51 protein-coding genes and 1 riboswitch are annotated in these 56,417 nt (G+C 47.3%); of the genes, 41 read left to right on the forward strand and 10 right to left on the reverse strand.

Going from position 1 to position 56,417, the window contains the following annotated elements; genetic code table 11:
- Positions 1-169 precede the first annotated feature (169 nt).
- From ACFPXP_RS15645 to ACFPXP_RS15700, 12 genes are all read left to right on the forward strand, one after another.
- The gene (locus ACFPXP_RS15645; protein WP_379895262.1) at positions 170-538 is read left to right on the forward strand and encodes a hypothetical protein; all 369 of its coding nucleotides are present in this window, start codon (positions 170-172) and stop codon (positions 536-538) included.
- A 15-nt stretch (positions 539-553) separates the two neighbouring features.
- Positions 554-1,267, forward strand: coding sequence for a hypothetical protein (locus tag ACFPXP_RS15650; RefSeq protein ID WP_379895263.1), 714 nt, complete (start codon positions 554-556; stop codon positions 1,265-1,267).
- A complete protein-coding gene (locus ACFPXP_RS15655) occupies positions 1,264-2,688 on the forward strand; it encodes a contractile injection system protein, VgrG/Pvc8 family (protein WP_379895264.1) in 1,425 nt (474 codons plus the stop codon). Before ACFPXP_RS15650 ends, ACFPXP_RS15655 begins: the two co-directional genes overlap by 4 nt.
- A gap of 86 nt (positions 2,689-2,774) precedes the next feature.
- Positions 2,775-3,905, forward strand: coding sequence for a pentapeptide repeat-containing protein (locus tag ACFPXP_RS15660; protein WP_379895265.1), 1,131 nt, complete (start codon positions 2,775-2,777; stop codon positions 3,903-3,905).
- 25 nt (positions 3,906-3,930) lie between these two features.
- Positions 3,931-4,488: a serine protease gene (locus ACFPXP_RS15665; RefSeq protein ID WP_379895266.1), complete on the forward strand. Its 558-nt coding sequence runs from the start codon at positions 3,931-3,933 to the stop codon at positions 4,486-4,488.
- Positions 4,488-4,898 carry a DUF4280 domain-containing protein gene (locus ACFPXP_RS15670; RefSeq protein WP_379895267.1) on the forward strand — a complete coding sequence of 137 codons (411 nt, stop codon included), beginning with the start codon at positions 4,488-4,490 and terminating at the stop codon, positions 4,896-4,898. The genes ACFPXP_RS15665 and ACFPXP_RS15670 overlap by 1 nt, the downstream gene beginning before the upstream one ends.
- 54 nt (positions 4,899-4,952) lie before the next feature.
- Entirely contained in the window at positions 4,953-7,739 is a 2,787-nt protein-coding gene (locus ACFPXP_RS15675; RefSeq protein ID WP_379895310.1) for a contractile injection system protein, VgrG/Pvc8 family, read from the forward strand.
- A gap of 89 nt (positions 7,740-7,828) precedes the next feature.
- Positions 7,829-8,584, forward strand: a complete 756-nt coding sequence (locus ACFPXP_RS15680; protein WP_379895312.1) for a hypothetical protein — start codon at positions 7,829-7,831, stop codon at positions 8,582-8,584.
- 13 nt (positions 8,585-8,597) lie between these two features.
- Positions 8,598-9,197: a pentapeptide repeat-containing protein gene (locus ACFPXP_RS15685; protein ID WP_379895268.1), complete on the forward strand. Its 600-nt coding sequence runs from the start codon at positions 8,598-8,600 to the stop codon at positions 9,195-9,197.
- Positions 9,198-9,883: 686 nt separating this feature from the next.
- On the forward strand, positions 9,884-10,660 hold the full coding sequence (locus tag ACFPXP_RS15690; protein ID WP_379895269.1) for a stalk domain-containing protein: 777 nt from the start codon (positions 9,884-9,886) through the stop codon (positions 10,658-10,660).
- A gap of 69 nt (positions 10,661-10,729) precedes the next feature.
- Positions 10,730-11,986 (forward strand): cytochrome P450, encoded by a 1,257-nt coding sequence (locus ACFPXP_RS15695; protein ID WP_379895270.1) that lies wholly within the window; start codon positions 10,730-10,732, stop codon positions 11,984-11,986.
- 250 nt (positions 11,987-12,236) lie between these two features.
- On the forward strand, positions 12,237-12,782 hold the full coding sequence (locus tag ACFPXP_RS15700; RefSeq protein WP_379895271.1) for a 50S ribosomal protein L25: 546 nt from the start codon (positions 12,237-12,239) through the stop codon (positions 12,780-12,782).
- 75 nt (positions 12,783-12,857) lie between these two features.
- On the opposite strand, the gene ACFPXP_RS15705 is transcribed toward ACFPXP_RS15700, so the two are convergent.
- The gene (locus tag ACFPXP_RS15705; protein ID WP_379895272.1) at positions 12,858-13,469 is read right to left on the reverse strand and encodes a class I SAM-dependent methyltransferase; all 612 of its coding nucleotides are present in this window, start codon (positions 13,467-13,469) and stop codon (positions 12,858-12,860) included.
- Positions 13,470-13,719: 250 nt separating this feature from the next.
- Here ACFPXP_RS15705 and ACFPXP_RS15710 point away from each other — a divergent pair, with 250 nt between their 5' ends.
- From ACFPXP_RS15710 to arsC, 7 genes are all read left to right on the forward strand, one after another.
- Complete coding sequence (locus ACFPXP_RS15710; protein ID WP_379895273.1) at positions 13,720-14,160, forward strand: DUF5360 family protein; 441 nt, start codon at positions 13,720-13,722, stop codon at positions 14,158-14,160.
- The gene (locus ACFPXP_RS15715) at positions 14,157-14,732 is read left to right on the forward strand and encodes a TetR/AcrR family transcriptional regulator (RefSeq protein WP_379895274.1); all 576 of its coding nucleotides are present in this window, start codon (positions 14,157-14,159) and stop codon (positions 14,730-14,732) included. Before ACFPXP_RS15710 ends, ACFPXP_RS15715 begins: the two co-directional genes overlap by 4 nt.
- Positions 14,733-14,755: 23 nt before the next feature.
- The gene (locus ACFPXP_RS15720) at positions 14,756-15,082 is read left to right on the forward strand and encodes a DMT family transporter (protein ID WP_379895275.1); all 327 of its coding nucleotides are present in this window, start codon (positions 14,756-14,758) and stop codon (positions 15,080-15,082) included.
- Positions 15,083-15,147: 65 nt separating this feature from the next.
- Positions 15,148-15,522, forward strand: coding sequence for a DUF488 domain-containing protein (locus ACFPXP_RS15725; RefSeq protein ID WP_379895276.1), 375 nt, complete (start codon positions 15,148-15,150; stop codon positions 15,520-15,522).
- Between the two features lie 90 nt (positions 15,523-15,612).
- Positions 15,613-15,933, forward strand: coding sequence for an ArsR/SmtB family transcription factor (locus ACFPXP_RS15730; protein ID WP_379895277.1), 321 nt, complete (start codon positions 15,613-15,615; stop codon positions 15,931-15,933).
- A gap of 18 nt (positions 15,934-15,951) precedes the next feature.
- Complete coding sequence (locus ACFPXP_RS15735; protein WP_379895278.1) at positions 15,952-17,364, forward strand: arsenic transporter; 1,413 nt, start codon at positions 15,952-15,954, stop codon at positions 17,362-17,364.
- A 39-nt stretch (positions 17,365-17,403) separates the two neighbouring features.
- Positions 17,404-17,829 carry an arsenate reductase (thioredoxin) gene (gene arsC / locus ACFPXP_RS15740; RefSeq protein ID WP_379895279.1) on the forward strand — a complete coding sequence of 142 codons (426 nt, stop codon included), beginning with the start codon at positions 17,404-17,406 and terminating at the stop codon, positions 17,827-17,829.
- Positions 17,830-17,894: 65 nt separating this feature from the next.
- On the opposite strand, the gene ACFPXP_RS15745 is transcribed toward arsC, so the two are convergent.
- Together ACFPXP_RS15745 and ACFPXP_RS15750 are read right to left on the reverse strand one after the other, a co-directional pair.
- The gene (locus ACFPXP_RS15745; protein WP_379895280.1) at positions 17,895-18,245 is read right to left on the reverse strand and encodes a DUF2178 domain-containing protein; all 351 of its coding nucleotides are present in this window, start codon (positions 18,243-18,245) and stop codon (positions 17,895-17,897) included.
- Positions 18,235-18,474, reverse strand: coding sequence for a helix-turn-helix transcriptional regulator (locus ACFPXP_RS15750; RefSeq protein ID WP_379895281.1), 240 nt, complete (start codon positions 18,472-18,474; stop codon positions 18,235-18,237). Before ACFPXP_RS15750 ends, ACFPXP_RS15745 begins: the two co-directional genes overlap by 11 nt.
- Before the next feature lie 575 nt (positions 18,475-19,049).
- Between ACFPXP_RS15750 and wrbA the strand changes: the two genes are divergently transcribed.
- Complete coding sequence (wrbA, locus tag ACFPXP_RS15755; RefSeq protein WP_379895282.1) at positions 19,050-19,661, forward strand: NAD(P)H:quinone oxidoreductase; 612 nt, start codon at positions 19,050-19,052, stop codon at positions 19,659-19,661.
- A gap of 44 nt (positions 19,662-19,705) precedes the next feature.
- Here wrbA and erm read toward each other — a convergent pair whose 3' ends face one another.
- Positions 19,706-20,554, reverse strand: a complete 849-nt coding sequence (erm, locus tag ACFPXP_RS15760) for a 23S ribosomal RNA methyltransferase Erm (protein ID WP_379895283.1) — start codon at positions 20,552-20,554, stop codon at positions 19,706-19,708.
- An 801-nt stretch (positions 20,555-21,355) separates the two neighbouring features.
- A complete protein-coding gene (locus ACFPXP_RS15765) occupies positions 21,356-22,447 on the reverse strand; it encodes a branched-chain amino acid aminotransferase (protein ID WP_379895284.1) in 1,092 nt (363 codons plus the stop codon).
- A gap of 120 nt (positions 22,448-22,567) precedes the next feature.
- Here ACFPXP_RS15765 and ACFPXP_RS15770 point away from each other — a divergent pair, with 120 nt between their 5' ends.
- On the forward strand, positions 22,568-23,461 hold the full coding sequence (locus ACFPXP_RS15770) for a LysR family transcriptional regulator (RefSeq protein WP_379895285.1): 894 nt from the start codon (positions 22,568-22,570) through the stop codon (positions 23,459-23,461).
- An 8-nt stretch (positions 23,462-23,469) separates the two neighbouring features.
- On the opposite strand, the gene ACFPXP_RS15775 is transcribed toward ACFPXP_RS15770, so the two are convergent.
- Positions 23,470-24,270 carry a DUF6597 domain-containing transcriptional factor gene (locus tag ACFPXP_RS15775; RefSeq protein WP_379895286.1) on the reverse strand — a complete coding sequence of 267 codons (801 nt, stop codon included), beginning with the start codon at positions 24,268-24,270 and terminating at the stop codon, positions 23,470-23,472.
- Positions 24,271-24,426: 156 nt separating this feature from the next.
- Between ACFPXP_RS15775 and ACFPXP_RS15780 the strand changes: the two genes are divergently transcribed.
- The 6 genes from ACFPXP_RS15780 to ACFPXP_RS15805 all read left to right on the forward strand — a co-directional run bounded on the left by ACFPXP_RS15780 (position 24,427) and on the right by ACFPXP_RS15805 (position 31,146).
- A complete protein-coding gene (locus ACFPXP_RS15780) occupies positions 24,427-24,876 on the forward strand; it encodes an SRPBCC family protein (RefSeq protein ID WP_379895287.1) in 450 nt (149 codons plus the stop codon).
- Positions 24,877-25,012: 136 nt separating this feature from the next.
- Positions 25,013-26,023 (forward strand): LacI family DNA-binding transcriptional regulator, encoded by a 1,011-nt coding sequence (locus ACFPXP_RS15785; protein ID WP_379895288.1) that lies wholly within the window; start codon positions 25,013-25,015, stop codon positions 26,021-26,023.
- 127 nt (positions 26,024-26,150) lie between these two features.
- The gene (locus ACFPXP_RS15790; protein WP_379895289.1) at positions 26,151-27,122 is read left to right on the forward strand and encodes an ABC transporter permease; all 972 of its coding nucleotides are present in this window, start codon (positions 26,151-26,153) and stop codon (positions 27,120-27,122) included.
- 20 nt (positions 27,123-27,142) lie between these two features.
- On the forward strand, positions 27,143-28,030 hold the full coding sequence (locus tag ACFPXP_RS15795) for a carbohydrate ABC transporter permease (protein WP_379895290.1): 888 nt from the start codon (positions 27,143-27,145) through the stop codon (positions 28,028-28,030).
- Positions 28,031-28,109: 79 nt separating this feature from the next.
- A complete protein-coding gene (locus ACFPXP_RS15800; RefSeq protein WP_379895291.1) occupies positions 28,110-29,750 on the forward strand; it encodes a sugar ABC transporter substrate-binding protein in 1,641 nt (546 codons plus the stop codon).
- Positions 29,751-29,793: 43 nt separating this feature from the next.
- Positions 29,794-31,146: a glycoside hydrolase family 30 protein gene (locus ACFPXP_RS15805; protein ID WP_379895292.1), complete on the forward strand. Its 1,353-nt coding sequence runs from the start codon at positions 29,794-29,796 to the stop codon at positions 31,144-31,146.
- 115 nt (positions 31,147-31,261) lie between these two features.
- Here ACFPXP_RS15805 and ACFPXP_RS15810 read toward each other — a convergent pair whose 3' ends face one another.
- A complete protein-coding gene (locus ACFPXP_RS15810) occupies positions 31,262-33,331 on the reverse strand; it encodes a 5'-nucleotidase C-terminal domain-containing protein (RefSeq protein WP_379895293.1) in 2,070 nt (689 codons plus the stop codon).
- Positions 33,332-33,557: 226 nt separating this feature from the next.
- Here ACFPXP_RS15810 and ACFPXP_RS15815 point away from each other — a divergent pair, with 226 nt between their 5' ends.
- Complete coding sequence (locus ACFPXP_RS15815) at positions 33,558-33,914, forward strand: hypothetical protein (protein ID WP_379895294.1); 357 nt, start codon at positions 33,558-33,560, stop codon at positions 33,912-33,914.
- Positions 33,915-33,970: 56 nt separating this feature from the next.
- On the opposite strand, the gene ACFPXP_RS15820 is transcribed toward ACFPXP_RS15815, so the two are convergent.
- A complete protein-coding gene (locus ACFPXP_RS15820; RefSeq protein WP_379895295.1) occupies positions 33,971-34,330 on the reverse strand; it encodes a spore coat protein in 360 nt (119 codons plus the stop codon).
- Between the two features lie 12 nt (positions 34,331-34,342).
- Positions 34,343-34,627 carry a hypothetical protein gene (locus ACFPXP_RS15825; protein WP_379895296.1) on the reverse strand — a complete coding sequence of 95 codons (285 nt, stop codon included), beginning with the start codon at positions 34,625-34,627 and terminating at the stop codon, positions 34,343-34,345.
- A gap of 230 nt (positions 34,628-34,857) precedes the next feature.
- A riboswitch (cyclic di-GMP riboswitch) is annotated at positions 34,858-34,943 on the forward strand.
- A 29-nt stretch (positions 34,944-34,972) separates the two neighbouring features.
- On the opposite strand from ACFPXP_RS15825, the gene ACFPXP_RS15830 reads away from it, so the two are divergent.
- The 9 genes from ACFPXP_RS15830 to pgmB all read left to right on the forward strand — a co-directional run bounded on the left by ACFPXP_RS15830 (position 34,973) and on the right by pgmB (position 50,661).
- On the forward strand, positions 34,973-36,514 hold the full coding sequence (locus tag ACFPXP_RS15830) for an S-layer homology domain-containing protein (protein ID WP_379895297.1): 1,542 nt from the start codon (positions 34,973-34,975) through the stop codon (positions 36,512-36,514).
- A 259-nt stretch (positions 36,515-36,773) separates the two neighbouring features.
- Entirely contained in the window at positions 36,774-38,597 is a 1,824-nt protein-coding gene (locus tag ACFPXP_RS15835) for a cache domain-containing sensor histidine kinase (RefSeq protein WP_379895298.1), read from the forward strand.
- Positions 38,598-38,603: 6 nt separating this feature from the next.
- On the forward strand, positions 38,604-40,145 hold the full coding sequence (locus ACFPXP_RS15840; protein WP_379895299.1) for a response regulator transcription factor: 1,542 nt from the start codon (positions 38,604-38,606) through the stop codon (positions 40,143-40,145).
- Between the two features lie 164 nt (positions 40,146-40,309).
- Positions 40,310-41,557, forward strand: coding sequence for an ABC transporter substrate-binding protein (locus ACFPXP_RS15845; RefSeq protein ID WP_379895300.1), 1,248 nt, complete (start codon positions 40,310-40,312; stop codon positions 41,555-41,557).
- Between the two features lie 99 nt (positions 41,558-41,656).
- On the forward strand, positions 41,657-42,592 hold the full coding sequence (locus ACFPXP_RS15850; protein ID WP_379895313.1) for a carbohydrate ABC transporter permease: 936 nt from the start codon (positions 41,657-41,659) through the stop codon (positions 42,590-42,592).
- Positions 42,593-42,600: 8 nt separating this feature from the next.
- Positions 42,601-43,425 (forward strand): carbohydrate ABC transporter permease, encoded by an 825-nt coding sequence (locus tag ACFPXP_RS15855; protein ID WP_379895301.1) that lies wholly within the window; start codon positions 42,601-42,603, stop codon positions 43,423-43,425.
- A gap of 32 nt (positions 43,426-43,457) precedes the next feature.
- Entirely contained in the window at positions 43,458-45,566 is a 2,109-nt protein-coding gene (locus ACFPXP_RS15860) for a glycoside hydrolase family 3 N-terminal domain-containing protein (protein WP_379895302.1), read from the forward strand.
- 33 nt (positions 45,567-45,599) lie between these two features.
- A complete protein-coding gene (locus ACFPXP_RS15865) occupies positions 45,600-47,675 on the forward strand; it encodes an amylo-alpha-1,6-glucosidase (protein ID WP_379895303.1) in 2,076 nt (691 codons plus the stop codon).
- Positions 47,676-47,706: 31 nt separating this feature from the next.
- Positions 47,707-50,661 carry a beta-phosphoglucomutase gene (gene pgmB / locus ACFPXP_RS15870; protein ID WP_379895304.1) on the forward strand — a complete coding sequence of 985 codons (2,955 nt, stop codon included), beginning with the start codon at positions 47,707-47,709 and terminating at the stop codon, positions 50,659-50,661.
- 250 nt (positions 50,662-50,911) lie between these two features.
- Here the strand turns inward: pgmB and ACFPXP_RS15875 are convergent, their stop codons facing one another.
- Positions 50,912-52,198 (reverse strand): glycosyl hydrolase family 18 protein, encoded by a 1,287-nt coding sequence (locus ACFPXP_RS15875; protein WP_379895305.1) that lies wholly within the window; start codon positions 52,196-52,198, stop codon positions 50,912-50,914.
- Positions 52,199-52,372: 174 nt separating this feature from the next.
- On the opposite strand from ACFPXP_RS15875, the gene ACFPXP_RS15880 reads away from it, so the two are divergent.
- The 4 genes from ACFPXP_RS15880 (at position 52,373) to ACFPXP_RS15895 (ending at position 56,244) form a co-directional block, all read left to right on the forward strand.
- Entirely contained in the window at positions 52,373-52,852 is a 480-nt protein-coding gene (locus ACFPXP_RS15880) for a MarR family winged helix-turn-helix transcriptional regulator (protein ID WP_379895306.1), read from the forward strand.
- A complete protein-coding gene (locus ACFPXP_RS15885; protein ID WP_379895307.1) occupies positions 52,830-55,043 on the forward strand; it encodes an MMPL family transporter in 2,214 nt (737 codons plus the stop codon). Before ACFPXP_RS15880 ends, ACFPXP_RS15885 begins: the two co-directional genes overlap by 23 nt.
- Before the next feature lie 257 nt (positions 55,044-55,300).
- On the forward strand, positions 55,301-55,819 hold the full coding sequence (locus ACFPXP_RS15890; protein WP_379895308.1) for a double zinc ribbon domain-containing protein: 519 nt from the start codon (positions 55,301-55,303) through the stop codon (positions 55,817-55,819).
- A gap of 38 nt (positions 55,820-55,857) precedes the next feature.
- A complete protein-coding gene (locus tag ACFPXP_RS15895) occupies positions 55,858-56,244 on the forward strand; it encodes a hypothetical protein (protein ID WP_379895309.1) in 387 nt (128 codons plus the stop codon).
- Positions 56,245-56,417 lie beyond the last annotated feature (173 nt).

Raw genomic sequence — 56,417 nt, forward strand, 5'->3', positions numbered from 1 at the left:
TACATGATCGTCATCCTCCATGTGCACGGTTTTTCATCGTATTTCAACGATTTCCTTGCATATGAATTCGACAAAGAATGCCTCAAACCCTTGCTGTTACTGGATTTTTTAATCGTTCAGCAAGCCCGAATTAGGACGTTTCAAGCTGAAGGAAGGGGCTAAGCTTCGCATGGACTATAACAGCTTTGCCGACTTCTCCACGGAATTCAATACGATGAATGTCATTCATACACCCTATTCGGGAATCGGGCGAAGCACCTTAAACCCTTTCATTCTTCATTATTTTGCTAATGAGGTGATGAAAAGCGGAACGAACGACGCGATGGACGTGGCGTTCGCGATGACCTGCTTGAACCGGGGGATGGCGGAGCGGGAGCTCATTCTTCATTATATCTCGCGGCGTTTAGGCGTGGAGCTTCGGGATGCCTCCAATATGGAGCTGTACCGCAGGCTTGGCAGCATCCTCGATAAGCTTAGGGGAAGAGCAAGGCATAAGCACGATTTCGCAGGCGGTCCACAGCGAATGATTGTCGATTGATTCGGTATTAACATCATGCGGATCATCGTTTGCGGAGGTATGCAGGGAGCAGATGGAACCAATGAGATGGAGAGGACGTGGAGCGTCTTGGGGAAACAGGTGGATGAAAAGATTTGGGCTATGATGCTGGATGCGGAAGAGCTTGCAGAGAGGGCAGAAACGGAACATGCTGATGACCCTGCATTGGAAGGACTGGACCTGGTCCATCAACCGCTTGTCAAAATCGGAAACGAGTGGATTCCATTCGAGGAACGAACGCTTTTGGACGGTAAAATTCATCTTCGCTTGCCCAAGACGTTTCACGAGCTGCCGGAGGAAGCAGCGAAGCTGAAATATGCGTCGGAGCGCAGGCCACAGCTGATTTTATCCGATGAAAGTACAACGACGAATTTAGCGTTTAACCTATCGCAGACGCTGCTGGAGGACGAGGAGGTCGAACAATTTACAGAAGCGATTGGCGAGCTGCTGAAGCGTACGCAGCCTGGAGCGACTTGGCTGGAGCAGGATGTGGTAGACGTAGCGGGCAGGAAAGTAGGCTACCGTTCTTTTATCGTACCGGTTGTGGACACTGATTTGTATCAGCTGATGTTTTTTGCATCCTGCAGAGGACAGGCGCTGCTGTGCACGTTCCATTGTTTGAAAAAGGATATGGAGAAATGGAAGTCAGTATCACTGGGGATCATGCACTCGCTGCGCATACCAGATGATGAACAAGGGAGGATGGAATGATGAGTACGTCAGCGATTGCATATGACAATTTGGTCATTGAACCGTTTGCCTTGACTCGATTGCTGGAACTGAAGCTGACGCAGTCGATGAATGAACATACCCGACTGACATTTACGGGAATTGTGCCGGAGGAGCGAAAGGACAGCTACGTCGCATCCGCGGAAGCGGGGACGCAAATCAAGGTCAAGCAGCAGGGGGGCGGATCAAGCGGCGCCGTATTGTTCAGCGGTATTGTGCAGAACATTGCGGTCAAAGCGGTTCGGGGCATTTATTATATCGAGGTGGAAGCCGTCTCTCATTCTATTTCGCTAGATCTGCAGCGGAAAAGCCGTTCTTTTCAAAATGACTCGATGACGTTTGCCAGTTTGCTTCAGCAGGTGATTGCTGCCTATCCGGGCGGGGATGCATCTGATGAAGCTTCAGGCGGTGCTGCGCTCGGAGAATTCACGATGCAGTATCAGGAGACGGACTGGCAGTTCCTCATGCGCATCGCTTCGAGATATCGTGCCGGCTTATTTGTGTTTTCTGCCTTTGATGCGCCGAAACTGAGCGTCGGTGCTGCGGATGACTCGGCGAAGTTCAATCTGGAAAACTATCATTACCGGATCCATAAGCGCATGGCGGATTATCGTGTCGCTGTGGAGAACGGCGCCGCGGCGGATGAGAATGACTATATTGATTATGAAGTAGAGACTTACGATGTGTTCACATTGGGCAGTCCAGTCAGCTTTAAGGGCCGTACGCTTTATGTCCGGCAAGCATACAGCGAGTTGGTTGATGGAATGGCGAAGCATCGGTATGTTTTGTGCTCTAAGAATGGCCTCAGCTGTATCAAACGATACAACGATACGCTAATCGGCGCCTCGGTGTCAGGTAAAGTGATTGGCGTCTCGCGCGATCAGGTCCAGGTGCATATGGAAATTGACGGCGCTCAGTCCGCCTCCGAAGCAAGGTGGTTTCCATACTCCTCAGTTTACACAGCAGAAGGCAGCAGCGGCTGGTACTGTATGCCGGAGATGGGCGACTATGTACGGATCTATTTTCCGAGCCGGGAGGAAAAGGACGGCATCGCCATCAGCTCGGTTCGGCAAAACTCGGACGAGGGTGAAACGAATAAAGTCGGCAACCCGGATATTAAATATTTCCGTACCGCATCCGGCAAGGAGTTGATGATGTCGCCGAGCGAGATTACGATTACCGGTAAAGACGGCGAAGTGTATATTCGGCTCAGCGATGACGATGGCATTCAAATATTCAGCAAGAAGAAGGTACAGATCATGGCCAAGGAAGATATCATGATGGAATCGGATAAGAAGATTGTCATCAGTGCGAAGGAAGAAATTAGTGTGACCTGCAAGGAAAGCAATATGCTGCTGGACGGAGATACGCGCATTGTCGGCAAGGAATTGAAGACGAATTAACGGTCAGTCGTTTGAAATGAGCATATGCCGCAGCTTTCAGTGTTCTAGTTGTGGCGTAATCAGTCACGCTTGGGGGGATGTAGTGCATGAGAGAAGAGGCGATGCTGCATTTTGAGAAGCACGTAGTCCAGCCGCGGGTGCGGGAGACGCTGCTGTCGCTGGAGAGGGACTACGATGCGCGAAGCGACGGATGGACTTCTGGATTTGTGGAGGCGTTTCGGAATGTTTGCCTTCAGGCACGGAAGCGGCAAAAGGAAGCTGGAAAAGCGCCGATCGCTTATATTACGTTTTCCATGCTGCGAACCGCGCTGGCAGACGGACGAGATGTGTACTTGGTTGAAGCGGCAGATCAGCGCTGGTTTCTAGATCGTGAGCCCAGCTTCGGTTCGTACGATGTTTCTTGGGCGTTCCGTTATGTGCGCAGGTTACGTGAGCAGCTTCGCCTAGAGGCCCCTGCCTACAAGGGGGCCATTGTGGAGCCGGATGTCGATCGGATCATTCTTCGGGAAGCCGTCAAATTCCACCAATACGTCGTACGGCTCGGCCGAAAAGCGATGGAGCATGCAGCACGGCTGCCGGAATTCTTGGAGCTGGAGCGGGCGGAAGAGGTGGAGGTGCGCATCGGCGAGTATTGGGATGCGAGCGAGGTCGTATTCAAGGAAGATCGCAGGCCGCGTAAGGATAAAGCTGTTAAGGCGTGGCTCGAGGAAAGGAAGGAATACACCTATGCCTATGAAGCCTTCGAGAAGCTGGATCTTGCGGGAGGCGACTACAGCAGGAACGACTTGCGCTATGCTTGGTTTCGGTCATGCAGGCTGAGCCGAAGCCGATTGGAGCAATGTGTACTGATTGGCACCTCCTTCGGACGAAGCGATCTAGAGGGCTCGGATCTTTCCGGCAGCCTGATTCATGGCGCTGACTTCTCCGGCTGCAGGCTGGAAGGGGCTAGGCTGAAAGGGACACTAGGCGCCAAAGGATTAACAGATCCGGCCCATTGGGATATGCCAGGATATCCGGCGGTTCGTTTTGTCGAAGCGGATTTGACCGGCGCTGATTTATCCGAGGCGGATTTGAGAGGAGCTGTGTTTACGAATGCTCGTCTCGACGATGCACAGTGGCAGGGCGCTCGCATGGACGGTGCCGTGCTTCCGGCTTCTTACCGGGAGATATTGCCGCTTAGCGATGAGCAGCGTCAAGCAGTGATTTGGATGGACTGAGGTTGTACGAAAGGGAGAGTAGCGATTGAGCTATTTTATCATATCTCAAGACGAGCGTTTCGTTCACGCTGTGGAGCCGGACGGTATTTCCCGAGCGGTGCCGAGGGAGCTTCTAACACTAGAGCGGATCGGGGAGATGGACGACTGGGTGCTGCAGTTTCCGATCAAAGAACAGCAGAGGCTGCAAGGCGGACTGTTCGTTGATTTCATTCAGCATCCCGTGACGTTATGGTCGGATCGACTTAAGAGTTTACTGGTGCGCTGTTCGAAGAAGCTGAAATTCCAGCCGGTGGTGTTAACGGATCTGAAAAGGTTAAGGCAGGAACCATATTGGCTGATGGCTGCGCCAGAGGTGCACTGCTTGTCGAACGAAAGCGAGTTTCATAAGGACGGCTCGTTGAAGAGGCCGGTTATCGATGAGCGCATGGCAGGGCTGCAGCCGATGATGAAGGTGGGCGGCATTCGAGAGGATTTGTTCATTGTCAGTCTAGGTGTCGCGGAGAGTATACTTCGGAGAGATTTTATCGGCGTTCGGTTGACTCGAATCGAGGGAATATACGAGGAGAATGGAGGAATCGCCTGATGAATGTGGGTGTCAAAGAAAATGGCGGAGATCAGCAGTCTTATGTCGTTGCAGGCGCCGTACTGACATGCAACTGCGGCACGATGCGCACGCGGTTGACGATGCCGCTCAGTCATGGTGTATACATTAAAGAGAAAGCACAGATGAATGTGATGGATTATAAGCCGAATGTGAACATTATGCCCTTCGGCCTATGCTGCACGATTAAAAATCCGGAAGTGGATGAGGCGACGAAGGCGAACAACCATGTACTTACACCGATGCCATGCAAGCCCGTCATCCAAATGCCTTGGACGAATGGCAAAAGCGACAAAATCATCGAAGGACAGCCGGCACTGCTCAGTAAATCGACCACAACTTGCATACATCAAGGCATTATCACAATCGAGGATGACGGACAGGAGCTGTAATGGGAAGAAGAAAAAAAGGACGCAGGCAGAGAGGAGGTCGGCTAGTTGAGTACGATGGTTCAGGCGAAAGGATACGGTCACATTCGGCTCGTCATGCCCTATGAGCTTCAGAGCTTGAGCCGGCTGGACATCGTGCAGGAGGCGGGGGAGCATGCGCGGCTGCTGCTGACAGGCATCATTCCGGAGGAAATGCGAGATTCGTATATCGAGCAGGCATCCAGCAGCGACCAGGTGGAAGTGTATGTGATCGAAGAAGGCGGAGCAGACAAGCCCATATTCAAGGGTGTAGTCTCGGAAATTAGTGTGCAGACCGTACGCGGCATTTATTATTTGGAACTGCAGGGCGTATCGTATACGAGTCTATTGGATCTAAAGCTGCATACCCGTTCTTTCCAGGATGCGTCCATGTCCTATGAACGATTAATCGATCAAGTGATAGGTGCCTATGACGGATCGGATTGCATCGATTACGCTTCGAACGCTTCCGTTCTGGGCGGGTTTACATTACAATATTTGGAGACGGACTGGCAGTTTTTGAAACGGATGGCGTCCCATTTTGGCGCTGTGCTGGTACCCGAAAAGGCGGCGAATGCCCCGAAGTTTTACTTCGGCTTGCCCGAAGGCAGACGGCAGAAGCTGGACGATGAACCGTTTATCGTAGATCGAAGGCTGTCTCAATATCGCACGTTAAAGGCTTACGGCGGCGGGGGGCAGGAAGCAGATTTCACCTGCTATACCGTGGTGACGGAGAAGGAATTCGCGCTGGGCGACAAGGTGCTTTTTCAGGGCGGAGAACTGGCCGTTGTTGCATGTATTTCTAGGCTGAGCGAAGGCGTGCTGAAGCATGAGGTTGTGCTTGCTCCGGAGCAGGGGATTCGCCAGCGCCGGCTCTTTAATGAAAAGATGATCGGTGCAGCCCTGCAGGGCAAAATTATCGAGGTCAGCGGAACACAGGTGAAGGTTCATCTGGATATCGACGGCAGTCAGTCTGCCAATACCGCATGCTTGTTTCCTTACGCATCCGTATACACCGCGGAAGGGAACAGCGGCTTCTACTGTATGCCGCAGACGGGGGACAGCGTCAAGCTGTATATCCCGAGTGCGAAGGAAGCGGATGCACTGGCTATTAGCTCCGTTCGAACGGGAGGATCCGCTTCTCCGAAGATGGCGGATCCGTCGACGAAGTACTGGGGTACGAATCACGGCAAGGAGCTTATGTTCGGCGGCGACGCCGTGTCGCTGACGGCCAAAGAAGGCAGTCTCTTCATTAAGCTGGATCAGTCGGAAGGCATCCAGATACAGAGCGATAAAACGATTCTATTCCATTCGGATGAAGAGATGGAGATCGAATCGGAGACGAAGCTGGAGCTGAAGGCACAGGAAGCGATCTACTTCCTATGTCAGGACAGCAGCGTCGTGATGGATGGTAACACGGATATCGTGGGGAATCAGATCGATATCGTTGGTCTTACGAAAGGGCCTGTCACGGTAGAGCCGCTCCCTGCGGAAATGGCCGCCGTGACTCCGCCGATTATTGCGCAGGAAGCGGAAGTGCTGAAGCGCAGACAAGAAGAAGCGGAGAAGGAGAAGGGCGGCTTCTGGGGCAAGCTGCTGGACGGCGTGCAGCTGGCGCTCGATGTCGTCGGATTGATCCCCGGTGTCGGGGAAATTGCGGACTTGGCGAATGCAGGCATATCGCTCGCACGGGGTGATTATGCAGGAGCCGCCTTGTCGCTGGCAGCGATGATTCCGTTCGCAGGCGCAGCCGCAACCGGAGCGAAATTCGCCAAGAAAGGCATGGATGCCTTCAGCGCGGGCAAGAAAATGATGGATGGCGCATCCAGAGCCGTAGACGCGGTGAAGTCGGTGGTGAATTCGGCCAGCGCGGCGGTCGGCAAAGTCATGGTATCCGCGAGAAGTGCGATAGAGTCGCTGGATGAACTGCAAGCGATCAAGAAGCTGAAGGACAGCATGAAGGAAACGCTCATGAAGGCGCAGGAAGGCCTAGATCGATTGGCTAACGCCATGCCGATGGGTCGAGTTCAGACCGCGAGCGGCGCTCCGATCGGCAGCATAGGCCGCAATCAAGCCGATGAAGTGCTGCCGAAAACGGAGGTGCAGCAGAATTACCTTGCCGCAATGCGTGAAGCGGAACAACGAGCCGCGAGGGGCGGGGGAGGAGCGCCGAATCTACACAACAAGAACTTAACTCCGGACCAAGAGAAATACTATCGGAAGAAAATCGATGATGCTGAAGCACGTGGGGACATGAAAGCAGCCGACGACGCGAGATATGAGCGTCACGAAGCAGAAAGAAGAAGTATCGGTGAGGAACCTATTGATCGTGAGGATTGGGATATACTAAACGAACGATTGAGGAAAAATAGAGAACGTGGAAGAGTAGAAGAAGAAAATGGTAGAAATGCGCTGAAAAACCATTTAGGACGTGAATTGGAAGACAATAACTCCAACAAGGTTGTTACCCATACATCTAGTGAGGGGCATGTTACTCGTCCTGACAGTATTGGTAGGAACAAAGACAAAGAGATTGACCTTGTACATGATCATAAGCATAAAACGGGAGGAGAAGACCAAGTCGTATATAATGATGAACAGATGCGGGCTCAAAAAGAGATGATCTCAGATGTGCCAAATGGTCGTCATGTCGTTACGATGTCCAGTGACAAAGTGGATTTATACGGAAATCCCCCGCAACCAAGACCAAGTTCACCTTTAGCAAAAGATAGTGAAATTTATTATACGGAACCTGGTAGTGGGAAAATTACACATAAGTGGACGGTAGATAAAGAAACTGGCGATGGTTATTGGGAAGAACTATAGTTCATCATTTGTGGCGGATTGTGACTTTCATAATAGGGAGTGGATCGTTCTTGAATCAAAATTTAAAACCGAATTTATTTGCGATAGCCATGTTTCCCTCAGTTTCCTTGAATGATGAAGATAGGCTTAACAGTCTATTGGAGGTCTTCAGCTCTTTAGATGATTTTATTCCGACACATTGGGGGCACAATGAAAAAGTTCGGTTAGAATACAATCAATCTGAATTAGTTGAAAGAGTGAAATTAAAGGAACCTGTGTTCTCCGAGATTTACCTTGAAAAAAATGACAATATTAAGTATTCGGGTAGATTCCAATTAAATATGAATTTTCGTTCGTTTTTAGAATTTGATTTTAGATCAGTTCCTAAAAAGCATTGGGCTTCAATATTTAAATTATGTGACGAAATTGCGCAAATCGTAAAGCCTCGTTATGGGATTTCACATATGTTTTGGCCTTCCAAGATTCCGTGGGAAACGGATCGAGAGCGTATGCATAGATGGATGAATTTAAGTTCACAGCCTGCACCGGTAAATTTTGGCCCAAGCGGTCCATTAGGGATCTCTGCGCGAACTTATTTCAGTGGTGAGGTATTGGGATTGTTTAATGAAGAATTCCTGCAGAATATACCAGCAAATGTAGAAAAACTGGACTGGGGAGGGATTCGGATTGATATAGTAGATAAACCATGGGAAGTCGATGCCGACACGCTTCTTGATCAATGGTTGAAAGTAATGCAATATTTTGAAGAATCACAGGTTATTGCATTACCAAACTTCAACATAAAAGACCGAAGGAGTATTTCATTTAGTCCAAATGCGGTATGGAAACGATATATTGAGAAATGAACGGGGAATGACTATGGCTCAGGATAGACAAGGAATCATCGCTTTTTTCCATGAAGCTAGAGCAGCTGGGGAGATCGTGAAGAGTATAGATATTAGTGATCTGGATCTTTCCTTTGCGGAAATTTCCGAAGTAATGGCAGATCATATGATAGCAAAACGGATTAATTTGAGTGCTTCAGTACTCTCACGAGCCTCATTTTTAGATTGTAATTTTGAATCCTCGGATTTTACAAATTCAGATTTGGAAAGTATAGATATAGCGGATTGTGTATTGAGTGGAGCAGATTTTACAAAGGCAAATCTTCAGAATGCAAGAATTAACATAAGTATGTGCTTGGATGCATGTTTTGATGAAGCGGATTTGTCAAATGGAGAGTTGATCGGTTCAACACTCAATAATTCAACTTTTAGGAGCGCTAACTTAACTGCGATAAATGCAAAGAAAGCTAGCTTTAAGTTCACTGACTTAACGGGAGCTGTTTTAGTGAATGGGAATTTTGAGGGTGCTGATTTCACTGGTGCTAAGTTAGACCATGCGATTTGGAGCGGAGCTAACATCAACAATGCTAAGTTTGATGATGGAGTTAGGGAGCTCGTCCAGACGAACCTCTAATCATTATGATTTTAAGAAAAGTGTGTAATATATCAATGTGCGAACAAATAATGATAGGGTCCTTGATCGGTTTATGCCTTTCAAGGTTTATTTTTCACAAGCATCGGTAATCCAGATTCAATTCAATTAAGGTCCTTTTTTCTAATGATAATATCGTAAGATTAATTCAATGTGGTGGTTATCTTATAGAGAGACAGCTAATGGAATATAGCTCTGCGGTTGAGTCTTGGCGAGATTATGATGAGATGACCGATGTACAAGTCGATTTATTAGAGTCGATATATACTAGGAAAATTAAAAAACCAGAAGCTAAGATCATACTAACTAAAAGAGAAATTAAAATTACAAGCCAGATGTATTCAATATTATAGGTAGAGCTCAAAACTTAAGATGAAACGTCTCCAACCTTGATTCGGGTGGCACTCGGTCGAGGTTTTTGTTTTATTTTCTCTGAATGAATTTTTGAACAATCACAGGTTATTGTCTTACGTTTTCATGTGAGTAGGAAATCTATTATTTGATATTTATCATGGGAGGGACAAATATTGGGTTACTGGTATAATGGAATCGATTAGTGGTTGGGAGGACGTCATGTTAAACCTTAGAAAGTAATTTGTCCGCGATTTTCGCTAAGCCTAGTAAAAATACACATAACAAGAGGATAACGATTTGGATAAGGCGGTGTAATGATGAAAAAAGCACTTATAGGATTGTTTCTAGGACTCGCCATATTGATCACGGCAGCGTTTTCTACAGGAATTGTGCAGGTGACAATCTTTCCTGGGAAGCTTACGGTGAATGAACAGCCAAGTTCGTTGGGTGAGGATTACCGGCTGTTTCAATACAGGGAACACGTCTATGTGCCGATTCGGTATGTGACCGAAGAGATGGGAGGGGAAGTCCGCTACAATCAAGAAACGCAACAAATTGACATCTATTCGCCTTTCAAGCACTGGACAGAAGATTATTTTTCAGACAGCAGACCGACTTTCAAGTCCGAGGTCAACGCATCGGATACGGACGGCCAGATGAAGCTGACGATCTACAGCGAGAAGAAGGTATACCAGGAAGGGGAACCGATCCGGATATGGGCTTCTTTAGAAAATACGGGGGAAGAAGCGGTCACGCTTTATTCCAGTGAACCTGTAATCAGTTTCTATATGATCAATGCCGAGCAGGAAGTTCTCGGTGAAGTGATGCATGATTTGGGTCAAATAACCCCGTTTAATCCGAATGATGAGTACTTGAGGCAAATGGCCCCGTTCACGATTTCAGAGTTTCAATACTATAAGCATGGCATAGAGCGAGAATCTTATGAGGAGTTTATGGAGAGGTATGCTGCGAAGGCTTATGAGCTGCCGAAGGGAACCTACACGATCGGCACGAGTGCCGAGTTCAGGTATCAGATGGACAGTGATCAGAGGATCCGCTTACAGGGCCAATTCGAGATTGAAATTCAATAGGACTTCATAAACGTGGAAGCACTTGGTGATCATACAGGTGATGAATCCGGTAGAAGGGGATGACGATGTATGCTGACCAAAGCACGCGTTCCGCATGAAGAAGGGCTTGACCACACGATTTCGCTGATCCGTGAAGGATATTTATTTATCTCGAACCGTGTGAAGGAATTTGGGTCCGACGTATTCGTCACGAGATTGCTCGGGCAAGACGTGATCTGTATGAGCGGCGAAGAAGCAGCAAAGCTGTTTTATGATCCTGAGAAGTTTCAGCGTAAAGGAGCCGCTCCGAAGCGGGTACAGGAAACCTTATTCGGAGTGAATGCCATTCAATCCATGGACGGCGAAGCGCATATTCACCGAAAGCTATTATTTTTATCACTGATGACGCCTCCCGAGCAGAAACGATTGGTAAAGCTTGTGAAGGACGAGTGGAAAAAAGCCGCCGCAAGGTGGGAAAAACTCGAGAAGGTCGTGCTATTCGATGCTGCGAAGGAGATCCTTTGCCGCTGTGCATGCGAGTGGGCGGGAGTGCCTTTGAAACAATCCGAAGTGAAAGAGCGGGCAGAAGATTTCAGTGCGATGGTAGATGCTTTCGGGGCTGTAGGCCCGCGTCATTGGAAAGGAAGACTTGCAAGAAACCGGGCAGAGGATTGGATCCAAGGAATCATTGAACAGGTTCGCTCTGGAGAGCTCAACGCTGTGGAAGGAACGGCGCTTCAGCAGATGGCCTATCACAAAGAATTGAACGGTCAAATGCTGGATAGCCACATGGCCGCGGTAGAATTGATTAATGTTCTGAGGCCGATTGTCGCTATCTCTACCTTCATTGTTTATGCGGCACTGGCTCTGTACGAGCATCCCGAATACCGGGAGATACTTCAGGCTGGAGGCAAGCATGATGTTGAGATGTTCTCGAATGAAGTACGACGATACTATCCCTTCGGACCGTTCTTGGGGGCTAGAGTAAAGAGGAATTTCGAGTGGAACGGGTGCGAGTTCCAAGAGGGGATGCTGGTGCTTCTTGATATATATGGCACGAATCGCGATGCACGGCTGTGGGACAGCCCGGATGAATTTCGTCCGGAGCGGTTCCGGACATGGAACGAAAGTCTGTATCAATTTATCCCGCAAGGCGGCGGCGATTCCAGTAAGGGTCATCGCTGTCCGGGGGAAGGGATTACAACAGAGATCGTGAAGGTAAGTCTGGATTTTCTAGTGAATGACATCACGTATGAGGTTCCGGAGCAGGAGTTCAGCTACAGCTTAAGCCGAATGCCTACGTATCCCGAAAGTGGATTCATAATAGGCCAGATTAGAAGAGTGTAATGGGTATGTTTATATGAGTCGACAAAATATTGGAATTGTGATATGGTGTAAGTAACCCATAGGCATCCCACTCATTTTCGAGTGGGGTGCCTTCGCGCATATTTATGGGTTTTTACATTTAATGTCTAATCGTATGAAAGGGTATTTGGAGGGGTGATGCTATGTTTCTCTTTATGTCCCCGAACGGGGAGATGCATCCATTTAGGCTGATTTAAGCCAAAAGATCATGATAAAGAGGAGCGAAAAATCGATGAACATTTATTTTCCAGCGGAGAAACGCGCACATCTGAATACTTCGGGATTGCGAAGACTGCGCAGGTCCGGACGTTTGCCGGGTATTGTATTCAATAGACGAGGGCATAGTGAGATGATCCATATTTCAATGAATGATTTTCAAAAATGGCTGAGACAGGGCGGCACAGGTATAATCGAGCTTCGTATCCCGGATCAAGAACCGATGACCGTGCTGCTTGAAGACGTACAGCAGGATCCTGTGACGAGGAAGCTGCTGCATGTCGACTTTCAACGGGTAAAAAGCCGCGAAGCGATTCGTACAAAAATTGCGATCGATTTTAAAGGCACTCCAATTGGGACAAAAGAGGGCGGTATTGTACAAATCCAAAATGCCCATATCGAGGTAGAAGCACTTCCGGAGCACCTGCCGCCGTCGATCGAGATGGATGTCAGCCAATTGAATATGGGGGATTCGATCAAGGTTCAAGATGTGAAGCTGCCGCCTGAAGTGAAGGTGGTCTCCGACGGGAATGGATATTTGTTGGCAGTCGCCCGTCCTTGAAACGATGAAGAAAATGATGCACTAATTCATACTGAATGATTAAATGACTTCCATGAATGCCGAGCTTGCAGTTCGTTAACTGCTGGCTCGGCATTTTTTATGAATATATCTCATCTGCAGTACGAATTTTGGTTTAGCTGAGAAAAATAGCTCATGATATAAGAAGCATTTATTGAATTTTTTTAATACCGTGCAGTCATACTGATGGCTCGTAAACAAATGAAGGTACTCTTCTTCATTTCGAATATACTCGCCTTTATCGAACCATTTCATGAAGCGGCTGCTGATCGGTTTTTGCTCGCATAAACACGGTTCCATAACAATAATGGTACCAGAAGGCTTTAATACTCGATCAAACTCCTTCATATACTGAGAGATTTCTTCGGAACGAATATGATGGAGCACGGCGATGATGAGAATATAATCAACGGAATGAGCTTCTACCGGTAGATGAGGAGGTTCAAGTGCTTGAAATGAATATTGCGGAAATAATCTTCGCGCATAGTGAACTCTTTCCATATCCGGATCTACCCCTACGTAATGCATTGGATTAAACATGAGGCAGTTCGCTCCAGTTCCCGAACCAAAATCTAAGACATAACAGCCTTCGATTTGAAAACTACCTTGGACGTGATTGTGGATATATTTTTTCGTAAACCATTTCGGCCTAATAAACCAGTGATACAATTGGGCTTGGTAACGAGAGTAAATAGGATTTCGCCGCCTTTCTTGAAATTGACGGTACTATTTTCCCGCTATAGATTGAAAACATTCGAGGGCATTTTAGGAAAGTTCAGGAGTAAGACTCCATTCACATGTGGATGGTCAAAAGCGTATCGAAGTGATATTGCGCACAACGGGATGATGTTGTAAACTGAAAAACATGGAAAACAAAATGATTTATTAGTTTTCCAAATCTTTAGAGGTGGTGAAGGATTTGAGCAAATTGCTAAAAGTCCTGATGTTCATCACAGACATCGGATTTCTCATTTATTGGCTGATCATTGGTTTGAAATTATTGCCGGAGGCTTATCTGTACAAGGATTATGATAATCCGCTGCTGGTATCGTGGAACTGGTCGTTTCTGCCTCTCGATTTATTTATTTCGTTTACGGGCCTTCTCAGCATGATTCTCTATCACAGGAGGAATAAGATGTGGTCTTCCGTATGTATGATTTCCTTAAGTTTAACGTTTTGTTCCGGCTTGCAGGCGATTGCTTTCTGGGCGATTCGTGCGGATATTGATTTCTATTGGTGGGCACCGAATCTCTTTTTAATGCTTTACCCGCTTATCTATTTGCCAAGACTGATTCAAGAGAAGAATTCAAGAACATCTGCTGCAAGAAGCATCGAGATGGGAGGCGATCCACGGTCATGAAAGAGAATATTATTCAGGCAGTCACCAAAGAAATTCACCAGAGAGGCCTGAGATTTTCGATTAGAGATGTGGCCAGTCAGCTCGGTATTAGCACCAAGACAGTGTATCAGCATTTTGAGTCCAAAGAGCAAATGATCAGCAGTATTGTCGAGCATGCTGTTAAGGATATGATGGATATAGAGAAGGAAGTGATGGCTAATGACACGCTTTCTTTACAGGAGAAGCTGTACAGAGCATTGACTGTTCTTCCCCGCAGATTTGTATTTCAGGATGTACGTATTTTAGACGAGCTCCGGCAGCGGTATCCTCAGCAGTGGAAGGTACTGGACGACTATATGAATAACGGGTGGAATGGCATTCTCTTGCTGGTTGAACAAGGTGTAGAGGAAGGGGCGCTGAAGCCGTTTGATATGGAACTGTTTATTTCGGTCTACGTCGGTGCATTGTATCAGCTGATGGATCAGAAACGAAGTGATTCAAGACGAATGTCGTTGGAAGAAGCGTTGGCTGGAATGGTGGATTTCTTAATGTACGGGATCACGAAGCAGTCACCGGGTAAATCTTATTCATAAAGTCATCGACGGAGGGAGTAAACATGAAGGCATATTTATTTTTGGCGGGTGCCATTGTGTTCGAGTTGTTTGGGACATCGATGTTGAAGGCATCTAACGGCTTCACGAAAATACTTCCATCGATAGGGACGATTGCAGGCTTTGCGATTGCATTTTATTGTTTGTCCTTATCACTGCAGCAAATTCCATTAGGAATTGCTTATGCCATTTGGTCGGGTGTGGGTACTGCAGTAACAGCAATTATAGGGATTGTCGTATGGAAGGAAACGGCAAGCGTGACGACAGTCATCGGAATGGTGTTGATCATTGTCGGTGTTGTCATTTTGAACTTGAAAGGACCGGCGCATTAGATCAAACTAGATGTATTATCTTTGTATTGGGGTTACGATCATACGTGAGAAAGGGGCATGCTACTGTGAGCAATATCCAAATTAAGAGGGTTTATGCAGAGGCATTGCCATCCGATGGTCGGCGGGTGTTGGTGGACAGGTTATGGCCGAGAGGCTTAACGAAAGAGCAGGCGGCGGTCCACGTATGGATGAAGGAGATTGCGCCGAGCCATGAATTGCGGAAATGGTTCCATCACGATCCAGCACAGTTCGACGCTTTTAAAGAAAAATATAAGCGGGAGCTGCAGCAGGATGCAGGTAAATTAGAGCTGCTCAAACAGCTTCGTGAATGGGAAAGAGAAGATATTCTGACATTCGTCTATTCTGCTAAGGATCCGCACAATAATCAAGCCATTCTATTAAAACAGTGGATCGAAAATAATGAGCTGGATCTGGACTGATCCTGCTTTTTTTGTGTAACAAACATAAAAAAAGCTTTTCAATATAATTAAATAATTATATAATCATTTACGAATGGAGGGTGCTTGAATATGCATGAGATCGAGAAGACCGCCGAGATTCTTAAATTGCTAGGCGATAAAAATCGTCTGACGATAATGAAGCTGCTGCAGGAAAGAGAAATGTGCGTATGCGAATTCGTGGAGATTCTGCAAACGAGTCAGCCGAATATCAGCCAGCATATGCGTAAATTGAAATCGGGCGGGCTTGTAAAGGAAACGAAGCGCGGCCAGTGGGTGTATTATTCCTTAACGATTGAGGATCAGCCATTTATCTCGGCCATATTGAACGAGCTTCCTTCGCAGAAAGAGAGACTTCGGGAAGCGAACTGCGATGAAGATGAATGCTGTTAATTCAGGGGGAACACAGGAATGGCATATGCTGCAATGATCATTTTTTTAGTGACGCTCACGTTCGTCATCTGGCAGCCTAAAGGGCTGGGTATTGGCTGGTCAGCAAGTGCGGGGGCAGTCATTGCATTAATCTTTGGTGTGGTCAGCTTTGATGACGTAGGTACAGTGACGGGGATTGTATGGAATGCGACCTTAGCGTTCGTAGCCATCATTTTAATATCTCTGGTGCTGGATGAAATCGGTTTTTTTGAATGGGCAGCACTACATATGGCGCGGCTCGCACATGGCAACGGGATTGTCATGTTTGTACTGATTATATTATTGGGATCTGCTGTTTCCGCATTGTTCGCGAATGATGGGGCGGCGTTAATTATGACACCAATCGTACTTGCAATGGTGCGGGCGCTTAAATTTGACGAGCGGATGATTGTGCCGTTCATTATGGCCAGCGGATTCATCGCCGATACCGCATCCTTGCCGCTTATTGTAAGCAACCTTGTCAATATTGTGTCTGCAGATTACTTCGAGGTAGGTTCCGCTGAGTATGCGAGCCGAATGATTGTGCCGAATTTTTTCTCTATTATTGCTAGTCTAGTGGTATTATATTTATTTTTCCGTAAAAGCATTCCTGCCAGCTATGACTGGGCGCAATTACGGAATCCCAGCGATGCAATTAAGGATAAGCGTCTGTTCAAACTATCTTGGGTGATTTTATGTATACTGCTTATTGCTTATTTCACGAGTGAGTGGCTGGCGATTCCTGTATCCATCGTTGCTGGTGTCGTGGCCATCCTATTCTTGGCGGTAGCAAGAAGAAGTCCTGCGATCAACACGTGGAAGCTGGTGAAGGGCGCTCCATGGTCTATCGTCGTATTCTCTATCGGCATGTATGTTGTCGTGTACGGACTTAGAAACGCCGGAATTACCGATGTGTTAGGGGACATGATTGAAGCTGTTGCAGATGATGGATTATTCGCTGCGGCCGTAGGAATGGGCTTTATCTCGGCCATTCTTTCATCGGTAATGAACAATATGCCGACGGTGATGATCGATGCGCTCGCCATTCAAGGAACGGAAACGAGCGGAATGATCCGAGAAGCATTGGTATATGCCAATGTGATCGGTTCAGATCTGGGTCCGAAGATTACACCGATTGGATCGCTGGCAACCTTGTTATGGCTTCACGTTCTTGCCGCTAAAAATGTACGAATCCGCTGGGGTTACTACTTCAAGGTTGGCATTGTGCTGACCGTCCCAACCTTGTTTATTACTTTAGTGGGTTTATATATGTGGCTGAAGGTGATCTCCGTTCTAACGATCAATGTATGGATTGTTATCGCCGTCGTATGCTTGCTTGTAGCGATTGTGCTCGGCGTCATCTTTACAGCGCTTCGAGCGAAGCAGCGCACAAAGGCACGGCAGGGCATGTAAGTAACTTTGGAAACCATCATAAAAGGAGCTGCGTTATTCATGAATCAAAAACCGATTGTTTATTTCTTATGTACAGGGAACTCTTGCAGGAGCCAGATGGCAGACGGCTTTCTCAAGGCGCTCGGCCGTGAAAAATATGAAGTGAAAAGTGCAGGGCTTGAAGCTCACGGCTTAAATCCTCGTGCCGTACAGGTCATGAAGGAAGCTGGCGTAGATATTAGCTCCCATACTTCAAATGTGATTGATCCCGACATATTGAATCGCGCCTATGTTGTCATTACACTGTGCGGTCATGCGGATGAGCATTGTCCGGTGATCTCCAATCCGAACGTAACGAAATGGCACTGGGGCTTCGAGGATCCAGCGAAGGCGACAGGGACGGAAGAAGAAGTGATGAACCAATTTCGAAACGTACGCGATGCAATTAAGAATCGGATCGAAAAGTTCGTGCAAGAAGGTAAATAAAAGTGCGAATCTTCAAGTGATCAAAAAGGCCGCCCTTATAGAGCTCTATAAGGGCGGTCTTTTGCTTATGAAAAATCCTTTTTATATTGGACGGCTAGATACATTCCGCCAGCTAAAAATGTCAGCGCATATTTATACAAGAAAAAAATGGTCCACATATCGTCTTTAGGAAAAATGATGTCACATAAAATAATTGCCCACAGCATACAGTAACTGCTTTTCAAAAAGATTTTATTTGTCCGCTCGTCGTCTTGCCCCATCTTCTTATAAAATATATAGGCAAAAATCGCACTGCCCATAAGCAGTAAAAAACCGACTCCAATGAGAATACTCCAATTTCCCGGAGATTGTTCAGCCCAGGATTCTATAGGGGAAAAAATTGCGTTATGGAGATCAGAGAAAAACTTAGTTATCATGTTCATCATTTCCTTTCACATAAGTAAAAATATCGTTTACATCAACATTAAAAAAATCGGCAATTCGAAATGCTAACAGCAAAGTCGGAACATAATTTCCTTTTTCCATGACGAAGATCGTTTGTTTGGAAACCCCGACTTTCTCTGCTAATTCTTGCTGAGACATTCTGGCAAGTACACGATATTCATAAACCTTATTTGATATCGAATCGCCAAAATCTTTCTTCATGACCATCACCTCATGTATTAAATCATAAACCTAATTTTTATAAAAGTAAAGTAAACTTATATAAAAATACATAATACATTTACTTTGGATTAAACTGATTTGATTTAAAAAGAGCTTTGAATGCAGAAAAAAGAACCTGGGATGTTCATCATTTCCGTCAGGTTACATATCGATCTGGTGTAATTTATGGTTTGTGGCGGTGCATCGGGTGATAATATTCAGTCGCGGCCAAAAAACTAGGACATGACGGATATTGTAGTTACCTTTGGATATCCTATAAACGGATGTTTTTAAGAAAAGGAATCTCAAGAAACACCTAGGAGGAAGATTGCCAAAGGAAATCCAGGAATATTTAATGGTTTTAAAAGTTTATGGAATTAAACAAAAAATAGCGGGTAATTTAATGCTTTCTATTGACAAAAATGAAACAATCCCTGTATTATAACAATATCTTTATTTAAAGATAAATAATTTTAAGAAGTATAATATTCATACAAATGAATGTACAGGATGTGTAGTCTATGGGTTTTTGGTCTAAATTATTTCATAAAACATCCGAAAAGGAGATGGATTCAGTGGCAAATGTTAAATTAGCGGTGATCTTTTACAGCATGGGTGGCACGAATTATCAATTAGCGCAGTGGGCTGCAGAAGGTGCTAGGGAAACCGGAGCAGAGGTTAAAGTATTGAAGGTTGAAGAATTGGCCCCGCAATCTGTAATTGAAGGAAATGAAGTATGGAAGAATACCGTTGAAGCAACGAAGGATGTTCCCGTCGTTACTTCGGCCGATGTGGAGTGGGCGGATGCGATCATCTTCAGCGTACCGACTCGTTTCGGCAACATGCCTTCCCAAATGAAGCAGTTCCTTGATACACAAGGCGGTCTGTGGGCTACGGGTAAAACCGTCAATAAAGTAGTCAGCGCAATGACTTCTGCACAAAATCCACACGGCGGTCAGGAAGCTACGCTTCTGTCTTTGTATACTTCCATGATGCACTGGGGCGCGATTATTGCAACTCCTGGTTATACGGATCCTGTTCTCTTTGGCGCAGGAGGAAATCCGTATGGCACAAGCGTAACCGTAGGTCAAGATGGCAAAATGATCGAAGACGTTCAAGCAGCGGTGAAGCATCAAGCGAAGCGCACCGTAACGGTAGCAGAATGGGTTAAAAAAGGTCAACAGTAAATATGATGAAGAGCTGATCGATTGAATCGATCAGCTCTTTTTTCCTATTTCGGCCAACGAAATGAGGGGACATGCTGGATCATCGTTGTATAAACGGCTGCCCATTGCTGTTCATTGAGCTTACAGATGGGGAAGTCTCTATCCACTCCTGCATGCAGACACAACTTCTTTATCTGAGGCGGTGTGAAGATGCCGCTTAGAGCTAGGTAAACAGGCATACGCGGATAACGAAGAACATCCTCAGCAAACGCTAAGAAACGATGAAAATGGTGTTCTTCGAGGAAGGCGGGTGTCTTTTTCTGAATCAGCAGCAAAGCCGCATCGACTTTGGGAGGCGGTGAAAAATGGCGTCTTTCAACGACTCGAATCATTTTCAAATCATACCACATTCTCCAAGCGAGAATGCTGGGCTTGGTGATCGGACGCGAAGTGAAGCCTAAGGCTGCCCCTTTTTCGATTAACAGGATTGCTCTTTTAAGCTTTGAACCCGAACCATTCATGAGCAATTTGAGGATCGAAGTCGTCATGTAAAAAGGGATATTCGCAACGGCGAGGTAGGGATCTCGCGGTAAACGGAGATTCATGATATCCTTCTCTACCACCGTCACATTGCGAAGGCTTGCCGATCTTTTTCGCAATGTTTGGGCTAACCCGTTGTCCTTTTCTACAGCAAGCACACTCCCTGCCCTTTGAGCTAATGCGAGAGTGATGGCTCCTGCCCCGGCTCCGATATCGATGACCGTATCTGCCGGCTGAATGTCAGCTTGTTTGATCATTTCCTCAATGATTTGTTTATCTCTTAAGAAATGCTGTCCATGGCGCTGGGATTGCTGTTGAGGGTGAGTATGCCGCCGCAGCTGCGGGCAGGCTGTTTTCTTGTGATTCCTTCTCATATAAAGGCACGCTCCTCCGATATTTGCATCGTTTAGAGCCAAAGAGGCGTGCCTGAACCATAGGGATCACGGAAGAAGCGCTGCATGAACGAGCACTCACAGAGTTTTCATAGAAGCTCATGATTCGAAACGAACGAAATATGACTGTGTTCCGAGCTTTGTCCAGCAAGTACCACGTGCACTCAGCACGTATTTCACTTTGGGACGGTGATATGGATGGACAGCAGTCAAGAGTGCTGCTTCGAATATATGAAAAAAGGCAGAGCAAATCCGAGTCCCCATACGACAGGCAGGACCTTTGGCAATAATATTTAGTTGCACAAAGCAGCTCGGATTTGATCTACCACACGTAACCCTCCTTTAGGGAAAATAAAATACAGACCGTCAAACCAACATAAAAAAACACAGACGGAAGATCCGCCTGTGTGGATAGAAGGCACGAGAATTCAGAATACCCTTTTCAAGGGTTCTTATAAAAGGATAAGGTTCGGCCGCAAAGTGCCGCTTGAAGATGAAAGGAGTTCATTTTCCCTTCCATTGCAATAGGAACCAGCCCTTGAGGCAATGACAGATTTGCCTATTCAAATAAGTAGGATTACACATGGCATGGGTGTGATCCATCCTGAATCCTCTGCCTACAAGCAGAGTCTTGGCGCTATTTGATTAGATGCGCGAAGAAATGATTCGGATGCAATCTACCACACGTAACCCTCCGTTCCAATAAATTCAATAAAACCTTATCATAAAATACAATAATTAGCAATGGTCCGATTGTGAATTGGGCAGGATGGTGTTTTCAAGTTATTTCGAAGCTGTAGATGCTGCTGTCGTATCTACCATCCAGCCGAATGGGTCGGCTAGAACGCCATTCTGTATGCCCGTCACCGTGTCGTAGAGCTTCGTGGAAAGCTCTCCAGTTTGACCTTCGTGGATGATGAGCTTCTCGCCGTGGTAGTTCAATTCACCGATCGGAGAAATAACGGCAGCTGTACCGGTTCCAAAAGCTTCCTCCAATTGACCGTTCTTCGCTGCCTCCACGATTTCATCAATAGAAATCGTTCTTTCTTCGACAGGAATGTTCCAAGCTCGCAGCAAATGAAGCACTGAGTTGCGGGTAATGCCGTCCAAGATGCTGCCGTTTAATGCCGGAGTGACGACGGTTCCGTTTATTTTGAAGAACACGTTCATGCTGCCGACTTCTTCAATATATTTGAGATGTACACCGTCCAACCACAGCACTTGGCTGTAGCCCTGTTCTTTCGCTTCTTCCTGCGCCTTCAAGCCTGCGGCATAGTTTCCGGCTGTTTTCGCTTCACCGACGCCGCCTCTTACCGCACGAACATATTCCGATTCTACGAAGATTTTGACCGGTTTCACACCTTCAGCATAATACGCGCCAACTGGAGACATGATGATCATAAACTTGTATTCCGTCGATGGGGCGACACCCAAACAAGGCTGTGTAGCGATCACATACGGACGGATGTACAGCGATGTTCCTGGTTCGGAAGGGATCCAGTCTTGATCCACAGCAACGAGCTGCTGCAGTGCGGCAAGCACGAGTTCTCCATCAAGATGAGGAATGCTCAGGCGTTCGTTAGAACGGTTCAATCTTTCAATATTTTTATCCGGCCTAAATAATAGAACGCGGCCATCCTCCGTTTTATACGCTTTCAATCCTTCAAATATCGTTTGCCCATAATGAAATACTTTCGCGGCTGGATCTAGTGTAATCGGCTGATAAGGCATGATGCGCGGGGTATGCCAGCCTTTGTCCACATGGTAGTCCAGCATAAACATATGATCGGTAAAATGAACGCCAAATTGCAAATTTTTCGCTGGCGGCTTTTCCTTCTTCTTCGTGGTAAGCTGGATATCTATGGATTGAACCATGTTGACCCTCTCCTTCATGAATAATAACGTTAATTGAATGCTAGCACTTTCTTCGATATATTAAAAGTATCTATTTTATTGCACTCCCATACTTTTTTGGTATGCATCGAGGTGACGTGGATGGATTACCGACAATTAAAATATTTTTTAGCCATTGCTCAGGAAGGGCAGATCACAAAAGCTGCGAAAGTGCTGAATATTGAACAACCCCCGCTAAGCAGGCAGCTGAAGCTGATGGAAGATGAACTGGGGGTTAAGCTGTTCGAACGGACTGGGAAATGGCTGAAATTAACACCTGCAGGCGAATTGCTGCGGAATAAGGCCGAAACCCTTCTGTCGCAATTCAATGAAGCGATCATGGAAGTAAAGGAAAGCGGGGAAGAGGTCACAGGCATACTGAGCGTTGGCTCGGTCGTCTCGTGTATTTCACTGCTTCCGAAGCGAATTGAGCTGTTTCGAGAGCGATTTCCGCAGGTGACTTTTAAAATTTCGGAAGGGGATCATTTCTACTTAGGTGAGCTGCTGGAGAAAAGAATGATTGATTTGATTGTAGCGAGATTGCCTTTCGAATCGATGACGCAGCCGGAGAAATATGGAGTTCTTCCGCTCCCCTCTGATCCATTCGTAGCCGTCATTCCTAGTTCGTGGACTGGCTATGAGGGGAAGACGTCGATATGTATGAAGGAGCTCGCACAATTCCCGTTCCTCACATTGAAAACAGATAAAACGACGCGCATGCATGAGCTCGTGGTGGGTGAGTGCAGGCAGCATGGCTTCGAGCCGAATATTATCTGTGAATGCTCCAGCGTGGCCATCATTATGACATTGATCGCCGAAGGGATCGGTGCGACCGTTTTCCCGAAATCCGTCATGTCTTCGTTTCCAACGAATGTCGTCAAAATGCTGGACATCGTCGATGCCGACTTTCAGTCCGAGGTCGGTATTCTATGGCTGAAAGACCGCTACTTATCGAAGAGCGCGCGCCATTTTATTGACAGCTTTCGAAGCGATTGAAGCCGGCCTCATAAGCTTGAAGCATATTCTTCGGGCGTTTTGCCTGTGATCGCTTTAAAATCCTTAATGAAATGCGATTGATCATAATATCCGAGCTCCATGGATAGCTCCAGACCGTCTTCAAACCTGCCTTTTCCGATCAATTCAGCGGCATTTTGAAGCCGGTACAATTGGATAACCCATTTCGGATTGACACCGACATACTGATCAAACAGCCGCTGCAGTGTTCTTTTGTTCATATCGAACAGCTTGCAGACCGTATCTACCTTGATGATTTCCCGATCCTCCATGATCCGCTCGGTGATGCGCACAATCACCTCTACCTGGGGATCTATCTTCGGAAGCTTTGGCTGAAGGATCGCTTCCATCTGCCGCACCATATCTTCTTCTGCGCGCTGCGATAAGATTAATGCTTCTGCAGCTCCAGCATCGATTCCAAACACACTATGAATGTTCATAATCTGCTTGTTCAGCCTGGAAATCGGCTGTTTCACGAAGGGATAAAATCCGCCCGGTTTAAACTTGACGCCAAATACACAACCCTTCCCCTGCAGCATATAAGTGAATTTTTGCTTGGAAGGACCGAAGATCCCCGATCTGCCTGGTTCGATAACCATGTTAACACATGGGTTGGGGATGACCTCTTGGGGATAAGGCGGATGTCCGGTTAAATCCCAGCTGACGACCCAATAATGCTTGACGAACGTTCCAATATCCGCAGACGGCGAGTAACGATGAAGGTGAAACGTTCTGCCGTTCTCTTCGAATTTCAGCACGCCCATGCTGGGCATCTGCTGCTTTGAATTCATAGGAGACTCTCCTTTCTCGGTCATATCATCTAACGTTTTGTCGCGTTTTTACAATACACGTCCGCTTGACTTAGGTATATTGATTTTAGCATAATTTACAGTTTGATCCAAAAACGAAACCTTCGGCTGAGGATCAACATGAAGGAGGAATAACATATGGAATTGAAGTATGAATTTTATATCGGGGCTTCTCCAGAGAAAGTATGGGATGTGCTTGTTTCACCGGAAGGAACCCGCCATACCTTTTTCGGCTGTGTGATTAAGTCTACTTTCAAGGAAGGCGACCGCTTCGAATATGTTGGGCCTGGGGGGGATGGAGATGAAACCGTGCACGTATACGGCCATATTTTATCCTTTGCGCCCCATGAACAGTTCAGCTATGTGGAGCATCCGGGGCCGTCATATCATGCCAACCATGAAGAGCTGGAGTCGAGAGTAACCTTTACGCTGGAAAAGGCAGGGGAGTGCACGAAGCTGACACTGGTGAACGACGGTTGGAGCGAAGGCCATCCTTCTTTTGAAAACGCCAAGTCGCATTGGTGGATGATTCTTAGCAATATTAAGACGTACGCCGAAACAGGAAAGACGCTGAATATGGGCTGGTAAAGGTACTTACAAGTGGCAAAGGAATCCCGATTGGGATTCCTCTTTTCAGTTCAGGTAAAAAATAATGGTTGTAATAAAAACGTTTTCATGGTAAATTTGCAGCATGAAGACGCTTGAATGGAAAAGGAAGGGCAAAATGGGAAAAGTAACGATTCGAGATGTAGCAAGGGAGGCCGGCGTTTCCATTTCTACGGTTTCCAATGCATTGAACAATGTAGATGTTCTTCACCCGAAGACGAAGGAGCATGTGCTGGCAGTGGCCAAACGTCTGAATTACGTACCCAACTTGAACGGAAAGCTGTTGAAGTCAGGGGAGACGAATATGCTCGGCTTCTTTACGACAAGTGTGGCTGGACCGTACTTTTATACGCTGGTTGAGTCCATGTCCCGCGAGTGCGACCGTCTAGGCTACGGACTGAATGTATTGGTTACGAAGGATAAACAGGTCATCATGAGCAATATTCTTGGCGGCCGTGTCGATGGGGTCATCATATTCGAAGAGCTGAGAGTCAGTGACCAGGATATTGCTGTCATGGAGAGGAATAAAATTAAAGCTGTTTTTCTCGACCGCGTCATTCAAAACGAAACGATGGGAAGCATTATATTTAATTCGTTTGAGGACGGGTATAAAGCAACCCAATACCTAATCAGTCTAGGCCATAAGAAAATTGCTTATATTTCCGGCGTAGATACGATGTTTGACAGCGTGCAGCGGAAGCAAGGATATCTGGAAGCGCTGCGGGAGCATCGACTTCCGATCGACGAAGCTTATATTTTGCAGGGCTATTTTGAGGAAGAAGGTTCTTACAATGCAGTAAAAACGTTTTTACGACAATATCCAGAGAATGTCCCGGACGCGTTCTTGGCAGGGAATGACCTAAGTGCGATTGGCTGCATACGGGCTTTAAAATCTGAAGGATATGAAGTTCCGCAAGATGTCAGCGTCGTAGGCTTCGATGATATTGATATAGCACAGTATTTTACGCCGCCACTGACTACCGTGCGAAATCAGATCGCGAGACAGGGGGTTCTGATTATCGATCATCTGGACCGCATGATTCGGAATAAAGAACAAGGCAAGGTGCAAAGATTGACAGGCGAGCTCATCGTGCGCGGTTCGAGTCAAGTCAAGGTTATTCGGGAATGATTCCATGGTTCGCGGAAACAGACGATTGAGGAGCTTTTTCATTCCGTGCAATGATTTAGATCCCCCTTTTTTTTAAAATTAAATAAAAACGTTTTTATTGATTTAGTCATCAATTCAGTAGGAGGAGATGCAGGTGACGAACAAAACTGCAGTTGAGCCTGCCGGAAAAAAGCCGATGGGGCAAAGAGTGAAACAATTCGCAGTCGACTTTAAGAGACAGTGGGAGCTCCAATCGATGATTCTTCCCGGCATTCTTTTCATGATTATCTTTTGCTACATCCCGATTTACGGCTTGCTCATCGCTTTTAAAAGTTATACGGTTATCGATACGATTGATTCAGCCCCATGGGTCGGTTTGCAAAATTTCGAAATCATTTTATCCGACAAGTATTTTTGGGAATCCGTCGTCAATACGCTGGCCATCAGCTTTTTGAAATTGGCGATCGGTTTCGTCATTCCTATTATATTGGCAATTATGATTTATGAAGTCAGCATCAGCCGATTCAAAAAATTCGTACAAACCATTTCATACCTGCCGCATTTTTTATCCTGGATCGTCCTTGGCGGCATGCTGATTACTTGGTTTTCCACAACGGGATTGTGGAATCAGCTTTTAATGGGGCTGGGACTGATCTCGCAGCCGGAAAATATTTTGCTGGATCCGGATAAATACTGGTGGATTGCGACATTGTCGGATATATGGAAGGAAGCGGGCTGGGGGACGATTTTGTACTTGGCAGTGATGGCGCAAATCGACCCGACGTATTACGAGGCCGCGAAGATCGATGGCGCAAGCCGTCTGAAACAGATTTGGTACATTACCATTCCGAACATGAAGATGATCATCAGTTTAAATTTAATCTTAACTGTAAGCGGTTTATTGGGATCCAATCTCGATCAAACGCTGGTGCTGATGAATTCGCAAAACCGTGAAACGGCGGAGGTCATCAACTCTTACGTGTATCGGATGGGGCTCACGCAAGGCGACTTTTCCTATGCAACCGCTGTCGGTCTCGGCGTCTCTATCGTGTCTGTCATTCTGCTTGTTACCGCGAATAAAGTTACGAGCAAATTAAACGATAATCAGTCTGTCTTATAGGACTTGGGGGAGGCATAACGGTGAATCTGAGAGCAATTAAAGGAGACTTGGACAACCGCATTTTCAATACGGTCAATATGCTGCTGTTGTTGATTTTTACGTTAATCATCATGATTCCCTTGTGGAATGTAGTGGTTTCATCCTTCAGCTCGGGCAGGGCGCTTGCGGAAGGCGGATTTATATTTTGGCCAACGGAATTATCCTTGGAAAATTATCGCGCCGTCTTTCGGGACAGCGGCATATGGCACGCATTCTTTATATCCATCGCCAAAACGGCCATCGGCGTTGTGACCCACGTGTTTTTCTGCGCAATGGTTGCTTACGGATTGAGCAAGAGTCATGTTCGCGGCCGCAAGCTGTATGTGACGATGGGAGTCATTACGATGTTCTTCTCGGGCGGCATGATTCCTACCTATTTGCTCATTAAGTCGCTCGGTTTATTAAACAGCTTTTGGGTGTATATCATTCCAGCACTTCTAAGCTTCTATGATGTCATCATTCTCATGAATTTTTTTCGAAATGTGCCGAGTTCGCTGGAAGAGTCGGCGAAGATCGACGGCATGGGCGACTGGCGGGTATTTCTGTATATTATTATCCCTCTTTCGATGCCGGCCTTGGCGACCATCGCTTTATTTAACGGTGTCTCGCAGTGGAACGACTTCATGACGACCAAATTATATATTACCGATCAATCGCTCTATCCGCTGCAGATGATGCTGTATGAAATCATTGTTCAATCGCAGACCCAATCGATGCAGAATATCGGGGGGTCATTCGTGATTGAGACGACGACCAAAGGGGTTCAGCTTGCGACAATTGTCATTACTACCATGCCGATTGTTGTGATATATCCGTTACTTCAGAGGTACTTTATTTCTGGAATGATGTTGGGGGCGGTGAAAGAGTAAAACAAAAGACGAGTATGAGAAGGCGGAAAATGCGGTAAGACGATCAAATGGATGAATTATGAAAAGGGAGGATACCAAAATGTTGAAGCTTGGGAAGATTGCAGAGAAACAAAGATTTTCGATTTTTGTCGTGCTGATGGCCGTTGTGCTCATGGCAGCCGGCTGCTCGAATGGGGGGTCCAATTCGAGGGAAGACAATTGGATATCGATTGAAGACCGATATACGCCGGACTCGAATACACCTGCCTGGAAGCTGGACGCCAAAGAAGAAACAACCGAGCTGACCTGGTACGTGAATGCCGATTGGTGGAACACGGATTTTGGCAGCGATGTGGTTACCAAGAAGATCAAGGAAGATCTGAATATTCATATCAAATTTATTACAGGCGACGATACGAAATTGAACACGTTCTTCGCCGGCGACCAAATGCCGGACTTAATTACGATCTTTGATTCCAACTCCCAGATTGCGAAAAAAGCAAGTACTTGGGCAATGCCGTTAAACGAGCTTGCTGAGAAATATGATCCGTACTTCAATCAAGTCGCTGCAGCGGACACTTTAAATTGGTTCAAGCTGGCGGACGGGAATACTTATGGTTATCCGAACTACTCCAATACGCAGGAAGATTATGAAAGCGGTTATATTCCAGCGAAAACAGCATTTATTATCCGCAAAGATGTGTATGACGCTTTGGGAAAACCTGATTTCAGCACGCCGGAGCAATTCGAGAAGGTGATGAACGACATCAAGAAGCAATTCCCTGAGCTGATTCCTTTTGGATTTAACTCCATCGGAGAAGGAACGGGATCGTTGGGTGATGTGCTTCAAGATTTTATCGGGGTACCGCTTGAGGATGAGAACGGCGGTTTCTACAATCGCAATTTGGATGAAGATTACTTGACCTGGATCGAAACCTTAAACAGAGTATACCGGAACGGCGGCATCAGTGACGACAGCTTTGCCGATGACGGGACGGCTTTCGAAGAGAAAGTGAAAGTCGGGAAATACGCAACCCTCCTGCTGGACGGAACTCCGCAGCAAGGCGGCAATCTGCAAATCTTTATGAGCGGCAATCCTGGCAAGGAGTACATCGCAATCGATGGGCCGCAAAGCACGGTGGGAAATGAACCGACTTTGAATCAATCGGGGATTACAGGTTGGATGAGCAGCTATATTACAAAGAACTGTACCGATCCTGCCAAAGCGATCCAAATCTTCACGTATTTGCTCAGTGAAGAAGGGCAAATGTTAATGAACTACGGAATTGAAGGCGAAACGTACAAGAAGAACGCCGACGGTACCGTAGAATTGCTGCCTGAGGTCAAGGAAATGCAAATCAATAACCCAGATCAATTTAAAAAGGATCTCCGCATGGGTGAATTCATGTTTTTCGGCCATGACCGCCATAAGGCGCTCAGCAAGGATTCCTTCCCGGAATCGATCAAACAAATGCAGGAATGGGGAGAAGGAAAGCTGAAGCCGCACTTCGTCTTAGAGAACATAAATCCTGAACCGGGTACGCCGGAAGCACGCTCTTTAAGCACGATCAATACGGAGTGGAGCACGACGCTGGTCAGCATGATCCGTGCCAAGGATGACGCTGAACGTGAAAGCATTCTGAACGAGTACAAGGATTTGCTCAAGGATAACAATTGGGACAACATTGTTCAGATTTATAGCGAGAAGATGAAGGCGAACAAGGAGAAGCTCGGATTGTAATGTCGAAGGAGACACACATAAGAAAAAGAGTGGAGGAAACCATATGCGAAAGCTGACAATCTATCAGTCTACAGGCGAGAACGAGATGTTCGCGAAGAAAAATGTAGAGCAATTATCCCCGGTTTCCGAGGATAAAGAATGGAGAACGGTCATCATCGACGACAGCCGGACATTTCAGGAAATTGACGGCTTTGGCGCATCGTTTACCGATTCCGCGGCCTATCTAATACATCAGATTTTAGAGCCGGAGCAGAGGGCTGTGCTGATGAGGAAATTATTCGATCCGGCACAAGGAATCGGCTTGTCTGTGCTGCGTAATCCGATGGGCGCATCCGATTACGCGAGAGACTTTTACAGTTACGATGATTTGCCGAATGGCGAAACCGATTTAGAGCTGAAACGATTTTCGATCGCCCATGACGAAGAAGATGTAATTCCGCTTCTGAAGGAAGCCATTCAGCTTAATCCGGAGATCAAGCTTATGGCTTCCCCATGGAGCCCTCCGGGCTGGATGAAGACAAGCGGCTCCATGATTGGCGGCGAGTTGATACGACAATATTATTCGGTATATGCGGAATACTTTGCTCGTTATATACAGGCTTATGCGGCGCACGGGCTGTCGATCTATGCCGTCACTCCGCAAAATGAAGCGTTGTACTCGCCTGGACATTATCCCGGTATGATCATGGGGCCGGAAGCGCAGAGTGATTTTATCAGAAACGATTTGAAGCCTTGTTTTGTCAAGCATGGAATCGAAACCAAAATTCTTTGCTATGACCACAACTGGGACCGACCGGATTATCCGCGAACGGTATTGGAACAGGCGAATGCTGAAGTGGATGGCGTCGCTTGGCATTGGTATGGCGGTAATCCGTCTGCCCAAACCGAAATTGTTGAAGCTTACCCTGACAAAGAGGTTCATTTTACGGAAGGATCAGGCGGAGAATGGATCCCGCCGTTCGAACCGGCCTTCTCCAATGTGATGCGCACGGGAATTGAAATATTGCGTAATTACAGCCGATCTTTCGTGCTGTGGAACATGGCGCTGGATGAGAATAACGGTCCGACCGTTCCGGGCTTCGGAACAAGCACATGCCGCGGTATCGTCACAATCGATCAGCGTACGAAAGAGATCGAATATACGTTGGATTATTACGCACTGGCTCACTTCAGCAAATGTATACGTCCCGGTGCTCTGCGCCTTGCTTCTTCTTCATACGAAGATTCGATTCGTTCCGCAGCCTTCAGAAATAAGGACGATTCGAGGGCGGCCGTGCTGTTCAATGACAGCGACGAGGCGCATAACGTGACTTTGAAGCTGAATGAAGAGGACATGGTTAGCTTCCGAATGGAAGCCAAAAGTGCCGTTACCGTACTTCTGGAAGGCGATCGCTGAGATGCACCATGAAAAGAGGAGTCCCGATCGGGACTCCTCAAATGGTTTTAAGGTCGGTTTTCGCAATAATTTCGCAGTAATAAGGACGGTAAAGCTTGAATTCTGCGAATGAAGGTTATTGCTCCGAAGCAGGATTCAAGATATGAATGCGCTGCTCCAGCTGCGGCTCAATCGTTCCGTGGCTTTGCAAATATTCGGTAAAGGCATCCCGCAGGAAATGCTTCGTTTTCAGCAGTTCTGTCGTTTCATCCTTGAGCATATCGAAATGATCTCCGCCGCCGGTCAGGAAGTCATTCGCGGCTACCTTATACATCTTGGTCAATTCGATGGGCTCTCCGTCCACCAAGACTTCAACGAGGCGCGAGCCTGGTTCTTTCGCCGCATCAAAAGTGTAGCTGAGTCCGGATACTTGAAGGAAGCTGCCAGCTGCGGAAGGATAGGAGGACACGCTGTGCTCCAAAGCGTCCCAAATCGTCTGTCCGCTCGCCTCCACCATGACAACCGTATTGTCAAAAGGAAGGACTGTATATATTTCTTCCAACGTAATATCCCCTTCATCGATACTTGCGCGAACACCTCCGCCGTTCTGCAGAGCAATATCGGCTCCGGTCAGATCCACAAGGCTATCTGCAATGGCATTGCCCAAATTCGATTCTTTGAGACGAACGGTCTGTCTTTCACCGTCAAGCGGGGTCAGCGTCTTGCCGACAACCTCGTTCATCTTACCGCCGATTTCCTCCAGGTGACGATCAATTATATTCGTGACTGCAGCATCTTGTTCAAGATTGTAGGTCATAAACAGATGTGCGAAATTAAGGCCGATCATCTCTCCATTTAGGAATTGGAGGTTGATTTGGTTTAATGTTTCGGCGTGCTTTCCAGGGGAGATCAGCCAGGTGTCGCCAATTTGTTCCGGGTAGGCAACAATGTCTTGCCCGCCGCCGATCTCGATGTCAATCCCGCTCACTTCAGTCGGCAGCTGACGATTGTCACCATGCAGATGGGATAAAGCGATAATGATATCCGTCTCGTCCTGGATGGCACTCACAGTATTCTGCGCTGCTTCGAAATGGTCCTGGAAGGTGATGCCTTCGACGTTCTTCGGATGTGTGAAGTGGTGGCTTTGGTCGTCGGTAACGCCGATAATGCCGATACGAATGCCGTCGATTTCTTTAATGATCGAGGATTTCAGAAAGTCCGGCTGTTCTCCGTTATACCGCGTATTGGCAGACAGGAACGGAAACTGTGCATCTCCTGCATTTCGCTCGAGCACGTCAAACGGAAAATCAAAATCGTGATTGCCGAGCACCATGGCGTCATACTGCATTTCATTCATGATCTCGATCGTCGCCGCACCTTCCGTCAAATTACCGATATTGGTGTTGTAGGGTGCATCACCGGCATCAATCAGCAGGGTGTTCGGCTGCACCTCGCGCATTTGATCGATGACATGGCTCATTTTTGCCAAACCGCCGATCTCATTCTCCGAGCCTGCCGGCTTGTACGGCTCAAGATGAGCATGGATATCCGCCGTTGCGAACACGGTAATGATTTTAAAATCAGGATGGTAGAGAATATCGTACAGGCTTCCAGCAGCTTCTTCCCTTGTAATGGGTTCGCTGGATGCTGCATATTCCGGAGAGGCAAGTCCTAGTTCGGCCATCTTGCTCTTGTAGTCTACAGTGAGGTCTGCACCGAGAATGATTTTGCCTAACAGCTCCACCCACTCACTTTTTGTTACAAGAGCTTGGGGATCGTATGTATTGCCGTTTGTCTCGTCACCCCGTACCTTTAGCACGCTTTCAATATAGGGCAGCGCCCAATGCTCCTCGATATCTCTTGCCGACGGAATCGAGAATGAATCGTCGATGACGCCTAGAGGATCCGTGTAAGTCGTCGTTTTTTGCATATCGTCTTGATTACGTTCAATCGGATATACCGGACTCAGATGAAACGCGCGAGACAGCAGCGTAACGGCTTCGGCTTTCGTCAGCTGTCGCTGCGGTTGATAGAGACCTTCAGGTGTACCGTTAATGATGCCTCGTTGATAAAGCGCTTCGATCTGCTGCGTGTAGGCGGATGCTTCAATGTCGCTGAAGCCGCTGCTTGCTTGCACGGTCCTACCGCCAGTAAGCAGTGAGCATGTGAGAAGCAATGTTGCAGCGGATGTTGCGAGTTTGTTCATGGTTTCGTCTCTCCCTATCTAGTAAGTGTCCAGATCAGCATACGATGCAATTGTCAACGGACGATTACGATCATATAAAGATTGCGTTAAGGGCTGGTAGATTTAACCAGATATTTTATATCTAAATGATTTCTGCACCTCTGCCGATATACGATTTGCGGGATGGCATTGTATAACGCCTCTCGCAGCTCACAACTAGATTGCGTACAGAAGGGAAAGTGGAACTATGGCCAAAGGCTCGTTTCGGATTGAACTAAATATGGTGGACCGTGTGATGGAGATGCAGATCGGGGGAACGTTTACGGCGGAGGATTACGCCCGCTTTATTGCCGAATATGAGAAAAAGACGGCATCTCTGGATGGTCCATCGTATACGCTAAGGGTGGATTGTAAAGCGATGGATTTGCTTTCCGCACAAGAGGTGGAGAGCTTGAAGGGATCGTTCGAGAAATATAAGCAAACCGGATTTCGTGAGGTTGTGTTCATCATAACCGAGGCGCAGCTCTTTATGAAGATGCAGCTGAAGCGTGTCGCTCGAAGCGCCGGATTAGACAATGTCGAAGTCGTTACCGAAGGGGCTTAAATAAGCGAAAACCCGACCGATTGAGGTCGGGTTTTCGCTTATTCACTGCCTCGCCGCTACTGCAGTGTTCCGTTTTGTGAATAAGGGAATTGACTGGAGTAACCCGAGAATTGCTGATAAGCCTGATCCAGCTTATTCTGATCCTCGGCTTCGAGCTTGTAATGTCCTTTGCGGAACATGAGCTGGTACATGTCATATTGACATTGGTGCGTCTCATTCAAGACTGTCATAATGTCCTGATGCAAACTCGGATGGCTGGCTTCTCTCGCTGAAATATTGAAGCTGTCCGTCAAATATTTTTCCAATGCCAATATATCATTGACGCGGTCACGGTCATTCATTTCCGGTCCTTTTACTTTCGGTTCATAGGGCGGCTTCGGATTTTTGATCGTTTGTGAGCTTTGATTGGAATTCACCGTGGTCCCTCCTTATTGCTGCATTTGATGCATTTTCTGCATTTCTGCTGTATTGTTGTTTTGCAAATGCTTCAGCAGCAGCTGATAGTGCCGCTCGTGCATTTGGCCCGCCTGATCAATCGCCTGCTTAATCTCAGGGTCTGAGCATTCATTGGCGAAGTGCCTGCATTTTTTCATCGCGATCAGTTCCCACGACAATTGATCTTTTAAATAAAGGCAGTCTTTGGTTGTGATGACTTGCGGCGGTGTGGGGATGATCGCCTGCTGTTGCTGCTGCTGTGTTTGGCTTTGAGGCATGACAAGGATGCTCCTTTCCAATTTAGGTTTGACAAGGTTAGTTTGTCATCCGGGCGATGGTTATATCCAAATCGAGTTAACGAGATCCAGAAGCATGACAATTATGTCTAAAATCATCGAAATTGATCATTTTTTGTATTGTCAATGAGGATATCATTGGTATAATAAGAACATCGAACCAAGTCAACAACTCACGACTCAGGCTCACGAGGGCCTTGTACGAACCAAACGAATCCAATCGGCAAAATCATCGAAAGGTGATGACGCAAAGCTACAGGGGCTAAGGTACCTAATACCATGCCAGCCAGCTGCACCAAGACGAACATCTCTACTAGGGGCTAGTCTATGCGCAGAGGCATGGGCGAGCCTTTTTTGCTTGTCATTGCGTATGAAGCTGGGAGTGAGATGCTGTCCGGAGAGTATTTAGGAGAAGTGAATGAAACAAAAGGCAAATATGAATTAAAGGGGACACGATTCATGAGAAAAATTCGTTGGATGCCATTATGGATGTCTTTCATTATTGTATTGGGCTTGGCAGCACAAGGGTATGCGGCAGCATCGGAGGATTCTGAGAAGAACGCTGAAAACCGCGAACAGCTGGATATGGAGTTTACGGATACGGATGAAGCCCAATGGGCGGCGGAAGCGATTGGTATTCTGAAATTTAAAAATGTATTGTCCGGATACGATGACGGAAGCTTTCGGCCAAACAAGCCCGTGACTCGAGCAGAAGCTGTTGTAGCCGCAGTCAGGCTCATGGGATTAGAGGAAGAAGCGAAGGCGAAGCCTGCCGATCTTCAGCTGTACTTTAAGGATGCGAACGTGATACAGAAGCAGTTCAAATGGGCAAAGGGGTATATCGCGGTTGCTTTAGAGCAAGGATTGTTCGATACTTCGATGGACAAGCTGAATCCGAATCAACCGGCCAGCAGAGTGTGGATTGCAAGTCTATTAGTAAAAGCGCTCGGTCTTGAAGAAGAGGCGCTGGCACAGATGAACGTATTGCCGGATTTCAAAGATGCCGACGCGATTGCAGCCGGTGCGATTGGATATGTGAACGTGGCGGTGGAGGAAGGGATCGTCAGCGGATACCCGGACGACACGTTTAAACCGAATAAGAATGTCACCCGTGCGGAGCTCGCTTCACTTCTCGTTCGGACAGGCGAAGGGCTGCTGGAGCAATCCGGCGCGGGTGTTGTCACTGGCGAAATCATGGACATTCAGTTTGATGATAAATCGGTAACGGAAGATGTGTATACGAGTGTCACAGCGGATGTGTACGCCACGGCAACAGGTTCAATCACGGTTGTCACGTTGGGCGGAGAATCTCAGACCTATAAGATTTCACCGAATTTAGCGGTGCCCTATCAAGACACGTTTATTCCTGCATCGCAGCTCGCCGTTTCCGATACGGTATCCTTGACGGTTCAAGACGGAGTGGTCATCGAAGCGAGCTTCATTGAACAGGAAAGCGCACACGAGCAGCCCGCAGGAATCTATGAATTTAAATTAAAGATCGAATATGATAAGAAGCAGTCGATCGAGATGAAATATGAAAACGATAGAGAACATATCAAAGCGGAGATTGAAAAGAAGACAGACGGAAAAAAAGAAAAGGTGAAGGGTGAAGAAGCGATCCAGCAGCTGGAAAGCTTGTTGGAGTCAGCAGCCCTGACGCCGGAATTGACGAATCCGGAAATACTGGAGCAAGTACTCAAAGCCTTGAATATGCAGCAGCCTGTGAACGGCAAGCTTGAAGTGGAGATTAAATTTGCTAACGGCCAGAAGGTTGAAATCGAGCTCGAGTCGGAAGATGACGAGCAGAACGGGGACGAAGAGGACAAGGCGGGCGAGGGGCGCGGCAATGAACGCGGCAAAGGCAAATAGGCGTAATCATTGGGCTGTTTCGCGGCTTGAAGAAATGAACGCAGAAACTCTTGGACATTTGAGTTGTCCAAGGGTTTTTTTACATGTGAAGCGGGGAGAATGAAATGAGTGTTTCAGGTTGGACAGACCCGGTCAAGCCGTGCGACAATAGACCTGTTCTGAAGAAGGCCTCCGACTGAATGATAACAGACATCATTCCCTCTCGTATCCTATTCGTGGACTGGATGAAGAAAAAGATAAGAATGAGTGATGCGATCGTATGGGCAAATGGAAGAAGCATTTTGCAAGGTATAGCTTAAAACATAAATTAATCATCGCCTTTTCCTGCTTCATTATCCTTCCCTTTTTTCTAATCGGCTGGCTGATTTCATGGCTTTATGTCGATTCGAATCGAACGATGATGATGGAGGCGGCGGTAGACAGTAATGAACAAATTGTCAGCAGCTTGAATGGAGCCTTGGACCCGCTGATCAGGCTTTCGATGTATCCTGTAATGGATCAAACGATATTGAACATTCTGCTCAAAGATTATGGTGAAGTGGAGCATCCGTTGTATGAGCGTCAGAACGATTTTGAGCAGGTGAATGAAATGATTCAAAACAGCATTATGCTGTACTCTGAACTCATTGATAATGTGGTGATTGTCGACACGAATAAACGTATCGTGATAGGAAGAAGCAGCTTGGAATATATGGATTTTCACTATTTGCAGGATGAATTTTTCGACGAGCCTTTTGTGAGGCGCATCACTGAGGAGAAAGGGAAGCATGTCTTTATCGGTGTGCATCAGGACCTTTTGCAGTCAAGTCAAGCGGCGCCTGTGGTGTCTGTAGGAAGGGCGATTGTCGATCCACAATCCAGGCAGACGCTGGGTATGATCTTGATCAATGTGAATGTAGAAAAATTGAATGCGATGTCTAGTGAGGTCTCCTTCACGGAAAACACCCGGTTCTACTTGATCGACGAGAATGACAGAGTCATCTATAGTGAAAATGAAGAGGAGATCGGCGCAAAGGCCGGTACCATCTTAGGAAAGGAAACAGAATCGCTTCACTACAGGGATGAGCAAAAGGCGTTAAGCAGCGGAGACACCTACCTCATCTCGTCGAATTCAGAATTAACGGGATGGCTGGCCGTGACCGTCATTCCGAAAAATGAAATGTTCTCTTTTGTTTATGTGATTGCCGCTATCCTCTTCATCGGCTTGTTTGTCTTTTTGTTATTATCGATTGCTACAGCAGTCTATTTGGCTACGACCATTACAAAGCCGTTATCCCGCCTGGAGAAGAGGATGCGCAGGGTTGCCGCGGGTAATATGGACGTTGCGTTTGACGACATGGAAGCGGGTGAAATCGGTCAAATCAGCAAAACGGTCGATTACATGTTAAAGCAGCTGCGTGAGCTGATCCATGAAATCGTAAATAAAGAAGAAGAAAAACGAAGATTGGAAATGGTCGCCCTGCAAACTCAAATTAAGCCCCACTTTATGTACAATACGCTGAACGTGATTAAATGGATGGCCAAAATTCAAGGAGCTGCGGGGATAGAAGAAGCCTTGGGAGCATTCAGTTCAGTCATTAAATTCACTACGAAAGCGGAGCAGAATGAAGTATCGATTCAAGAAGAAGTGGAGTTTATCCGCAACTACACGAAAATCTTGTCCTTCCGTTATTTTGGAAGATTCGAGGTGGCGTATGATATCGACTCCGAAGTGCTGCAATATAAAACACTTAAATTTTTGCTGCAGCCTTTAGTGGAGAATGCCGTTTTCCATGGCTTTGATGAAATTGACTATATGGGGCATCTCCATATTCGAATTTATAAAGAAGCGGATACGATTTATATGGTTGTGTCTGATAACGGCCGGGGAATATCTGGTGCGGATACTATGTCCCGTTGTATAGAGGGGCAGGAAAGTGCGATACCGCTTAATTCCATCGGGATTAAAAATATTCGAAAACGCATCGAGCTTCATTACGGAGAAGAATACGGTTTATCTTACCGCAGTGCCGGCGAACAGGGGACTGAAGCGGTGATACGTATTCCGGCTGTTCCGAGCGAGCAAGCAGGGAAGGAGGTATAAATAGCAATGAACGTGTTGATTGTGGATGATGAGCCGCTCGTCCGTATAGGAATCAAATCGGCAGTGAATTGGAAGGAAGAAGGAATGACGATCGTTGGCGAAGCGAGTGATGGGGAGGAAGCCTTAAAGCTGATCCATGAGCTTGCTCCCGATATTGTCATACTGGATATCAAAATGCCGAAGCGGGACGGACTGGAAGTACTTCAAAGGATGAAGGATTGGGAAATGTCATCCGATGTCATCGTACTGAGCAGCTTTGATGATGTAGAGCATGTCAAACAGGCGATCAAGCTTGGGGCGGTTGACTATTTTCACAAGCCCGATATGAATGCGGAGCAAATCATTTCGGTCCTTAGAAAACTGAAAGAAAAGAGGTCAAAATACGCAGACGCATCAGACCAACACCATCAGGGCAACGCCCGGCTGTTCAAGGAGAACGAGCTGCGGGATTGGATGCTGGGCAAAGCGGAAGGTCCGACGAAAACCTTGCTGTTCGAAGGGAATATGCGCGTATTTACGTTCAAAGTTCGATCGTATACGGAAGTTCTTCAGCGTTATACCGAAGAGAATCGAATGATGCTGTACAAGACGATTTCCAATATTACGTCGGAACTGCTCAGCAAGGAGAACGAGACTGAATTTGTCCCGATTCAAGACAATGTTTACTGTGTTGTTTCCAGTCATCGAGAGTCGAGAAGCCTGCAGGCGGGACTGCTCCGCATTCAGGAATTAATACAGCGAATCAACAGCTCTCTGAAGCGTTTTGTGAATGTGGAGACGGTTTACGCCGTGAGTGATACTTTCCAAGGCTTCCGTCAAGGACATCAGGCTTTTTTGCAAGCACAAAGAGCGATGGAGACTTCCTTTTACCACGAACAGGAGCAAATATTGTACTACCAAAATGTGAAAGCTTGTGACGATACGGTTCGGGACAAGGCGGCCTCCTTGGTATCAGATATGAAAAACGCGATTATGGATGAGAGATTCGGAGATTTTTTGAATGAATTGGAGGAATGGGAAACGACGGTTCGTTCAAGGGAATGCTTGTCCCAGGCTGAAGTCAAAACGGTCTATGAGGGCCTTCTGTTTATGCTGGAGGACGGGGTGACGAACGAGCACGTAAAAAGTCAGGCTGAGCAAGCGGAATCGTTTCAGAAGCTGACCGATTTATACAAGCCTTATTTTATTGAACGATCCAGCAAGGGCTCCAAAAATCAGCAGCATGATTACAGCTTGCTGATTCGCAATATTTTGGAGTATGTGGAAGAGAACTATGCTCAAAATATGACGCTGAAATTGCTGGGACTCCAATTTCATGCAAGCCCGAACTATATCAGCAGGCTGTTTAAACAGGAAGTCGGGCAAGGTTTGTTTGATTATATCAATGAAGTGAGGATTAAACATGCGAAAAAGCTGCTGAAAGATTACCGAAAAAAAATTTACGAGGTTGCAGAAGCCGTTGGATTCAGCAGTCAGGCTCACTTCTCCATTGTTTTTCAAAAACATGAAGGCATGCCCCCGAAAGAGTATCGAAATGAAAAAGTGTGATTTGATGAAAAAAAAGTGGATCATTTGAAAAAACTTATAAAAAAATAGGCGCCTGAAAACAATAAAGATAATCAAATGAAAATTAATCCAAAATGGATTAATTTTTTTTTGCTCAGAAACCGTTATCATGGTCATTGTCTTCAAAAAAGTGAGGAGGATTAGAAATGAGAAGATTTAAAAAGGGATCCACATTTTTGGTATTATGTTTAGCTCTGATCGTCGGCTTAACGGCGTGCGGTGGCAACAATACAAACGAAAATGCCGGTAACAATTCCGGTGCTTCCGGTCAAGAGGATGTCACGATCACCATGGGATTCTGGGGTACGGCGCAGGATTTGCAGGTGTATCAACAAGCGGCTGACGCTATTTCAGAGACTTACCCGCATATCACATTAAACATTAAGCAGTATCCAAGCAGCGAGCAGTTCTGGAACATCTTGCCGGGTGAGATTGCGGCAGGCGTTGCACCGGACTTTATCAAGATTTCGAACGAAGGCGCATTTGAGTATATCAATAAAGGGCTCTTTACTGCGCTGGATGAATATATTGAGCCGGCCGGCATCGATATGTCCGTCTATCCGGAATCTTCCATGAATATTTGGCAGGTAGACGGAAAGCAGTACGGTATTCCAAACAGCGATATGCCTGCGATGTTCTTCATTAATGAAGACATGTGGCAGGAAGCAGGTCTTGGCGACTATCCAACCACATGGGATGAGGTAGAAGCAGCAGCTAAAACGCTGACCAAAGACGGCGTATACGGTCTGATCACGAATATCGATGCATTTCATATTACGAACTATGCAAAAAGCTACGGCGGAGGCTGGGGCAACGGCGAAACGATCAATTCCCCAGAAAACGTACAGGCTTTAGAACAAATTATGGATATGTACAAAGAAGGGATCGCAGTTACTCCTAAGACCCTTGGATACGGTTGGGACGGCGAAGTTTTCGCCAACGAGCAAGGCGCTATGAGTACAGGCGGTTATTGGTACAAAGGATACCTTGCTGACGCAAATCCAGATTTGAATTATGTCGCGATTCCAGTTCCGCAAGGAACGACAGCGGGCAGCACGATGAGTTCCGATGCCTACGTTGTATTGAAGGATGCGAAAAATAAAACAGCAGCACTTCAAGCGGCTTACTACATGACAAATGAAGAGGTTCAAACGAAATTTATGGAGCTGGGCTTCAACCCTGCACTGAAAACCTTGTCTCCAAAATACTTTGAGCAAAATCCGGAATTCAAGGCTATCGAGCCTTCGCTTGAAACAAGCTCGGATTTCGGATATCCGGTAGATACGAAGAAATTTACGGATGAATTGGTGAAACAAGTCGAGGCTGTCATTTTAGGCGGCAGTGACAAGAGTGCAAAAGAGATTTTGGACAGCGTGCAAGCTCAATTTCAATAAAAAAATTAGACGATGAACTTATAAGTGTTCCCGCTTCGGATGAAGTGGGAACACTTGTGTATTCATTTTTTCGCATTTAAACACGAACGGAGGTACATGATGTCGGATTATGTCAACGAGAATTCGGGCAGAAAGATCAAGCAATCCATGTTTCGCCGGTTGGCGGATTCGGATCGCAGCTTAGGGTGGATGCTTGTACTGCCGTTTTTAATATTGTGGGCATGGTGGTTCTTGGTCCCATTTATACAGTCATTTGTTAGAAGCTTTCAAAACGCGAATTTTGCAGCTTTGGATCAAGCGGAATTTATCGGCTTGGATAATTTTATTCAAATTTTGCAGGACGAAGAATTTTACCGGGCGGTCTGGCATTCCTTGCTGATCGTCATTATCGCGGTTCCGGTACAAGTCATTCTTGGACTGTTTATGGCGATCTTAGTCAATCAAAAGCTTAAAGGAAAAGGGATCTTCAGAACGATCTTCTTTGTTCCTTATATCACGTCCCAAATTGCGATTACGACCGTATTTATGATGCTCTTCAAGAAGGATACCTTCCTGACGGATTTCTTCGGTTTATTCGGTTTTGGAGATGTAACATGGTATGCCGATCCGCAGTATGCTCTGCTGTTCGTCTGTATCTTGTTCATCTTTCAGCAATCGGGATTCACGATGATTGTTTATTTGTCAGGTCTTCAGGAAGTACCAAAGGATTTGTATGAAGCCAGTCAAATTGACGGAGCGTCCAAGTGGGATCAGTTCCGCTACATTACGGTTCCTTATTTGAAGCCGATCACGTTCTTTATTATTTCCGTATCGACGATTCTCGGCTTCCAAATTTATGACCAAATCGCCGCGATCTCCCGTTACGGTGCGCTGGGCTCGCCTGCGGGCGCGACGAGTACCGTCGTCACGTATTTCTACCAACATGGGATTCGCTATATGAACATTGGCTACGGCAGTGCAGCGGTTGTCATTTTCTTCTTTATCATCTTGGCGATTACTTTCCTGCAGAAAAAATTCTTGGACGTGAAGGAGTGAGCGAATAAATGAGAACACGAAACCGAATCAACAAAGCGATCATGTACATTGTTCTGATTGCCCTTGGGCTGATGTTCGCTTTTCCTTTTCTCTACACGCTGTATACTTCCTTCATCAGCATGAAGTTCGTTAACACACTGACCAGTCCAGCGAATTGGACGCTGGATAACTATAAGACGTATTTTACCAATCCCGCTTACGATGTGCAGAAGTGGCTGTGGAATACGATCGTTATGACGGGGATTGTGGTGATCGGTAACCTGATCATCAACCCAATGGCCGGATTCGCGCTGGCCAAGCTTGAATTCCCGGGGAAAAAGATTGTGTATTGGATCGTCGTTGCAACGATGATGGTGCCATATCATATGATTTTGATTCCGGTCTATGTCAATATGGCGGAGATCGGCTGGCTCAATACGTATATGGCGTTGACGGTGCCGTTTCTGTATCAGGCGCTTTATGTCTTCATGCTAAGACAGTTCTTTATCAGCGTGCCTGGTGAATTCATCGAGGCGGCACGGATTGACGGGTTAACGAAGATGGGTGCGTTCTGGAGAGTGGTCTATCCGCTGGCGCGTTCGTCGTTGATTACGATGTCTATTCTCGCTTTTGCAGGGACATGGAACAGTTATCTGATTCCAAGTACACTCGCGAACAACCCCGAAAAATATGTGCTGGTCGTCGGTCTGAACAGCGTGAAGGATATGTTCTTTGAGAATACGCCGATGATTATGGCCGGGGTTGTACTTACTACTCTTCCGATTCTTGTTTTCTTCTTTATCTTCCAGCGGCAGTACATTGAAGGGGTATCTAGTGCGGGGGTTAAAGGTTAAGTCTGAGATTCGGGAGGAGGCCTTAAGTCGTTATGGGAAAAATAGAGAATCGCGCCAGTCAACTGCTGGAGCGAATGACCTGGTCTGAGAAGATCGGACAAATGGTTCAGTACGGACGATGTGAGGACAGGGAGATCGACTTGATCCGTGAGGGAAAGGTTGGCTCCTTGCTCAATGTTCATGGAGCCGAGAAAATTAATGAACTGCAGCGAATTGCAGTAGAGGAAAGCCGTCTCGGTATTCCTCTGCTCATCGGTGATGATGTTATTCACGGATTTAGGACGATATTTCCGATTCCGCTCGGGGAAGCTGCGAGCTGGGATTTGGACATGATGGAGAAGAATGCCCGGATTGCTGCGATCGAAGCAGCATCCGAAGGAATTCGCTGGACGTTCGCCCCGATGGTCGATGTGACGAGAGACCCGCGCTGGGGCCGCATCGCTGAAGGTACGGGTGAAGATACTTATTACGCTAGCCTGACAGCTGCTGCGAAGGTGCGGGGCTTCCAAAGTCCGAATGAGAACGGCTATCCGATGACAGCAGCCTGTGTGAAGCACTTTGCAGGCTACGGCTGGATTGAAGGAGGCAGAGATTACGACACAACCGATATGTCGGAGCGTGTATTAAGAGAGACGATTCTTCCTCCATTTCAATCAGGCATCGAGGCAGGCGCATTATCTGTCATGAGCGCTTTTACAGAACTCAGTGGCGTACCGGCCTCGGGAAGCCGCTTTTTGCTGCGCGATATTTTAAAAGGGGAATGGTCTTTTGACGGCGTCGTTGTGAGCGATTGGGAGTCGATCGAGGAAATGATTTACCATGGATACGCAGAAGACCGAGCGGATTCCGCATATAAAGGGTTGCTGGCGGGTGTCGATATTGACATGCATTCCGGTGTGTATCTGGAGCATCTGGAGCACATCATTCAGAAGCAGCCTTCACTGCAGAAGCTGCTGGACGATGCGGTTCTGCGCGTCTTGAAGATGAAGTTTGAACTGGGTCTATTCGAATATCCCTACATTGATTCCAACAAGCGTGAACAGATTCTCTTCAATCGAGAGCATTTGGAGCAAGCTCGAGACAGCGCACGTCAATCGATCGTTCTGCTCAAGAATGAAGGAGCTGTGCTGCCGCTGCAACCTGCCGCTCTGAACAAGATCAGTCTGATCGGTCCACTCGCCGACGATCCTCACCACTCCATGGGATGCTGGGCGTGGAAAGGGAGAGAAGAGGACGTTGTCACCATTAGGCAGGCGTTTATATCCCGAATATCTCCTTCGGCGGAAGTGACCTATGTAAAGGGATCTGGAGTGAAAGAGGAAATCGCAGGCGGCATCGAAGAAGCCGTGCGTGCAGCGAGGGAAAGCGATATGGGGGTTGTGGTCGTAGGTGAGAGCGAGGATATGACGGGAGAACATTACAACCGTGCGCATATCGAACTGCCGGAGCCTCAGCTCAAGCTGCTGCAGGCGATCAAGAACGAGACAAACACGCCTTTAGTGGTGATCGTGATGAGCGGAAGGCCGCTTGCATTGGAATGGGTGCATACGCATGCAGATGCGGTATTGGAGGCTTGGCACTTAGGGACAGAGACCGGAAATGCCGTCGTGGATGTGCTGACGGGAGCGTATAATCCAAGCGGCAAATTGCCGGTCACATTTCCTCGGACGGCAGGACAGATCCCGATTTACTATAACCGTAAAAATACCGGCCGCCCTCATCTATATGAAGATTATGTCGATGTCGATGATACTCCGCTGTACCCGTTCGGCTACGGTCTCAGTTATACCACATTTGAGTACAGCGATTTACAACTGAGCGCAGAGCACATGATGGTGGATGGCAGTATTGAAGTTACCGCTCGAATTAAGAACAGCGGTCCTATGGATGGCGCTGAAACGGTGCAGCTCTATATACGCGACCTGGTGGGAAGCGTAACCAGACCGATTAAGGAGCTAAGAGGCTTTCAGAAGCTGTTCTTGCAAAGCGGCGAGACGAAGAAGGTTCGCTTTACGCTGACTCCGAGCCATCTAGCAATGCGGGATGAGAGATTGCAGCTTGCGGTGGAGCCTGGAGAGTTTCATGTGTGGGTAGGCCCTGATTCGGAGCGAGGATTACAAGGACGATTTCGAGTGGTGTGAATGATCGGTAAGAGATAAAGGAGTGATTATGCGATGGAATATTCTGTGATTAAAGAAGGCGATCTGTTTTTACTGACGGATCTAAACGGCGATATTGCGCTGGATGATGAAAATGGACACGGCTTATATACGAAGGATACGCGTTTTTTAAGCCGGATGGATGTGCAGATCGATGGCGAGAAGCCAGCACTTCTTTCTTCTTCTTCGGATAAGAGTTATGTCGCGTCCATTCGTTTGATGAAAAATGAGAAGGATAAAGGCGCGATCGAGATCCATCGGGAGCGTTTCATATACGATGGAGTACTGTATGAAAGATTTATCCTGAGCAATTATTTTTTAGATGCGGTGGATTTTGATTTTTCGGTTTCATTCGATTCCGACTTTCAGGATATGTTTATCGTGCGAAAATATCGTACAGGCGAAGTAGGCCAAATTGTCGAGCGTTTCTGGAGTCCGGAAAGTATTGCCATTCGATACCGCGGGGCGGATCGAATTGAGCGCTCTACGCAAATTAAATGGAAGACGGATGTGAATGATGTTTCTGTGGATGAACAAGAGAACGTTCATTTCAAGGTTCATCTCGATCCCAAAGAGGAAAGACAAATCTGCTTCTTGATTACACCCATGATCGATGGAAAGGGCGGTACGGCCCTAACGTTCGAAGAAGGCTTGAAGCGTCTGCATCAAAGTTATGAGAATTGGGTGTCTGACACCGCTCAAGCGGAATCCGATTCTGACCTCTTTAACGGCTTGTTTGCACGCGGTGTGCAGGATCTGAGAATGCTACTGACGGATGTAGGCTATGGAGATACGCCGGTTGCCGGGTTGCCGTGGTTCGCCGTTCCGTTCGGCAGGGACAGCTTGATCACTTCCTTGTTCATGCTGCCGTTAAATCCCAAGCTGGCGCAGGGCACGCTGAGAACGCTCGCTGCTCATCAGGGGACGAAAACCGATCCTTGGCGAGATGAGCAGCCGGGCAAGATCATGCATGAGCTTCGCTTTGGGGAGCTGGTGAATACGAAGCAGTCACCTTTCTCGCCCTATTATGGAACGGTCGATTCCACACCTTTGTTTCTCGTCCTGATTAGTGAATATGTACGTTGGACAGGCGATTTCTCTCTCGTAGAGGAGCTGCAGCCGAACATCGAACGGGCGCTTGCATGGATTGATCAGGCGGAACAAGCCGGTAAAGGCTTCTTAACCTACCATCAGGAAGCGGAAAAAGGTTTCCCGAATCAAGGCTGGAAGGACTCGGCGAATTCGATCGTGCACGAAAGCGGTCATTATGCAGCTTCCCCGATCGCTTTATCGGAGGTACAGGGTTACGTGTACCACGCCAAGAAAGGACTGGCGGCCGTATATCGAGCGATGGGGCAAACCGACAGGGCAGAGCCTCTCGAAACGCAGGCGGCACAGCTTAAGTCGCGTTTCGAAGAAGCGTTCTGGATGGAAGATGAGCAGTTCTATGCCATTGCGCTGGATAAAGACCAAAACAAGGTGCACAGCGTCACCTCTAATCCGGGTCATCTGCTCATGGGCGAGCTGCCTTCATCGGAAAGAGCTGCGAGTGTAGCAAAGCGTCTGCTCCGGCAGGATATGTTCAGCGGCTTCGGTATCCGAACGATGAGTACGGATGACATCGGTTATTATCCGATGAGCTACCATAACGGAAGCGTCTGGCCGCATGACAATGGCATGATTTTATTGGGCTTGAGCCGTATGGGCTTCAAGGAAGAAGCGAGCAGAGTCATTTCCGCTTTGCTGGATGCGTCTTCTGCGTTCGAGTATCAGCGTTTGCCGGAGCTGTTCTGCGGACACGGCGCGGATGTTGGTTATTTGGTTCAATATCCAACGACATGCTCGCCGCAAGCGTGGGCGGCTGCGACATCGATTGTGTTCTTGCAAGCGATGCTCGGTATTGAGCCGGATGCGCTAACCAAAACGATCAAGCTTGGACCCGCGCTGCCGGAGTCGATGAATGAACTGACGGCTCGCGATATTCGAATTGGCGAAGGTGTCATTTCCATTAATGTGACGCGTACAGGCAAGGACAGCTACAAAGTAGAGGTACCGGTCAATACGACGGGATTTGAAATTGTAGTTGTATAAATTTTTCTAAAACATGGGGTGAACGACAGCAATGAAAAAAGGAACCGTAATATACCCTTATGAGCCTTGGACCATTACGGAAACGTCTTATGATCCAAAGCATAACCGCCGGAGTGAGACCGTGTTTACGGTCGCGAACGGTTATATCGGGATGCGCGGCACATTTGAAGAAGGGCCTGAGGAAGGCGTTCCTTCTTTGAATGGTACGTATTTGAACGGGTTTTACGATACGACGCCGATCATCTACGGTGAAGAAGCTTACGGTTATGCCAAAGATCATCAGACGATGCTGAACGTAACGGACAGTAAAATCATCCAGCTGCAAATTGACGGTCAGACGTTCCAGATGCATAAGGGCAAAGTACACCGCTATTTCAGACAATTGGATATGAAGAAGGGCATCATGATTCGCCAAGTCGAGTGGGAAACGGACAGCGGCAAAAGGGTGGAGATTCGCTCGACGCGGATGGCGTCTTTCGTGAGCAAGCATTTGGCGATGATCCGCTATGAGGTAAAGCCGCTTAATTTCTCAGGAGAGGTGAAGCTGATCTCCTCCTTGAACGGTGCGGTGACGAACGAAGAGTCCAAAGGCGACCCGCGAGCAGGATCGGCTTTTCAAGGTCAAGTGCTGCTGACAAGAGGACTGCATGAGAACGATACATTCGGTGCAGTCCATCAACAAACGAAAGTGACGGGCTTTGAGCTTGTCTGCGGGATGGATCATCAGCTGAGCGGCACCTATACGATGGACACGAAACAAGGGGAGCAGCATATCGACAAGATCTTCACTCTTTCGGTGAAAGAGAACGAGACGGTAATGTTGGATAAATTCATCAGTTACCATACTTCGCTGGACCATTCTGCGGAACGGCTAACGGAGCTGGCGAAGGCCGAGGTGGAAAAAGCCAAGGCGAAAGGCTTCGATTGGTACGCAGAGCGTCAGGCGGAGGAACTGGCACAGTTTTGGCAGACGGCGGATGTTCACATTGAAGGGGATGAGGCGCTTCAGCAGGGACTTCGCTTCAATGCGTTTCATCTATTCCAATCCGTTGGACGGGACGGCCGAACGAACATTGCTGCCAAAGGCTTAACGGGTGAAGGTTACGGCGGGCATTATTTCTGGGATACGGAGACATATAATCTTCCGTTCTTCTTATATAATCAGCCGGAGATTGCCAGAAAGCTGCTCGAATACCGCAGCTACATTTTGCCGAAGGCGCGGGAGCGTGCAGAAGAGCTGGCACACAAGGGAGCACTCTATCCGTGGAGAACGATTAATGGAGAAGAGGCTTCGGCTTACTTCCCTGCGGGAACGGCCCAATATCATATCAATACCGATATTGCTTATGCGGTTAGAAAATATATGGAAGCGACACACGATGATGATTTTCTGATCGAGCACGGTATCGGCATCTTGATCGAAACCTCTCGCTTTTTCGCCGATTTGGGCGAATTCATCGAGGGCAAAGGCTTTTGCATCAATGGGGTAACGGGACCGGATGAGTATACGGCGATTGTAAATAATAACACATATACCAACATCATGGTAAAGGACCAGCTGGAGTTCACACTAGCTATGGTCCAGTCGCTGCAATGGGGGCATCCAGCGCAGTGGAACGAAATTCATTCACAGTTTGGCGTAGATTCGCAGGAGCTGGAAACTTGGCGCCGGATGGCAGACGAAATGTACATTCATCGCGAGAATGGCCTCATTGGGCAGGATGACAGCTTTTTGCAAAAATCGGCTTGGGATTTTGAAGGCACGCCTGCGGACAAGTATCCGCTGCTGCTGCATTATCACCCGCTCAATATTTACCGTCATCAGGTGTTGAAGCAAGCGGACTTGGTGCTGGCCTTCTATTTGCAGCATGACCGCTTCTCACGGACGGACAAGGTTCGCAATTACCATTACTATGAAAAGCTGTGTACTCACGACTCTTCGTTATCTGCAAGCATTCACGGCATTGTCGCAGCCGATCTGGGAGACATGGAAAAGTCGTATGATTATTTCATGCAATCCGTCCGAATGGATCTCGACGATTATCACCATAACGTGAAAGACGGTGTGCATACGGCATCGATGGCCGGCAGCTGGCTGGGCATTGTGGGCGGCTTCGCGGGGATGCGCCATGACGGCGAGAAGGTGTCCTTCGAACCGAAAATTCCGGGGAATTGGAAGTCCTATACGTTCCGAATTCGACTGAGCGGAAGGATGTTGGAGCTTAAGGTGACGGATCAATCGACGGTATACTCGCTGCTGGAAGGAGAGCCGCTGCAGGTCATTCATTACGGCGCGGCGTTCCAATTGAGCGGACGTCAGGAGCTTAGAAACCACAAGCTGGCAGCAGTGATCTTTGATTTGGACGGTGTGATCACCGACACGGCTGAATATCACTACCTGGCTTGGAAGGAGCTAGCCGATGAGCTGGGTATTCCGTTCGATCGAGAATACAATGAGAAGCTCAAAGGGGTCGATCGCCTTGCCTCGCTTCAGCTTATTCTAGATCGGGCCGGCAAGGAGCTGCCAGAGGAAGAGAAGCTGGCATTGGCGACGAGTAAGAATGAGCGCTATAAGAAGCTGATTCAGCAGGTGACGCCAGATGATCTGCTTCCCGGCGTGAAGGAGCTGCTGGCTGAGCTTCGAGAAAAAGGCATCAAGGTAGGCCTTGCTTCCGCAAGCAAAAATGCGGGAGCGGTGATTCGTTCGCTGCAGGTAGAAGCGTATTTCGATCATATTGTGGATGCGGCAGCGGTAGAAATCAGTAAGCCGGATCCTGAAGTATTCCTAAAAGCGGCCGAAGCACTCGGGGTACATCCGGCGCACTGCATCGGTGTAGAGGATGCCGAAGCCGGCGTGGAAGCGATTCTGCTGGCGGGCATGACGCCGCTAGGCATCGGCGATCCGAAACTTCTAGGACGCGCGAAGAAGGTTGTCGGCAGCCTGGAAGGAATGGACGTAGAGAAGCTTTCTACGCTCATCTCCTAACTTAAAAGATAAGAAAGTAAAAATGTGGTGGTCATTCGTTGTGACATGATTGATCTAACGAAGAAGAGAAGGTGTGGGAAATACCGGAGGAGCGACTTTTGCAGACGTGTTATAACCATGAAAATTCGAATTAAAAGAACACGACTGCAAGGGAGTCCCGGAGGTATTTCCCACGCCCACCCTATGCTCGTATGAACTCATCTCCTAACTTAAAAGAGCGTCTGTGCATTGTTCACAGGCGCTCTTTTTCTTACCTTTTCACCACATTGAAGTTGTCCTCGATGAGCAGCCAGTTTTGCGGGAAGCTGAGTCCGAGCTTCCAATAGCTGATGCCGCGTAGATTTAATTCTTTGAGCAGATCAAACTTGGCTTGAATGGAGCGGGCATCCTCAAACCAGACGATATGGCTGTTCCCCTCGTCGTCCTGATATCGGAAATAAGGGGCTTGAGCTGTGTAATCATACTGGATCGCCACATTCCTCTCGCGCGCAAGAGCGATGGCGGCTTGCGGGCTGAGCGCTCTTGCAAATCTGCCGCCTGGCTCGTACGGAAGGGTCCAGTCATAACCGTACAAGTTTTGGCCCATCATAATCTTGGAAGCGGGCATTTCAGTAATGGCGTATTCCAATACGCGCCGTACAGGACCGATGGGGGAGACGGGCATCGGTGGTCCGCCGCTGTAACCCCATTCGTACGTCATGATGACGACAAAGTCGACGATTTCGCCATGAGCGCGGTAATCGTGGGCGGTGTACCATTCCCCTGTCTGCTCGGCGCTTGTTTTGGGAGCGAGTGCGGTGGAAATTAAATACCCTTCACCGTGAATCCGATCGGCTGCTCTTCGCAAAAATCGGTTGTATGCTTCCCGGTCTTCTTCACGCAAATGTTCAATATCAAAATGTATATCGCGGAAGTTCAATCTTCTGGCAGTTTCGATAATGTTGTTTAGCAGCGTTGTTTGTACCTGTTCGTTCGTCAAAATAATTTGTCCAAGCTCGGGGCTGAACTGATCTCCCTCCAAATTCGTGACGACCATCATAAGCGTCACATTGTTTTGCTGGGCAATTTCCCTTAGATTGTCTAACGGAGGAGCTTGCAGCGTCCCGTCGCGATTAATCCGGAAGCTGAACGGTGCCAAATACGTTAAATAAGGCGCCGCGTTCCTCGAGGCTTCAACTAAGCCGGGAGACATTACTTCGCCTCGGGGCTCTACGTAAGCATTGACTTCGGCTCGTCTTTTCGGTCTCGGAGGAATGTAGAGCCTGAGTCCGACCTGCAGCGGCCGATTGATATCTAGACCGTTCATTTGAGCCAATCGTTGGGCAGTAAGACCAAATCTTCTTCCGATGAGATACAGGCTGTCTCCAGGCTGCACCCAATAATAGGAGCCTTGAATAGGAATGACGAGGGCTTGACCCACCACCAGCGATTGCTGTAGAGAAATCTCGTTCGCTTCCGCCAGCGTATTGAGGGGAACTCCAAAGGCTTGAGAAATGCCAAATAGAGATTGCCCCGGCCTCACAACATGTATTTGCATAGGAAACCTCCTGAATTTCTTCATTTTTGTCTCTAATACATATATTCGAAGGTTCCAGCTTAGGTGTTTGTCTATGAAGTATTTTTCAACAGACTTGAAATGGATGGAATAATTCTATATAGTTAAATAGTCGAATAGTTTGTTAGTGAAACTAAATGGATGGAAGGTAAGGCTATGGATAAAACAATGCTGCGGGATTTGATCGAACGATACCAAGATACCACGATGACGATTAATCGCATGATGGGCCGCGCACTGCAGGACTGCATCCCGGATGGTCTAACCAGCGATCAATGCTCGATATTACGGTATTTAAAGCAGAAGAAGCAGTGTACGTCATCCCAGTTGGCTGATTTTTTCATTGTCAGCAAGAGCTCCATCACCGCGATGGTGACGCGGCTTGTCAGCAAGGGCTTGATCCAGCGTATCGGAAACGAGCATGACAGACGCGTTACGCATTTGTCTCTGACGGAAGAAGGAGATGCCATGTATGGAACGATTCAGGTGAGAATTGAGGAGGTGCTCAGTCATTATTTGAATCATTTTGAGGAGAACGAGGCGAAAACCTTTATAGAAACCTACGAGAAATTGGCAAACATTTTGGCTCTTGAGGAAGGGAGTAGAGGAAACGATGAAAACCGTATTGAAGGCTAAATGGCTTGTGCTGGCATTATGGATTGCCGCTGCTGTCATTCTGATGCTGACTGCCCCGAATATAGCAGAACTCGTAAAAGAAAAAGGGCAAATTAACGTACCGGAAGGTTACTCTTCATCCGTCGCTGCTGAATTGTCGCAAAACATGCGGCAAAACAATTCGGAAAATGCAAATACGGCCTCAACACTGCTTGTTTTTCATGAAGCGGGTGGATTGACCCAAGAGCATATGGGAGAGATCGGCAAGGGCTTAGAGAAGCTTGGGGCAGCGGCTGCAGAAGGGAATCAAGGGATCGTATCTTTAGTTACGCATCTCGGTGCGCCGGAATTGGCAAGTCAGATGTTGTCCGAAGACGGAACGACGGCGATTGCACTGCTAACGGTAGATTTGGGGGTCAAGGAACCGTCTGTCATGCAATCTGAGCTTGAAGAGATGCTCAGTGATGTCTCCGTCGAATATTACTTAACCGGGGATTGGGTCATTAACCAGGATTTAATTCAGAGTTCGCAGGACGGATTGAAACGTACAGAAATCATTACGGTTATTCTGATTGTGGTCATCTTATTCCTCGTATTCCGTTCTGTCGTCGCACCATTTATTCCGCTGCTTACGGTGGGGATCAGCTACCTTGTATCCCAGTCGGTTGTTGCGTTCCTGGTGGATTTTGCTGATTTTCCGTTGTCTACATATACGCAGATCTTCATGGTTGCCGTCATGTTCGGGATCGGAACGGATTATTGCATCTTGCTGATCAGCCGATTTAAAGAAGAGCTGTCTCACCAATCCAGTACGACGGAAGCCATATTGGCTACTTATCGTTCGGCAGGCAGAACGGTGCTGTACTCGGGCCTAGCCGTATTGGTTGGATTTACGTCCATTGGCTTTTCGACCTTTACGCTCTACCGGTCGGCAGTAGCTGTAGCTGTCGGTGTAGCCGTGCTGCTGTTGGCGCTGGTCACACTGGTGCCTTTCTTCATGGCGGTGCTGCAAAAGGTGCTGTTTTGGCCGACGAAAAAAACGCTTGAGCATACACCGAGTAAGCTGTGGGGACATTTGGGCCGTTTCTCGCTGAAGCGCCCGCTCATTTCCATCATCGTCATAGCGATTGTGGTACTTCCGTTCCTAGGCTTGTATAAAAATGAGATTTCCTTTAATTCGCTTGATGAAATCGGCGAGAAATATGATTCGGTGAAAGGTTTTAATCTGGTTGCGGAACGATTTGGTCCAGGAGAGACACTGCCGACGACTGTAATGATCGAATGGGATGAGCCTCTGGCCATGACAGATGGTCTTGCGGCGATCGAGAGCATTTCTCAGGGACTGTCCGAGGTAGACGATGTAAGTGCCGTACGCAGTGCCAGCAGGCCGACGGGGGAACCTATCGATCTCACACAGATGGCGGGTTCCAGTGATCCTGCGATGCAGCAGCAGTTTCAGCAGATGCTTGCCACATACATGTCCTCAGACATGCGGATTGCATCTTTTGATGTTGTTTTTGGCACGGACCCGTATAGTACGGAGACGATGGACCATATCGATGTGCTTCAAGACCAAGCAGAGGAGGCACTGGCGTCAGCCGGTTACCCTGATGCCGAGGTGGCGATCGGCGGAGTTACCAGTGTAAATAATGATCTCCGTCACATTTCAGGCGAAGATTACAACCGGACGGCGATCATGATGATGATTGGGATTGCTCTCATATTGATCATCTTGTTCAGATCGTTGATCATACCGCTGTACATGATGGCATCTCTGATTTTGACGTTCTATACATCGATGGCCGTTACGGAGCTTATCTTTATGCGTTGGCTTGATTATTCGGGCATTAGCTGGGCCGTACCGTTTTTCGGTTTCGTGATGCTGATGGCGCTTGGCATTGACTACAGTATCTTCTTGATGGATCGCTTTAAAGAATACCGAACGCTGAACCCGAAGGAAGCGATCATTCTAGCGATGGAAAACATGGGCAAGGTGATCATGTCAGCGGCTGCGATTTTGGGAGGGACGTTTGCCGCCATGCTGCCGTCCGGCGTCATGTCGCTTCTACAGATCGCGACCGTATTAATCAGCGGATTATTGCTGTATGCCTTTATCATGCTGCCGCTGTTCATTCCGGTGATGGTGCGTGTTTTCGGCAGGTATAACGGGTGGCCGTTTATGAAAAAACGTAAAGCAGAGCCATCCTCCTAATAGGTGAAAACACGGGTATTGTACCCTTGCTTTTTTTGACCAAATAAGAAAGTTAAACCCGCATCCATACTTACTTTATGCCCGTAAGAACTCATGTCCGAACCACAGGACGCCGTCAATCGTTTTTCTCATCGACATTTCGTCATCATGATAGACATTCACAGATGTCAGCGATGTGTTATAGTGTATATGAATAAAATAATAATGCATCAAAAAAGCAGCTTAGAAGCATTGGGGATCAAGGAAGGGAGCCTGACATGTCGAATAATTTTTTTGACCGTTTGAAGCAAGGCGCTGCGGAAGCAGGAAAAAAAGCGCAGTTGACGGTAGAAGTAAATCGATTGAAGCTTCAGATTTCATCGAAGGAAAAAGAAATTCAACGGCAGTATACTCAGATGGGGGAATTGGTATATAGACACGCCCAGCAGCATGGCGTGGAGACGATTCCTGCAGATTGCGTACGGATCGTAGATGAGATCAACCGGATGAGAAGCGAGATCAACCAAATCGAGCAAAAAATCAGGAGTCTGAAATCAGAAGTGCATTGTCCTGCATGCGGTAAAGTCAATCCGACGGGTACGAATTTTTGTACTTCTTGCGGTACCCATCTCGTTCAGCCTGCTGCGGCTCCAATCGAGGTTGAGGTATTGGACCGAAGGGAGAATCTAGAGGATACTGAAAATGACTCAGCGACACCGAAATGTGCTTCCTGCGGAAGAGAAGTGATGGAGGGGAAACCTTTCTGCCATCATTGCGGTGCAGCTGTACAGCCATAATGTAAACACGAAGGTACAAGGGACGAGGGGGACCAAATATGCATCCATTTACACAAGTACGACAATCGTTAAGAGCTTGGCTGGCTCCGTATCGCTGGATTCAGTCCGTGCTTCCTTATCATTTGTATATCATGCTCGGGGGCGTCGGCGCGATGCTCCTGAATGACTTGTTCATTTACGGGCTTGATGAGTATGTGCGAGTCATCAGTATACTGTCCACGATAGGATATTGGGCATTTCTATTCGGTATGCTGCTGACGCTGATCAGCGCCTCAACACAATATTTGTCTTATGCCCTATGGGCTTATGTACTGCATGTCTTGATTCCATTCGAATATTTCACGTTCGGCACCGTATTAAGAGCGGCCGTGTATGTCGCTTTAGGGGTACTCGCATACCAGTATTACACGAAGGAAAAGCAGTAATAACTCGTCAAACATACGAAAAGACGCCATGCGGCGTCTTTTTTCATTATGGCTTTAGCCAGTTGAGTGCGTGAAACGCGCGAAACAGAAAACCACCCGCTATGCGGGTGGAGGGTTCTAGGGTTTGACCAACAAGACCATTCCGATAAAATTGAGATGTTCAGGCTCAATAA

It is taken from the genome of Marinicrinis lubricantis (genome assembly GCF_042658665.1).
Taxonomy (GTDB): Bacteria; Bacillota; Bacilli; order Paenibacillales; family KCTC-33676; genus Marinicrinis; species Marinicrinis lubricantis.

Bases quoted from the DNA above. Each gene is read 5' to 3' on its own strand.
- ACFPXP_RS15825 (WP_379895296.1), bottom strand. From the start codon at position 34,627: ATGCCTCAAAGCCAAACACAGCAGCAGCAACAGCAGGCGATCATCCCC.
- ACFPXP_RS15855 (WP_379895301.1), top strand. From the start codon at position 42,601: ATGAGAACACGAAACCGAATCAACAAAGCGATCATGTACATTGTTCTG.
- ACFPXP_RS15845 (WP_379895300.1), top strand. From the start codon at position 40,310: ATGAGAAGATTTAAAAAGGGATCCACATTTTTGGTATTATGTTTAGCT.
- ACFPXP_RS15780 (WP_379895287.1), top strand. From the start codon at position 24,427: ATGGAATTGAAGTATGAATTTTATATCGGGGCTTCTCCAGAGAAAGTA.
- ACFPXP_RS15835 (WP_379895298.1), top strand. From the start codon at position 36,774: ATGGGCAAATGGAAGAAGCATTTTGCAAGGTATAGCTTAAAACATAAA.
- ACFPXP_RS15875 (WP_379895305.1), bottom strand. From the start codon at position 52,198: ATGCAAATACATGTTGTGAGGCCGGGGCAATCTCTATTTGGCATTTCT.
- ACFPXP_RS15685 (WP_379895268.1), top strand. From the start codon at position 8,598: ATGGCTCAGGATAGACAAGGAATCATCGCTTTTTTCCATGAAGCTAGA.
- ACFPXP_RS15680 (WP_379895312.1), top strand. From the start codon at position 7,829: ATGTTTCCCTCAGTTTCCTTGAATGATGAAGATAGGCTTAACAGTCTA.
- ACFPXP_RS15730 (WP_379895277.1), top strand. From the start codon at position 15,613: ATGCATGAGATCGAGAAGACCGCCGAGATTCTTAAATTGCTAGGCGAT.
- ACFPXP_RS15790 (WP_379895289.1), top strand. From the start codon at position 26,151: ATGCAGGTGACGAACAAAACTGCAGTTGAGCCTGCCGGAAAAAAGCCG.
- ACFPXP_RS15745 (WP_379895280.1), bottom strand. From the start codon at position 18,245: ATGATAACTAAGTTTTTCTCTGATCTCCATAACGCAATTTTTTCCCCT.
- ACFPXP_RS15670 (WP_379895267.1), top strand. From the start codon at position 4,488: ATGAATGTGGGTGTCAAAGAAAATGGCGGAGATCAGCAGTCTTATGTC.
- arsC (WP_379895279.1), top strand. From the start codon at position 17,404: ATGAATCAAAAACCGATTGTTTATTTCTTATGTACAGGGAACTCTTGC.
- ACFPXP_RS15660 (WP_379895265.1), top strand. From the start codon at position 2,775: ATGAGAGAAGAGGCGATGCTGCATTTTGAGAAGCACGTAGTCCAGCCG.
- ACFPXP_RS15735 (WP_379895278.1), top strand. From the start codon at position 15,952: ATGGCATATGCTGCAATGATCATTTTTTTAGTGACGCTCACGTTCGTC.
- ACFPXP_RS15690 (WP_379895269.1), top strand. From the start codon at position 9,884: ATGATGAAAAAAGCACTTATAGGATTGTTTCTAGGACTCGCCATATTG.
- ACFPXP_RS15895 (WP_379895309.1), top strand. From the start codon at position 55,858: ATGCATCCATTTACACAAGTACGACAATCGTTAAGAGCTTGGCTGGCT.
- pgmB (WP_379895304.1), top strand. From the start codon at position 47,707: ATGAAAAAAGGAACCGTAATATACCCTTATGAGCCTTGGACCATTACG.
- ACFPXP_RS15785 (WP_379895288.1), top strand. From the start codon at position 25,013: ATGGGAAAAGTAACGATTCGAGATGTAGCAAGGGAGGCCGGCGTTTCC.
- ACFPXP_RS15645 (WP_379895262.1), top strand. From the start codon at position 170: ATGGACTATAACAGCTTTGCCGACTTCTCCACGGAATTCAATACGATG.
- ACFPXP_RS15830 (WP_379895297.1), top strand. From the start codon at position 34,973: ATGCGCAGAGGCATGGGCGAGCCTTTTTTGCTTGTCATTGCGTATGAA.
- ACFPXP_RS15840 (WP_379895299.1), top strand. From the start codon at position 38,604: ATGAACGTGTTGATTGTGGATGATGAGCCGCTCGTCCGTATAGGAATC.
- erm (WP_379895283.1), bottom strand. From the start codon at position 20,554: ATGAGAAGGAATCACAAGAAAACAGCCTGCCCGCAGCTGCGGCGGCAT.
- ACFPXP_RS15890 (WP_379895308.1), top strand. From the start codon at position 55,301: ATGTCGAATAATTTTTTTGACCGTTTGAAGCAAGGCGCTGCGGAAGCA.
- ACFPXP_RS15700 (WP_379895271.1), top strand. From the start codon at position 12,237: ATGAACATTTATTTTCCAGCGGAGAAACGCGCACATCTGAATACTTCG.
- ACFPXP_RS15650 (WP_379895263.1), top strand. From the start codon at position 554: ATGCGGATCATCGTTTGCGGAGGTATGCAGGGAGCAGATGGAACCAAT.
- ACFPXP_RS15810 (WP_379895293.1), bottom strand. From the start codon at position 33,331: ATGAACAAACTCGCAACATCCGCTGCAACATTGCTTCTCACATGCTCA.
- ACFPXP_RS15655 (WP_379895264.1), top strand. From the start codon at position 1,264: ATGATGAGTACGTCAGCGATTGCATATGACAATTTGGTCATTGAACCG.
- ACFPXP_RS15815 (WP_379895294.1), top strand. From the start codon at position 33,558: ATGGCCAAAGGCTCGTTTCGGATTGAACTAAATATGGTGGACCGTGTG.
- ACFPXP_RS15720 (WP_379895275.1), top strand. From the start codon at position 14,756: ATGAAGGCATATTTATTTTTGGCGGGTGCCATTGTGTTCGAGTTGTTT.
- ACFPXP_RS15750 (WP_379895281.1), bottom strand. From the start codon at position 18,474: ATGAAGAAAGATTTTGGCGATTCGATATCAAATAAGGTTTATGAATAT.
- ACFPXP_RS15765 (WP_379895284.1), bottom strand. From the start codon at position 22,447: ATGGTTCAATCCATAGATATCCAGCTTACCACGAAGAAGAAGGAAAAG.
- ACFPXP_RS15775 (WP_379895286.1), bottom strand. From the start codon at position 24,270: ATGAATTCAAAGCAGCAGATGCCCAGCATGGGCGTGCTGAAATTCGAA.
- ACFPXP_RS15800 (WP_379895291.1), top strand. From the start codon at position 28,110: ATGTTGAAGCTTGGGAAGATTGCAGAGAAACAAAGATTTTCGATTTTT.
- ACFPXP_RS15675 (WP_379895310.1), top strand. From the start codon at position 4,953: ATGGTTCAGGCGAAAGGATACGGTCACATTCGGCTCGTCATGCCCTAT.
- ACFPXP_RS15885 (WP_379895307.1), top strand. From the start codon at position 52,830: ATGAAAACCGTATTGAAGGCTAAATGGCTTGTGCTGGCATTATGGATT.
- ACFPXP_RS15860 (WP_379895302.1), top strand. From the start codon at position 43,458: ATGGGAAAAATAGAGAATCGCGCCAGTCAACTGCTGGAGCGAATGACC.
- ACFPXP_RS15880 (WP_379895306.1), top strand. From the start codon at position 52,373: ATGGATAAAACAATGCTGCGGGATTTGATCGAACGATACCAAGATACC.
- ACFPXP_RS15805 (WP_379895292.1), top strand. From the start codon at position 29,794: ATGCGAAAGCTGACAATCTATCAGTCTACAGGCGAGAACGAGATGTTC.
- ACFPXP_RS15865 (WP_379895303.1), top strand. From the start codon at position 45,600: ATGGAATATTCTGTGATTAAAGAAGGCGATCTGTTTTTACTGACGGAT.
- ACFPXP_RS15695 (WP_379895270.1), top strand. From the start codon at position 10,730: ATGCTGACCAAAGCACGCGTTCCGCATGAAGAAGGGCTTGACCACACG.
- ACFPXP_RS15715 (WP_379895274.1), top strand. From the start codon at position 14,157: ATGAAAGAGAATATTATTCAGGCAGTCACCAAAGAAATTCACCAGAGA.
- ACFPXP_RS15850 (WP_379895313.1), top strand. From the start codon at position 41,657: ATGTCGGATTATGTCAACGAGAATTCGGGCAGAAAGATCAAGCAATCC.
- ACFPXP_RS15770 (WP_379895285.1), top strand. From the start codon at position 22,568: ATGGATTACCGACAATTAAAATATTTTTTAGCCATTGCTCAGGAAGGG.